This is a genomic window from Roseateles sp. (assembly GCF_039595295.1).
Lineage (GTDB): Bacteria > Pseudomonadota > Gammaproteobacteria > Burkholderiales > Burkholderiaceae_C > Roseateles.
In genome coordinates this window covers 1-49,472 of record NZ_JBCNLU010000033.1, presented here as the reverse complement: position 1 = coordinate 49,472, position 49,472 = coordinate 1, and the positions used below count along the sequence as shown (strand labels likewise).

Below are 49,472 nucleotides of genomic sequence, written 5' to 3'. Positions count from 1 at the left end.
GCGAGAAATACACTGGGACGCGGCCATGGCTGCCCCCTGCGAAAGTGAGTCTCGACAACTTCAACTTAGCAGGTGCAGCACCTGGCCGCGTCTCGTTCTTCCCCGCACATCGGCGAAGAACCTTTTTTTTTGCCATCCCCTCGATGGGTTCATGAGCCATGAGCCCGAGTCATACCCGCCCCGCGCATTGACAATGGCGGGCGTGCTGCGCCCCCCTTAAGCTGCGCGCGCCGCATGACCCCCATGACCGCCACGCCCACCCGCCCCGACTCGCCCTCGAGCGCCCCTGCCGCCCCCGCGCGGCCGGCCTCGACACGCATCGCCGCTGGCAGCCTGGGCCTGGGACTGGACGCCGGCGGCACGCAAACCCGCTGGGCCCTGGCCGGCCCCGACGGCGCGACGCTCGCCCGCGGCGAGGTCGGCGGCTTCAGCGCGCTGCTGCTGGACAGCAGCGCCGGTCGCGTCGGGTTGGCCCAGACGCTGCAAGCCCTCGCCGCCGCGGTGCACGAACACGCGCCCCCTGGCGCCCTGCGCGGCCTGCAGGCCGGCATCACCGGACTGGGCGAACCCGACGGCCCCGCCGGCCGCCAGCTGCGCGCGCTGCTCGCGCAACACCTGGGACTGGACCCCGTCCACATCCTTTGCGACAGCGACATCGCCCAGGCCTGGCATGCGCTCTTCCGTCCGGGCGAGGGCTACCTGGTCTACGCCGGCACCGGCGCGATCGCCGCCTTCATCGACGAGCACGGCGCGATGCACCGCGCCGGCGGCCGTGGTCCGCTGTTGGGCGACGAGGGCGGCGGCCAGTGGATCGCGCGCGAGGCGCTCGCCCTGGTCTGGCGCCGTGAGGACGAACAACCCGGCGCCTGGACGCATTCCCGCCTGGCCACCGCGCTCTTCGAGGAGCTCGGCGGCGCGGACTGGGCGACCTCCCGCGCCTTCATGTACGGGGGCGACAACGCCAGCCGTCGCGGCGCCATCGGCCGCCTGGCGCTGGCCGTCGCCCGCGCCGCCGCTGATTCCGATGCCGATGCGCTCGCCCTGTTGCGCCGCGCGGGCGCCGAGCTCGCCCGTCTGCCGCTGGCGCTGGTGCGACGTCTGGGCCCGCGCCCCGTCGCCGCCGCGGGCCGCGTGCTGCAGCTGCATCCGGCGATCGAGGCCGGCCTGCGCGCGGCGCTGCCGCAAGACCTGACCCTGACCCTTCAACAACCCGACACCGCCCTCGCCGCCGCGCAACGGGCCGCCCGACCGACATGATGAAGACCAAGCTCCTCACCCTCGCCGCGGCCGCGCTGCTGGCCGCCTGCGCCTCGCCCACGCTGCAGATCGACCGCACGCATGTGTCGCAGAACCAGGACAGCCGCGTGCAGTTCCTGATCCTGCACTACACCGCGATCGACTTCGAAAAGTCCATGAAGGTGCTGACCAGCGGCGGCAAGGTCTCGGCGCATTACCTCGTCGAGGAACGTCCGGCCAAGGTCTACCAACTCGTGGACGAGAACAACCGTGCCTGGCACGCCGGCGTCAGCTTCTGGGCCGGCGCGACGAATCTGAACTCATCCTCCATCGGCATCGAGATCGTGAACACCGGCTTCACCGAGACGCCGATGGGCCGCGTCTACACGCCCTATCCGCAGGACCAGATCGACCAGGTGCTGGCGCTGTCCAAGCAGATCGTGGCGCGTCATCACATCCGCTCCGACCGCATCCTCGGCCACAACGACATCGCGCCGGGCCGCAAGCAGGATCCGGGTCCGATGTTCCCGTGGAAGCAGTTCGCCGACGCCGGCCTGATCCCCTGGCCGGACGCCGCGCAAGTGCAGATCAAGCAGGCCATCTATCAGCTGGCCCCCGTGCCCGACGTCAGCTGGTTCCAGCAACGCCTGGCGCAGATCGGCTACCAGACGCCCCGCACCGGCCTGTTCGACGTCGCCACCCGCGAGGTCATCAGCACCTTCCAGATGAAGTACCGCCCGAGCAACTACAGCGGCGAGATGGATGCGGAAACCGCCGCGCTGCTGGAGGTCGCCACCACGCAGGGCGGCATGCTGATGAAACAACCCGCGCCGGCCGACAGCCAGGCCCGCTCGCCGAATTGAGCCGGCCTTGCTGAACTTCCTGCTGCGACGACTCGCCACGCTGCTGCCGACGCTGATCGGCGTGACGCTGGTGGCCTTCGGCCTGATCCGGCTGGTGCCGGGCGACCCCATCGCGATCATGATGGGCGAGCGCGCGCTCGACGAGGCTACCCATGCCCGGCTGATGCATGAGCTCGGCCTGGACCAGCCGCTGTGGCGCCAGTACGCGGACTACGTCGGCGGCCTGCTGCACGGCGACCTGGGCCAGTCGCTGGTCTCGCACGAGCCGGTCGCGCAGGAGTTCCTCGCGCTCTTCCCGGCCACGGCGGAGCTGGCGCTGTTCGCACTGCTGCTGGCGGTCGTGCTGGGCATGGCGCTGGGCACGGGCGCGGCGCTGCGGCGCGGCTCGCTGCTCGATCAGGGCGTGATGGGCGCGGCCACGGTGGGCTACTCGATGCCGGTCTTCTGGTGGGGGCTGATCCTCATCATGTGCTTCTCGGTCGGGCTGGGCTGGACGCCGGTCTCGGGCCGCGTGGCGGTGGAGTACGACATCCAGCGCCTCACCGGTTTCATGCTGATCGACGCGGCCTTCCACGACGAGCCCGGCGCCTGGTGGTCCGCGCTGCGTCACCTGCTGCTGCCGGCGCTGGTGCTGGGTACCAGCACAACCGCGGTGATCGCGCGCATGACGCGCTCCAGCCTGCTCGAGGTCCTGCGCGAGGACTACATGCGCAGCGCCCGTGCGCGCGGCCTCTCGCCGCTGCGGATCGTGCTGGTGCACGGGCTGCGCAATGCGCTGATTCCGGTGATCACGGTGATCGGGCTGAAGGTCGGCGGCCTGCTGGCCGGCGCGGTGCTGACCGAGACCATCTTCAGCTGGCCCGGCATCGGCAAGTGGCTGATCGACGCGATCGCGCGGCGCGACTATCCGGTCGTGCAGGCGGGCATCCTGATCTCCGCCTGCACCTTCATCGCGGTCAACCTGCTGGTGGACCTGCTCTATGGCGTGGTCAATCCGCGCATCCGCAAGCAAGGATGACGCGATGAGCGCCCCTCCCTCTCCTCCGAGCGCCGACACCTCGATGCCCCCGTCGATCGCGGCGATCTCGCCGCCCGGCCCCTTCGCCGAGTTCTGGCAGGGCTTCAGCGCCAACCGCGGCGCGCTGGTCGCGCTGATCGTGTTCACGCTGCTGGCGCTGTCCGCCTTGCTCGCGCCGCTGATCGCGCCGCACGATCCGGTGCATCAATACCGCGACGCGATGCTCACCCCGCCGATCTGGATGGACGGCGGCCAGGCGCGCTTCCTGCTCGGCACCGACGAGCTTGGCCGCGACCTGCTGTCTCGCCTGCTCTACGGCGCACGCGTGTCGCTGGGCATCGGCCTGGCGTCGGTGGTGCTGTCGCTGATTCCCGGCGTGCTGCTCGGGCTGCTGGCCGCTTTCCATCAGAAGCTGCTGGCGCCCGTCGTCATGCGGGTGATGGACGTGATGCTCGCGCTGCCCGGCCTGCTGCTCGCGATCTGCGTGATCACCGTGCTGGGTCCGGGCCTGATGAACACGGTGATCGCGATCGCCGTGGGCTCGCTGCCGGAGTACGTGCGCCTGACCCGCGCCGCGGCACTGGCCGAGCTGGGCAAGGACTACGTGACGGCGAGCCGCGTGGCCGGCGCGTCGACCTGGCGACTGATGTTCTCGGCGGTGCTGCCGAACTGCCTCGCGCCGCTGATCGTGAACGCGTCGCTGAGCTTCTCGGCGGCCATCCTCGAGGCCGCGGGCCTGGGCTTCCTGGGCCTGGGCGTGCAGGCGCCGATGGCCGAGTGGGGCACGATGCTCTCGTCGGCGCGCGACTACATCGTGCGCGCGCCCTGGGTGGTGACGCTGCCGGGTCTGGCGATCCTGCTGTCGGTGCTGAGCGTCAACCTGATGGGCGACGGTCTGCGCGACGCGCTCGACCCGCGTCTGAAGAAGGTGTCCTGATGCTGGAGATCCGCGATCTGCGCGTGCGCTTCGGCGCGTTCCCGGCGGTGGACGGCGTCGACCTGGACATCGCGCCGGGTGAGGTGCTGGGCATCGTCGGCGAGTCCGGCTCCGGCAAGTCGGTCAGCATGATGGCGCTGATGGGGCTCATCGACCCGCCGGGCCAGGTCAGCGCCGCCGCGCTGCGCGTGAACGGCCAGGATCTGTTGACGATGAACGCCGCGCAGCGCCGCCAGCTCGTCGGCCGCGACGTGGCGATGGTGTTCCAGGACGCGTTGGCCAGCCTCAATCCGAGCTACACCGTGGGCTATCAGATCGAGGAGGTGCTGCGCGCCCACCTCGGCCTGCGCGGCGCCGCGGCGCGGCAGCGCGCGCTGGAGCTGCTCGCGCAGGTCGAGATCCCGGACGCGCCCAATCGCCTGAAGGCCTACCCGCACGAGTTGTCCGGCGGCATGAACCAGCGAGTCATGATCGCGCTGGCGATCGCCTGCTCGCCCAAGCTGCTGATCGCCGACGAGCCGACCACCGCGCTGGACGTGACCTTCCAGGCACAGATCATGGACCTGCTGCTGCGCCTGCAGCGCGAGCAGGGCATGGCGCTGGTGATGATCACGCACGACCTGGCGGTGGTGGCGGAGATGGCGCAGCGCGTCGCCGTCATGTACGCGGGCCAGGTGGTGGAGACCGGCGCCTTGCCCGATGTCTTCGAGCATCCGCAGCATCCGTACACCGCCGCGCTGCTCGCGGCCATCCCGGAGCACAACCGCGGCGCGCGACGTCTGCAAGCCTTGCCGGGCATCGTGCCGGGCGCGCTGGACCGGCCGACGGGCTGCCTGCTCTCGCCGCGCTGCCCGCGCGTGCAGGCGCGTTGCCGCGCCGAGCGCCCGCCTGTCGTCGGCGGCGCGCGCTGCTTCTATCCGCTGATCGAGGAGACCGTCGCATGAGCGCCGCGCCGAACAAGCCGGCCGCGGCCGACGACACGCCGCTGCTGCGGGCGCGCGATCTGGCGCGGCATTACTCCGTGAGCCGCGGCTGGTTCTCGCCGAAGGCCACGGTGAAAGCCTTGGACGGCGTGAGCTTCGAGCTGCGCGCCGGCCAGACGCTGGCGGTGGTGGGCGAGTCCGGCTGCGGCAAGTCCACGCTCGCGCGCGCGCTGACGCTGATCGAGACGCCCACCTCGGGCGAGCTGCTGATCCAGGGCCGCAACGTCGCGGATGCGGACGCGAGCACGCGCAAGGCGCTGCGGCGGGACGTGCAGATGGTGTTCCAGAACCCGTATGCGGCGCTGAATCCGCGCAAGACGATCGCGGCGACGCTGGCGGAGCCGCTGGTCATCAACACCACGCTGAGCCGTGCGGAGCGGCAGGAGCGGGTCGAGACGCTGGCCGCGAAGGTGGGCCTGCGGATGGAGCATCTGCGGCGTTACCCGCACATGTTCTCGGGCGGGCAGCGCCAGCGCATCGCGATCGCGCGGGCGATGGTGCTGCAGCCGGGCATCGTGGTCGCGGACGAGCCGACTTCTGCGCTGGACCTGTCGATCCAGGCGCAGATCCTGAATCTCTTCATGGATCTGCAGGAGGAGTTCCACACCGGCTACGTGTTCATCTCGCACAACCTGGCGGTGGTGGAGCATGTGGCGGACGAGGTACTGGTGATGTACCTGGGCCGCGTGGTCGAGCGCGGCGAGAAGCGACAGCTCTTCGCGCGGCCGCTGCATCCGTACACGCAGGCGCTGATCAGCGCGACACCGGCGCTGCGGCCGGCGGACCGCCGCGCGCGCATCCGCATCCACGGGGAGCTGCCGAGCCCGCTCAAGCCCCCGACGGGATGCGCCTTCCATCAGCGCTGTCCAATGGCCGTCCCGCGCTGCGCCGAGGTCCGGCCCGAGCTGCGCGAGGTCGATGGGCGGATGGTGGCGTGCGACGTGGTGTGAGCGGTTGACCCTGCAGATTGCGGTGGGTGCCGCCCTCGTTCCAGGTCAGTATTTCGACTGGTCCGAGTCATTGCGACCGTGAACGCGACGACGTGAAATGACGCCTCCCTCAACGCTGGAGGCGCCTCCATGCCGTACCGCTCCCCTGAGTTCCCGATGCCCACCCTGAGCCGTCCGTTCCGGCCGGCCTCTCTCTCGCCACCCATAATCGATCCGCCCTCAGGAGCCGATATGGAAGCGAACAACGACGAGCTGACCGTCAGCATCTCCGCCTTCAAAAAGGAGACCGAGACGATTCTGAAAGAGGCCAACCATCGGCCGATCGCCGTCCTCCGCAATGGCACGCCGGCCTTCTTCGTGATGGACCCGCTGCTCTACGCGGCGATCATGGAAGACCTTGCGGATCAGCCCGTCTATCAGAAGACCATCGAGCGACTGGCCAACGCTTCCAACCTCGTCGAGGTCGACATCGATGACCTCTGACGATGCCCCATCTGGACGAAGGCGCTACCGCCTTCGCTTCTTCCCCGCCGCCTGGGACGAGTGGCTCGCACTCGACGGCTCGGTACGGAAGACGTTGAAGCAGCATTTGGAGAAGCGGCTGATCAACCCCCATCGACCAGGGTCAGTCCTCAACGCCGAGCTGGTCGGCCTTTACAAGATCAAGCTGCTGCGCCAAGGCATCCGGCTGATCTACAGCGTCAATGATGGACTGCTCCTCCTGATCGTCTTCAGCATCGGCAAGCGCGAGGACGCCGCGGCCTACAGGAGCGCGCTGGTCCGGCTCAAGCAAGCGAAGGACGAAGGTCAAGGCTTGGCGGTGGAGGCCTCGCCCGCATAACCCGGTGTTATGGTCCAACCCGCCCATTTCAGTTGTGACCGTGGAGCCCGCGTTTCGACAATGCGCTGGCTTGCTCTCCCCCGATGCGCCCTGCACTTCACCACTCCCTGGCCGCGCTGCTGGCCATCGCGTTCTCGACCGCCTTTGCCGCCGGCCCCGCCGCGCCGAAGCCGCTGGTCTATTGCACCGATGCCAGCCCCGAGGGCTTCGATCCAGGGTTATGGGATTCGGCCAGCACCAACAACGTCAACAACCAGATGTTCCAGGGGCTGGTGCGTTTCGAGCGCGGCGGCACCGCGCTGCAACCCGCGCTCGCCACCAGTTGGACCATCAGCCCCGATGCGCGCGAGTTCCGCTTCACGCTGCGCCAGGGCGTGCGCTTCCACACCCGGCCCTGGTTCACGCCGACGCGCGACTTCAACGCCGATGACGTGCTCTTCACCTTCGGCCGCTTCCTGGATCGCGACGCCCCGTTCAACAAGGCATTCCCGGCCAACTTCATTTATCCGCAGAACCTCGGCCTGGCCAAGGCCATCGCGAAGATGGAAAAGCTGGACGACCACACCGTCCGCTTCACGCTGAACCAGCCCAACGTGACGTTCGTGACCTGGTTCGCGATGGCCTTCGCCGGCATCCAGTCGGCGGAGTACGGCGCCCAGCTGCTGCGCGAGGGCAAGGCCGCGCAGATCAACCGCCTGCCCATCGGGACCGGCCCCTTCCGCTTCCGCAGCTACGCGAAGGACGACGTGGTCCGCATGGAAGCCAACCCCGATTACTGGGGCGAGCCGCAGAAGACCCGGAAGCTGATCTTCAGCATCAGCCGCGAGGCCCCGGTCCGCGTGCAGAAGCTGCTCGCGGGCGAATGCCAGATCACCTCGCCGCTGCGCGACATCGACGTCGCCGCGATCGACCGCCATCCGGATCGCATCAAGCTGGACAAGATCCAGGCGCTCAACATCTCGTATCTCTCGTACAACCTGCGCAAGCCGCCGACCGACAACCGGCTGGTGCGCGAGGCGCTGGACATCGCGATCGACCGCGACGCGATCTTCCGCGCGCTGTTCCCGCGCGGCGACGCGATGCAGGCGGTGAACCCCTTCCCGCCCGCGATCCCCGGCTACAACAAGGCCATCAAGAACGAGTTCAACCCCGAGCGCGCGAAGACCTTGCTCGCCAAGGCCGGCTATCCGAACGGCCTGGACATCGACCTCTGGGCGCTGCCCGTGACGCGGCCGACCAATCCGAACGGCCAGCTGATGGCGCAGCTGATCCAGCAGGACTGGGCCCGCATCGGCGTGCGCGCGCAGATCCGCACCTATGAATGGGGCGAGTACCTGAAGCGCGCCAACGCCGGCGAGCATTCGGTCTACATGAGCGGCTGGGCGGGCGAGAGCGGCGATGCCGACGACTTCCTGACGCCCAACCTCAGCTGCGCGACCAACAAGTCCGGCGTGAAGTTCTGCAATCAGGAGTTCGAGCGCCTCATCGACGCGGCGCGCGCCACGCCCGATCAGGCCAAGCGCAACGCGCTCTACGAAAAGGCGCAGGAGATCTTCAAGCGCGAACGTCCGTGGATCACGATGGCACACTCGACGGTCTACATCCCCACCAGCAAGGACCTGCGCGGCTTCCGCATGCAGCCCAACGGCGGGGTGGTCTTCGAGAACGTCTACCGTGAGTGACCATGCGTCTTCGTCACATTGAGGTCTTCCACGCGATCATGCAGGCCGGCACGATCAGCGGCGCGGCGCAGTTGCTGCACATCTCGCAGCCGGCCGTGACGAAGGTGCTCCAGCACTGCGAGCTGCAGCTCGGGATGCCGCTGTTCGATCGCGTGCGCGGCAAGCTCTATCCGACCCCGGAGGCGCAGCGGCTCTTCGTCGAGATCGACAAGCTCAACCGCGATCTGGTCGCGATCCGTCGCCTGGCCGCCAATCTGCGCAGCGGCGAGTCCGAATCGCTGCGCCTGATGGCGACGCCGACCTTGGGCGCCTCGGTGATCCCGGCGGCGATGACGCACTGGGCGCAGGCATTCCCGCGCAGCCGCTGCCAGCTCAGCACCAACCACACCCGCGAGATCGTCTCCGCGCTGCTGCTCGGCGAAGCCGATCTGGCGCTGTCGCTGCACGACCCGCGCCATCCCGGCATCAAGGCCGAGGCGCTGGCCACCGGCACCATGATGGCGCTGTGCCCGCTGCACAGCCCGGAGGCGCAGGGCAGCGGTCCGCTCCCGCTGGAGGAGATCCAGTCCGAGCTGATCGCCATGGCCGAGGACGACCCCATCGGCCACATGCTGCACAACGCCAGCGAGGCCGAGGGCCGTCATCTGGACAGCCGCATCACGGTACAGACCTATCAGCTCGCCCGCGCGCTGGTGGAAGCCGGCGTCGGCATGACCGTGGTCGATCCCTTCACCGCCGCGTCGGCGGACCGCAGCCGCGTCAAGGTGCGGCCGCTGGCGCCGGCGATGAGCATCCAGCTCTACCTGCTGACGTCGGCCAGCGCCCCGCTCGCGCAAGCGGCGCGGCGACTGGTGAACTACCTGCGCGACGCCGCGCGGGCCAACCTCGAGAGCCTGGTCTGACGCCCACGGCGTCGCGGCGTTCTCGCTTGTTTCTCGCTTCATCGCTTGCCTGCCATGACCTCGCCGGACGCCGCCGCCCCTCGCCCCCTGGACTCCTCGGCCAATGGATCACCCGCGCCCATCCCCTGCGAGGAGATCGCCGCGCATCCCGAGTTCCGCGCGCTGCTGAGCATCCCTGGCATCGCGGTGGATCTGCGCTATGCGACGCCGGACAACTTCGTCGGCCGCGCGGTCTATGGCGGCCTCGACTGCGCCTATCTGCGGCGCGAGTCGGCCGATGCGGTCGAGCAGGCCGCCGCCTGGCTGGCGCGCCACTGCCCCGGCGTGACGCTGGTGGTGCTGGACGCGCTGCGGCCGCAGCGGGTGCAGGAGGCGCTGTGGGCGGAGCTCGAGGGCACGCCGCTGACCAAGTACCTGGCCCATCCGGCCCGGCGCTCCATCCATTCCTTCGGCATGGCGGTCGACGCGACCCTGCTCGATGCCGACGGGCGCGAGCTCGACATGGGCACCGGCTTCGACGAGATGACGCCGGCCTCGCATCCCGAGTTCGAGGCTGAACAATTGGCTGCCGGCGGCCTGACCGCCGAGCAGCTCAAGCACCGCGGCTGGCTGCGCGCGGCGATGCGCCAGGCCGGCTTCCAGACCATCAGCACCGAGTGGTGGCATTTCGATTTCGGCGACCGCGAGCAGGTCCGCCGCACGCTGCCGCTGGTGCTGTGATTCCTCCCGGAGACTCCATGACCGCTTCCCGTCGCTTGATCCTCACCGGTGCCGCCACGGCAGCCGCCGGCGCGCTCACCGCCGCGCTGCCCGTGCAGGCGCAGACCGCCGCGCCGACGCGCAACACCCGTCCGGGCGCAGCCCCGGAGCCGCTGCGCGCGCGTCGCCTGAAGGCCGGCGACACCCTCGGCCTGGTCAGCCCGGCCAACGCCACCTATGAGCGCGAGCCGCTGGAGATCGCCATCGAGTCGCTGCAGTCGCTGGGCTTCAAGGTCAAGCTGGGCCAACATGTGCGAGGTCGCTACGGCCAGTTCGGCGGCACCGACGTGCAACGCGCGGCCGACATCAACGACTTCTTCGCCGACGACGAGGTGGCCGGGATCATCGCGCTGACGGGCGGATCGGGCTGCAACCGCATCGTCGACAAGCTGAACTACGCGCTGATCCGTCGCAAGCCCAAGTTCTTCGGCGGCTTCTCGGACCTGACCAGCCTGGTCAACGCGATCCAGAAGCAGACGGGGCTGATCACCTTCCATTGCCCGGTGGCGGGCTCGGACTGGAACGACTTCTCGCTGCAGCACTTCAAGGCGGTGGTGATGGACGCGCAGCCGGACCTGTTGCAGAACCCCGCGTTCACCGGCGCGCCCGGCGTCGTGCAGCGGGAGGACCGCATCAGCACGCTGCGGCCGGGGCTGGCCCGCGGGCCGCTGGTGGGCGGGAACCTGGCGGTGCTGAGCTCGCTGGCGGGCTCGGCCTACTTCCCGGACACGCGGGGGGCGATCCTGTTCCTCGAAGAGATCAACGAGTACATCTATCGCGTCGACCGCATGCTGTCGACGCTGCGGCTGTGCGGCGCGCTCGATCAGCTGGCGGGCGTGGTGCTGGGCAAGTTCACCAAGTGCGAGCCGGGTGAGGGGAACTTCGGGACGCTGACGCTGGATGAAGTGTTCGACGACTACTTCCTGCCGCTGAACGTGCCGGTGTATCGCGGCGCGATGATCGGCCACATCCGGCGCAAGTTCACCGTGCCGGTGGGACAGGCGGCGGAGATGGATGCGGGCGCGGGGACGATCAGGTTGTTGTCGGCGGCGGTGGGTTGAAGACCCTCTCCCCTGCCCTCTCCCGCAAGCGGGAGAGGGAGTAAGACAGGCTCTGGGGTGCGACGGCCCTCACCCCAACCCCTCTCCCGCAAGCGGGCGAGGGGCCAACGCAGCCACTATCACTGATAGCGGGCGAGGGGCCAACGTAGCCACTCTCACTGAAGCGGGCGAGGGGAAAGAGAGCCCCTCTCCCATGAAGTGGGAGAGGGGTTGGGGTGAGGGCCGTGTGAGTCAGCGAGCCCCAAGCCCCCTCACTGCCGCGCGATCCAATCGATCAACGCATCCACGGCCGGCCTCGCCTTCATCGCGTTGTCGTCATTGACCAGCGCGACCACGATCCAGGTCTTGCCCTGGGAGTCCGGCACGAACCCCGCCAGCGCCACCGCATCGCGCAGCGTCCCGGTCTTCATCCGCGCCCGCCCTTCCGCGGCCGTGCCCTTCATCCGCCGGCTCAGCGTGCCATCCACACCTGCCACCGGCAGCGTGGCCAGCAGTTCCGGCCCATGCGCGCCGCGATGCGATGCCAGCAGCACCGCCGCCAGCTGCGACGCGGTCACGCGCTCGATCCGCGTCAGCCCCGACCCGTTGTCCAGCACCAGCCCGGTCGCATCGATCTGATGCTCCGCGAACCAGGCCCGCACCACGCGTCCCGCCGCCGCCTGCGAGTCCTCGCCCGGCTGCGCCGCCGAGGCCCCGATGCGTTTGAAGATCAGCCGCGCCAGCGCGTTGTCCGAGGACTTCATCACCGGCCGCAGCAGCTCCGCCAGCGGCCGATCCCGATGCTGCGCCAGGACGCGCGCGCCGTCCGGCGAGGTGCCTTCACGGATCTCCCCCGACAGCGTTCCCCCCAGCGAGGCCCACAGCTGCCGCAGCGCCTGCCCCGCCAGCCACTGCCGGTCCAGCACGTTCAGCGATTGCGTGATCTGGCAGCCGCGCGGGAACTCGCCCTGCAGCGCCAGGCGACCGGAGCCATCCGCCAGCGTGTCGAATCGCGGCGGCTTCCAGCCGTCCTCCCAATCCTTGCAAGCCCGGTCGACCAGCGTCATCGCCGAGCCGTCGACGGTCAACCCGCCGAACTGCGGGAAAGGCCGCGCCGAGACCGCGCTCGCATCCGCCGCGATATCGAACTGCAGCAAATCGCCGTTGAGCTGCAGCGCATCGGGGATGACGTTGTAGGGGAACTCGGGCTGCGAATCGAAGGCGGGCACGCCCAGCTCCGGACGCGAGGGCTGGAACAGCGTGCGATCGATGACGACGCCCCCCGCCAGCTCGCGCAGGCCGTGACGCTCGCGCAGCTCGCGCAGCATCAGCCAGAGCGCGGGCCAATCGAGGTCCGCGTCGCCGTTGCCCTTGAGCACCAGCGGCGTGTCCAGACGTCCGTCGCGGATCTCGCCGGACGCGAGCAGCTGCGTGCTGCCGCGGCTGTTGGGCCCGAGCTTGTCCAGCGCCACCACCGCGGTGATCGCCTTCATCGTCGACGCGGGCTGCATCAGCTGATCGGCGTTCAAGCGCAGACCGGTGGACGGTGCATCGATCGGGAAGGCCACAAGGCCGATCGAGGACAGCGGCACGCCCGAGGGCTTGAGCGCCTCGGCCATCGGTCCCGGCGGCTCGCGCCCGATGCTGGCGCAGCCGCTCAGCGCGGCCATCGCGGTCAGCGTCAGTGCGACCAGCAGGCGGCGGCTCATGCCTGCGCTCCGCTCGCGCTCGCGTCCGCTTGCTCGCCGCGCCAGACCAGCGCCGCCAGCGCCACATCCTCCAGGCCGATGCCGACGCTCTTGTAGACGACGATGTCGCTCGCGGACGGGCGATGCTCGGCGACCAAGAGCTCGCCCAGTTCCTTGAGCCGCTCCGCCGCGATCACGCCGGGCGCGGCGCGCACCAGCTCGCCGGCCTCGGCTTGCGCGGCGGTCTTCCATTCCACGACCACCGCGGCGGCGCGCGCCAGCAGCGTGTCGTCGAGTTCACGGGCGATCGGCTTGCTCGATCCGACCGCGCACACCAGGGTGCCCGGTCGCACGAGGGCGCCGTCGAAGAGAGGCTCGGTGGAGCGGGTGCAGGTGGCGATCACCTCGGCGTCAGTGGCGACTCGGGCCGCCTCGACGGCCTCGACCGGCACACCGAATTCCGTGGACCAGCGCGCTGCAATCGCGGCGGCATCGGTGCGGGCGCACAGCATCACGCGCTCGAAGCGGCGCACCGAGAGCAGCGCTTCCACATGCGCCCGCGCCTGCACGCCGGAGCCGAACACGCCCAGCACCTTGACGTCCGGCCGCGACAGCGCGTCCACCGCCAGCGCGGTGGTGAGCGAGGTGCGCACGCGCGTGAGCTCGTTGGCCTCGACGGTCGCCAACGGCAGACCGGTCGCGGTGTCGAAGAGATTCACGATGAACTGGAACTTGCCGCTCAGCGTCGCGTAGACCTTGGTGCCGAGCAGATCCGGCAGCACGGCGCCCATGGCACTGACCATCGGCGCGCCCGGCGCCTGCGCGAGCGCGGCCCGGCTGCGCGCCAGCACCGCGGCCTGACCCCGCGCGAAGTGGAGGAAGGACTCGCGCAGCGCCGCGAGCTGGGCCGGCCGCCGGGCCGGGGTCAGGTGGGCTTGCACCTGGGCTTCGGAGATCAATCGCATGGGTGGAAATGTATATTCGCGCCCCCGCTACATTCCCGCAGGTTATACGCGCGAGACAAGCATTCATCGTGGCTCACGCAACAAATGGGTGACGGCCCTATGACGGGGAATTCGAGTCGTGCTTGATCATCGTTAACAGCTCGCAACAGAGTGGCCGCAATGACGGCCACGCCCCCGTCGTTGGCGGCGTGACTGCGGCGCCTCGGATCGTTTAACAAGGAGAAGGTCGTGAAATTGAATCAACTCGCCCGCTGTCTCGTCGTCGTGGGCCTGGGCGCCCATGCGGCGGCCTGGTCGCAGGAGGTCCAGAAGATCGAGCGGGTGGAGATCACCGGCTCGAGCATCAAGCGCCTGAAGGACGAAGGCGCGCTGCCGGTGCAGGTCATCACCGCGCAGGAACTCGCGCGCAAGGGCATCACCAACGCCGAGGACATGCTGCGTCAACTGGGCGCCAACGGCACCGGCGCGGACAACGCGACCTCCAACAACAACGTCTTCGGCGCCGACACCGACCGCCTGACGGGCGGCACGGCCAACGCCAACCTGCGCGGCCTGGGCCCGGGCAGCACGCTGGTGCTGCTGAACGGCCGCCGCGTCTCGACCTCCGGCATGAGCGGCGGCGCGGTCGACCTGAACAGCATTCCGATGGCCGCGATCCAGCGCGTCGAAATCCTGAAGGATGGCGCCTCGGCCATCTACGGCACGGACGCCGTGGGCGGCGTCATCAACTTCATCCTGAAGAAGGATTACCAGGGCGCGGCGGTCGGCGTCGACTACTCGACCCCGTTCGAGAAGGGTGGCGGCACGCAGCGCAAGGCCTCGATCACGGCCGGCCACGGCTCCGTCGAGCGCGACGGCTACAACGTGATGTTCAGCCTGAGCCTGACCGACAACGAGATCCTGCGCGGCCGTGACCGCGACTGGGCCACCGGCTTCCAGCCGGATCGCGGCCTGTCGCCGAACTCCTCGTCCAGCCCGTTCGCCAACATCATCACCGGCACCGGTACGGCGCTGGGTTCCGGCTCGACCGTGGGCACCGGCGACCCGATCAACTACACCCGCATCAACCTGCTGAGCCTGCAGGGCAAGTGCGGCGACGTCGAAGCGGGCACGCAGTTCCAGCCGGGCCTGTGGACGCCGGCCAACGCGTCGGCGGCCAGCAAGGCCTCGACCTACGCCGGCGGCCGCTACCTGTGCAACACCGACTACGGCTCGCAGTACATGCTGGCCGCGCCGAAGAAGGCCGAGAACCTGGTCGCCCGCAGCACCTTCAAGGTCGGCGACAACGCCGAGGCCTTCCTGGAGCTGACGGCCTCGCGCAACCGCGTCAAGGCGGAGCTGACCCCCGGCCAGTTCAGCACCTCGGCGGCGACGAACACGCTTTATCCGGTCAACGGCCCGTACTACCTGAACCTGAAGAATTACGGCGTCAACAACTTCGATCCGACCAAGCCCATCGCCTACCGCTGGCGCATGCAGGACTTCGGCAATCGCGTGATCGAGAACGTCGATGAGAACTCGCGCCTGCTGGCCGGCATCGAAGGCGACTGGGGCGATTACAGCTACAAGCTGGGCGCCTCGATCGCCGGTGCCAAGGGCTACTCCAACCTGATCGACGGCTATGCGTACACCAAGCCGCTGGTCGACGCGCTGAGCAAGGGCCTGATCAATCCGTGGGTGCTCCCGGGCCAGACTCAGACGCCGGAAGCGCAGGCGCTGATCGAATCGATGAAGGCGCGCGGTCGTCTGCAAGGCGGCGAGACCACGCTGCAGCAGGTGGACGGCTCCATCAGCGGCGACCTGTTCAAGCTGCCGGCCGGCACGGTGCAGTTCGCCACCGGCTTCGACCTGCGTCGCGAGAGCTACGAGTTCGCGCCCCAGGCCGACGGCGGCTTCAACTGCGTGTCCGGTCTGTCGACCGGCGCGACGGACGTGCTGCTGTGCCCGGGCAACTCGGCGGTGCCGAAGGTGTCGCGCAACATCGGCGCGATCTACGGCGAGCTGGCGGTGCCGGTGTTCAAGGGTCTGGACCTGCAACTGGCCGTGCGTCATGACCAGTACAGCAAGATCGGCGGCACGACCAATCCGAAGATCGGCTTCCGCTATCAGCCGACGCAGGTCGTGATGTTCCGCGGCTCCTACAACACCGGTTTCAAGGCCCCGAGCTTCCAGCAGCTGAGCCCCAACACCGCGCCGCGCGATTACACGGGCACCTGGAGCGATCCGGTGCGTTGCCCGGTGGATCCGACGCAGTGCTCGATCGTGGGTCTGGACTACACGGACAGCGGCAATCCCAACCTGAAGCCGGAGAAGTCCAAGCAGGGCACCTTCGGTATCGTGGTGTCGCCGATGCCCAGCCTGACGGCCTCGGCCGACTGGTGGCGCGTGGACCTGGATCAGCGCATCCGCAAGCTGACCATCACGGACGTGCTGAACAACTATCAGCTGTTCCCGGACCGCATCGTGCGTGACGCCAACGGCAACGCCACGATCGTGCAAGCCGGCTGGATCAATGCGGCGGACAGCTCGACCAGCGGCATCGACTGGAACCTGAGCTACGTGTTCAAGCATTCGACCGGCCAATGGCTGGCGAACATCAACGGCACGCACATGCTGACGGCCAAGGATCGCGCGCTGTACGGTCTGCCGATCGTGGACCAGGTGGGCAAGTTCAACACCCGGACCTTGTATCTGCGCGACAAGATCAACGCGGACCTGACCTGGTCGCGTGACGACTGGAGCGCGACGCTGAGCACGGTCTACAAGTCGGGTTACGAGGACCAGGACATGACGCTCAAGGGCGTGATGCCGGCCGGTGCGAACACGCGCGTGGCGAGCTACACGACCTTCAACCTGTTCACGACCTACACGGGCTTCAAGAACACGTCGATCACCGTGGGCATCCGCAACCTGCTGGACAAGAACCCGCCGTTCACGCACCACGACGTGGACGACGTGGCCGGTGCCGGCTGGGATCCGCGCGTCGCCGACCCGTTCGGCCGCACGCTGGCCGTCTCGGTCAAGTACGACTTCAAGTGATGGGCTGAGGAGCGCGGGGCCGGGAGGCCTGCGCTCGAATCACAGACGCCAAGAAGAACGCCCGCCGGGAAACCGGCGGGCGTTTTGCATGGCGCCTACAAAAGCCTCAGACCCTGAGCGTCCGCTCCACCGGATCCAGGGTCACCGCGATGCCGATGGGCAGCGGCAGATTCGGCGAGGTGTGCCCGCTGGGCCAGCCGGCGAGCACCGGAATCCCCAGGTCGCCGAAGTAGTTCTCCAGCACCGCGTCCGGCGACTCGCCGTCGGTGAAGCTGCCCAGCAGCACGCCGGCCAGTTCGTCGAAAGCCCCCGCCAGACGCAGCTGGCACAGCAGGCGGTCGACCTGGTACGGATCCTCGGCCACGTCCTCCAGGAACAGCACCGCGCCCGACAGGTCCGGCATGAAGGGCGTGCCCATCAACGCCACCAGCACCGAGAGATTGCCGCCCGACAGCAGGCCCCGTACCGCCGAGCGACCGCGATTCAGCGGATGCGGCGCGAGCGCCGGCCCCAGCTCGTCGCCCACGCGCAGGCCCGAGCGCAAGCGCTTGGCCAAGGTCTCCGCATCGGCCCAGCCGCCCTCGCCCTTGTGCCAGTCGGATGCCGGCATCGGCGCATGCCAGCCGGACAGGCCCAGCTGCTGCCGCAGCGCGAGCAGCGCCGTCAGGTCGCTGTAGCCGATCAGCGGCTTCGGGAAGCGACGCAGCACCGCGCGATCGATGCGATCGAGCAGGCGCGTGCAGCCATAGCCGCCGCGCAATCCGATCACCGCGTCGACCGTCGGATCGGCGAGCGCCTCGTGCAGATCGGCCAGACGCCGCTCGTCCGACGCGGCCAGATAGTCAAGAAAGGTCGGACCCGCGCAACCGGGAAACACCTTCGCGCGAAAGCCCAGCCGCTCGATCATCGGCACGACCAGTTCCAGCGTGCCCTCGCGCGGCGGGCTCGCGGGCGCGATGACACCCAGGCAGGCGTTCTCAGGCAGGGGAGGCAACAGGAATTCAGCGTCAGCCATGGTTCATGAGCGGCGATCGCGCGCCGCCTCCAGGAAGTCGGGAAAGTGAGGGATCAGGTCTCGAGCCACGACGCCAGACGCGCATCGATCGCGGCGCCCAAGGCCGGGATGCGCCAGGTCGTCGCGCATCGGGAGTCCGGTGCGTAGCGCGCGCCGAGGTTGCTCAGCAGCGCGATCGCATAGTGCCGGCGGCGCGGCGCGATGCCGCTGACGATGCCGGCGTTGGAGGCGTAGTTTTCCGTGTTGCCCGTCTTGTGGGCAAACCACACCTCGCCGCCGACAGCGAAGCGGCGCAGGTCGCCGGGATAGTCACGTTCGCCCGCATGAAGTGCGCCGTCGCGACGCAGCCACTTGCCCGGCAAGCGCGCCGGCAGTCCCGGCACCCAGCCCGGTACGCCGCCCAGCGCATCGCTCGACAGGACCTCGTGCAGCGCCTGGTCCTCCAGCGCGCGCAGCATCTGATTGCGGCTTTCAGGCGAGAGCCGCGGCGCATCGGCCGGCAGCCACGGCGCCGACGGCGCCATCGGATCCAGCCACCACAGCAGGCGCACCGTGTCCCAGGCCGTCATCTGCAGCTGACCCACGCCCGAACCCGCGCCGTTGCCCCAGCCACCGTCGGCCGTCGTGTTGGCGAATCGCAGCGTCGTCAGACCCAGCGACGCGAACAGCGTGTGCAACTCGTTATGAACTTCGCGTCCGCCGTCGCGGCCGATCTCCCGGCGGATCGCGCCTGCGGCATGCATCAGCGTGACCAGCGCGGAGGTTGCCTCGTTGCTGCTCCAGGTGACCATGTCGTAGGCCCAGTCGGTGACCAGACGCTCGCGGCCGCGATAGCTCAGCGGCTGCCACCAGCTCGCGCGGCCCTGATCGACCAGTCGGCCCAATCCGGCCAGCAGCATCAGCTTGAGCAGCGAGGCCGGATAGGGCGCGACCATGCGCGGACCGGCGTCCCCGGCCAGCGGCGTCCAGCGCATCGCGGACCAGTCGGAATCCGGCGCCCAGGCGACGGAGTTGCCCGCGGCGTCGCGCGTGTCCGCCAGGAAGCGGACATTGCCGACAGGCCCGGCGTTGTCGGGGATCGCGGCGATCAGGCCTTCGGGATGCTCGCGCGAAAACAGCACGTTGGCCCACACCGGCGCGCCGTGTTCGGGATACGCGGCGACGGCCAGATCCAGGCTCGGGAAGTGCCGCATCGGCTTGCCGCCGTCCTGCGCATCCAGCGTCGCACCGAAATCCTGCGCAAGCACCGCCTCACGCAGCGCGCGGGCCAGCGAGTCATGGGTCAGCGTGGTCTTGGGCGAACGCGCCGGATCGGCGGAGGTCGCCGTCGCCATCGCCGTCGCGGGCTCGGATGCCGATGCGACCGTGCTGATCGGCGTCGGAGCGTCGGGAGCGTTCATCGGACCGTCCCCTGCCGCGCGTCAGGCCGCGCGCAGTTGCAGGCCGTCCAGCGAGATCGGGCTGGGCTTGCCGGACACCAGGTCCGCAACGATGCGGGCCGAGCCGAAGGAGAAGGTGAAGCCGAGCGCGCCATGGCCCACATTCAGCCACAGCCCGCGCAGCGGCGTCTCGCCGAGCATGGGCGCGCCGCTGGGCGTCGCCGGACGCAGACCGGCCCAGGGCACGGCCTTGTCGTAATCGGCCGCCTTGGGGAAGGTCTCGCGCACATTGCGCTGCAGCGCGGCCAGACGCTGAGGATCGATGTGCGTGTCCTCGCCCACCAGATCCACCATGGCCGCCACGCGCAGCTGGTCGCCGATGCGGGCGTAGAGCGTCTTGCGCTCGAAGTCGGTGACGCTGACCGTCGGCGGACGATGCACGCCGTTGATCGGCGCGGACAGGCTGTAGCCCTTGAGCGGATACAGCGGCAAGCGCAGGCCGACCAGCGCCGCCAGCGCGGCGCTTTGCAGCCCGGCGGCGAGCACGATGCCGTCGGCGCTCAGGTCGCCTTGGTCGGTGCGCAGCGCCACGACGCGATCGCCTTCGACGACGAAACCGGTCGCGTTGGCCTGCAGGCGGCCCTGGAAGTTGGGATGCGACTTCAGGCGCTCGCCCAGCTGCACGCTCAGCGCGTGACAGTCGGCGACGGCCTCGCCGGCGGTGAAGATGCCGCCCGCCAGCCATGCGCCGCCGCCGTCGCCCAATGAGGGCTCGATGGCCAGGCACTCGTCGCGGGTCAGGGCCCGCTCGGGACCGCCCTGCGTACGCGCGGCCACGCGGGCGAATTCATCCGGCTTGCGATAGACGACCAGCTTGCCCGGCGAGCGCAGCGCGATCGCGTCCAGCGCGGTCTGTCGCATCAACTCGCCGAAGCATTGTTGGCTGAAGGCGCCGAGCTCGAGCAGACGCTCGGTCGTGCGGCGATTCACCGGACCGCGGCAATGGGCGAGGAAGGACGCGAGCCAGCGCCATTGGGCCAGCGTGCCGTCGGGCTTGAAGCGCAGCGGGCCGCCCGGATCGAGCAGCCATCCCAGGGCCTTCAGAGGGACGCCCGCGTCGGCCAGCGGCGACACGTAGCGATAGCTCAACTGGCCGCCATTGGCGCGGCTGGCGCCGCTGGCGAGTTCCGGCGCCCGCTCCACGAGCGTCACCCGGTGGCCCGCCTCCACGAGGGCCCAGGCGGTGGTGACGCCCACCACACCGCCGCCGATCACGACAAGCTGCTTCATCCGGACAAGATCATTCTTTGAATGGTCCGGCAGAGTAAGGATTCGGCGCCCCGTCAGCCAATGAAAGCGGTGTCGGAGGTCATAACCTTGTCGAATGCGCGCAAGGGGAGTGCCTGCGCGGGAAAGCGCGGGGGAGAGGCTCTTCCGGCTCCCCCGCCGCCCCAAATCAAGCCAGCACAGCCGCCATCGCGTTCGCGGTAGCTTCGACGTTACGCGTGTTCAGGCCCGCGATGCACATACGTCCAGAGCGCAGGATGTACACGCCGAACTCCTCACGCAGACGATCCACCTGCTCCGGCGTCAGCCCCGTGTAGCTGAACATCCCGCGCTGCGTCAGGAAGTAGTCGAAGTTGCGACCCGGCACCTTGGCCGAGACCACCTCGAACAGCGCATTGCGCATGGCCAGGATGCGCTCGCGCATCTCCTCGACCTCCCCCTCCCACAGCGCGCGCAGCTGCGCGTCGCCCAGCACCTTGGCCACGACCTGCGCGCCGTGCATCGGCGGGTTGGAGTAGTTGCGGCGAATCGTGAACTTGAGCTGGCCCAGCACGTTGGCGGCCTGCGTCGCATCCGGGCACACCACCGACAGCGCGCCGCAGCGCTCGCCGTACAAACTCATGTTCTTGGAGAAGCTGTTCGCGACGAAGAAGCTCAGGCCCGAGGCCGTCAGCGCGCGGATCGCGAAGGTGTCCTGCTCCAGCCCGTCGCCGTAGCCCTGGTAGGCCAGGTCCAGGAACGGAATCAGCTCGCGCTCCTTCAGCACCGGGATCAGCGCGTCCCACTGCGACTGCGACAGGTCCACGCCCGTCGGGTTGTGGCAGCACGCGTGCAGCAGCACCACGCTGCGGGCCGGCGCTTCCGACAGCGCCTGCAGCATCGCGTCGAAGCGCAGGCCGCCGGTCTTGGCGTCGTAATACGGATAGGTGCGGCACTCCAGGCCGGAGCCCTCGAAGACGGCGCGGTGGTTGTCCCAGGTCGGGTCGCTCAGGTACAGCGCGCTGTCGGGGAAGTAGCGCTTGATGAAGTCCGCGCCCACCTTCAGGCCGCCGGACGAGCCCACGCCCTGGATCGTGGCGACGCGCTTGCTCTTGAGCGCCTCGCTGTCGGCACCGAACAGCAGCTTCTGCACTTCGGTGCGGAAGGCCGGGGCGCCTTCCATCGGCAGGTAGGGGCGGGCGCCGGCGGCTTCGACCACGGCCAGCTCGGCCCGGCGGACCGAGTCCAGCATCGGGATGCGGCCGTCGTCATCGAAATAGATGCCGATGGAGAGATTGATCTTCTGCGCGCGCGGATCCTTCTGGAACGCCTCGTTCAGGCTGAGGATGGGATCGCCCGCGTAGGCGTCGACGTGCTGGAACATGTGGGGACTCCAAGGCTCGGAACCATTCCGAAGCGACGGCGTCCATTATCCCCAGCACGCCGCCGCCGCACCGGAACAGCCGGGCGAAAGCGCCACCGGTACAGGGCCGGCGCGATGCCGGCTCGGCATCGGCCGCCATCCCGCGCGCATGAGCCCGGGGTCGGCGGCGGCTCAGGCCGCGCCGAGGATCACAGCGCCTTGCCGCTGCCGATCGCCATCACCAGGCGGGTCGCCAGCAGCAGCTTGGGCGCGATCCCATCCAGCACGACGTACTCGCTGTCGCTGCTGTGCGCGCCGAAGCCGCGCACGCCCATGCCCTCGATCACCGGCGCCTGGGTGGCCAGCGCCGCATAGGCCGCGTCGGTGCCGCCGCCGGTGGGCCGGTCGCGCACGACCAGCTCCAGCTTCTGTTCCTCGGCCAGCGCCTTGACCTTGGCGCCCAGCGCGCGCGAGGCCTCGCTCGCCTGCAGCGGCGGGCGGCCGCGGCGGAAGGCCAGCGTCACTTCGGACTCGGGCAGCAGCTTGGTCTGGATGCGCTTGCGCAGCTCGGCTTCCATGCCGTCGAAGTCGGCCATGCGATCGGCGCGAGCGTCGCCCTGCGCCACGGCCTCGGCCGGAATCGCGTTGCGGACCGAGCCCGCCTTGGCCAGCGTCCAGTGCAGCTGCTTGCCGTTCTTCGGGTCGGACAGATCGCGCAGCTGCATGATCTGGAAGGACATCTCGTCCAGCGCATTGACGCCGCGCTCCGGCGCCGCGCCCGCATGCGAGGACCGGCCCTTGACCTTCAGATCGACCGAGGCGATCCCGCTGGTGGCCAGCCGCAGCGCGTCCGCGCCGTTGGGACCGCCGCCGCCCTCGAAGGACAGCACCGCGTCATGCTCGCCGCCCAGCTTGGTGATCGTGGCGTGCGCGCCGGGGGAGCCGATCTCCTCGTCGCCGTTGATCAGCACGGTGATCTGGCCGTAATCGCTGAAGCCGGTCGACTTCAGCAGCGCCAGCAGATGAATGATGGTCGCCACGCCCTGCTTGTCGTCGGCGATGCCCAGCCCGTAGACGCGGTTGCCCTCGATGCGGAAGGGCTGCTGCTGCAGCCCGCCGCGCTGGTAGACGGTGTCCATGTGCGCGATCAGCAGGACCTTCTTCCCATTGGCCGCCGATCCCTTGAAGCTCGCCTTGACCATTTGCCCCACCGGCGCCGGTCCGTCGCCCGCATCCGAGGAGGGCGCCGCGATGGTCTTGTGCGGATCGATCAGCTCGACCTGCCCGCCCAGCTCGCGCAAGCGCTGCGCGATCACGCCGGCGATCTTGTCCAGGCCCGCGCGGTCGGAGCTGCCGGACTCGATCTCCACCAGCTGCTGCAGCGTCTTGAGCAGCGCGGGCTGCTCGCGGGCGGCCAGGGCCTGGAGCTCCGGCAGCGTCTGGGACTGCGCGTGAGCGCCGGTGACGCCGATCACGGACAGGGCGGCCAGCGCCGTGGACGCCAAGGCCAGCGCCGCGCGGCGCAGCGGGGGACGGGAAGCACGCATCGGAAAGCTCTCCTGATCGAAGCAAGCGCCGATCCTATCCAGGCCCCGGTTCTCGCGTCCTGTTTGAAAGTGTTTTGCGTGCGAAGGTCTGTCGGGGCGGACCCTGACTCCCTAGGATGGCCCGCTACGCATTCACCAGGATTTCAGATGACGCCGCCCTCCCCCACTTCGCCCCGCCCGCTCACGATGATCGCGGTGATCGTCTCGGCCCCGGGCCAACGCGAGCGCCTGCGCGACGCGCTCTCCGGCCTGCTGAGCCCGACCCGGCTGGAACCCGGCTGCCGCGACTATCGGCTGTTCGAGCTGATCGACGAGCCCGGCACCTTCCAGATGCACGAGACCTTCGACGACGAGGCCGCGTTGGAAGCCCATCGCGCGACCCCGCATTTCCGCGCCTTCGAGGCGCTGGCGCCGGAGCTGCTCGGCGCGCCGCTGCGGCTGGTCAAGCTGTCGGCGGTGGGCTGAGACCCCGCCGCCGTCACGGACACGCTGGTGGGCGGCGGCCGGTTGCGGCAGGCTCGCGCTCATGCGATGGCCGCCCGCTCCCGCCGCTCATGTCCCTGCCGCCGTTGGCCGTACCGCGGCGGCCTTGATCGTCTTCGGACTGATGGCGGGGCCGGCCCAGGCCGATGACCTCCGCCGCAATGCCTTCGACGACCCCTTCCTCCAGTTGACCTCGGCGATCCCGCTGTCGGTGTGCCCGGCACCGCCGGGACCGCTGCTCACCGAGGCCGAAGCCAAGGCCCAGGCGCACGGCCGCATCGAGCGCGGCACCAGCTGCTTCCAGAGCGGCCGCTGCCGGCTGCCCAACTCGTATCTCTACGACAAGGAAATCATTCCGCGCGTGCGCCAGGCCGTCGCCGCGGATGGCCGCTTCGACGCGACGACCAGCGTCTGGGCGCTGGGTCAACGGCGCTGGGTCTGGCTGCAAGGCTGCGTGCGCTCCGCCGACGAGGCGGCGGCGCTCGAGGCGCTGGTCCGGCAGATCGACGACGTCGAGGCGGTGATCAATGAGCTCCAGGTCCTGCCCGGCCAGGTCGGCGCGTCCAGGGCCGCCCCCTCTGCGGAACCTCGGCCGCCGGCGGCCTCATCGCCATCCACGCGCTGAAGGCTCAGGCCGCCCGCGCCGGATCCAGCCATTCGACCCATCGCCCATGCGCGTGCGACCAGGCCAGGGGCTCGGTTCGCACCGTCCCTGACCGATCGCGCCATTGCAGCGTCCACAGGGTGGTGCTGGCGGGCGACTCCCCCTTCGGTGCCGGCGGCAAGTCCGGCAGCGGCGCGAGCTTGCCGACCTCGCCGCTGATCCAGGCCAGCCCGCGCTCCCGCACCAGGCGGCCGACGCGCTCGACATGCGCGCGCAACGCCTGCGGCTCGAAGTAGGCCAACACCCAGACGTTGCCGATCACCGGTGTCACGCCCTCGGGCAAGGTGGCGATCCAGCGCTCGAGCTCGCTCAGGCCATCCTCCGTGCGCAGCAGCGACACCGGATGCCGACGCGCGTCGGCGAGCGCCCGATCGAGCCGCTCGCGGCGGGCCGCGTCGCCCGGCCACAGGCAAGCGCGCAGCCATCGCGTGGCGATTTCATCGTCGGGCTGGACCGGCTGCAGGTCGACGCCCATGCGGTGCTCCGCCCGCCAAGCCGGATCGCCGAGCAAGGCGGTCGGTCGCTCCCCGCGCCATTGCGTGCGGATGAGCGGCGCGTCCGGTGTCGCGCCGGGCACGGTCTCGACGCCGTCGTCATAGGCGTAGCGGTCCACGCCCAGGTTCAGGCCCGCGCTGCAGCCGAAATCGAAAAGCGCGAATTCGACCGGAGCCTCCGCGCTGCCCCCGAGCCGGTGGGCCAAGGCCTGCAAGGCCGGGCGCAGCACGGCGCAACGACCGGTCTCGTTGGTCTGTGTGGTGCGCGAGCGGGTCAACGCGCGCAGCGCGGCGTCCTCGCGGCGCATGAAGTCCCTGAGCAAGGCCGGCAAGTCGGCGTCGGGCGCGCGATGACCGCCTGCGTGGGCTCGGCTGGCGTAGTAGGCCGCGAGCGGATGCGGCTCGCCCGCGAGGATGCGATCGTGCAGGGCCGCCAAGAGCAGCACCGGCAGATGCTGCGTCGTCGGCGCCTCCAGCAGCGGCGCCATCAGCTCCGCATCACCGCCGATGATCTCCGCCAAGGCGGCGTAGAGCGGATCGTCCTGGCCGTCGAGCGCCGCGAAGCGGCCGAAGCGGTCAGCGATGCGTCCGAGGGCGTCGGAGGTGGCGTCGTCGCGGGCGCCGTTGTGAGCGTCTTGCATGGGAGCGACTCTAGGACCCCGACGAGCGCCAGAATGTCGGATATCCGACAAAGCCAGATCCCGCGCAGGGGCGCCTCGCCCCGGCAGGATCGACCACGATGCCGCGCCCCACGCCGACGCCGACCTCCACACCGCCCCCGATCACCGCCCTCGACGCGCTGCTCGCCAACTTCCCGGAGCTCACACCCCCGGCGACCCTCACCGGCCGGCTCGACGCGCTGCTGCCTTGCCGCGCGCTGCGCGCGGGCCGGGTGCTCTTCGCCCAGGGCCAGTCCCTGGCCGCCTTCTACATGGTCGCCGGGGGAGAAATCGAATCCCGCTTCGCCGCGCTGGACGGCCGCATGTCGGTGCTGGAGCACGTGCGCGCGCCGCGGCTCTTCGGCCTGGCGGCCTTCGTCACCGGCAAACCGGCGCGCTACGAGGCCGCCGCCGTGGTGGACAGCCGGGTGTGGGTCATCGGCGCGTCGGCCTATCGAGTGCTGATGGACGACTGGCCGGGTTTCGCGCGGGCGCTGATGCGGGAATTCGCCGATCGCTTCGAGAGCAACCTGAGGCTGCTGGAAGCCGCCCGGCATCTGAGCGCGCCGGATCGCTTCGCCGTCGCCCTGCGGCAACTGGCCAGCGAGCGTGCTGGTCCGGTCGATGCCGACGGCTGGCGCGAGCTGAAGGCGACGCAGGCGGAACTGGCGCAGCTCGCCCACCTGTCGCGGCAGACGGTGAATCAGCTGCTGCGCGCCGCCCAGGACGAGGGCCGACTGCGCTTGCGCTACGGCCGGATCGCGCTCCAAGGCTGAGGCGGCGGCCGGCCATGCGGGCTCACTCGGCCAGCGCGGCTTCGATGTCGTCGCGCAGCGAGGCGGGCGCGTCGTTGGGGGCATAGCGCTTGAGCACCTGACCGTCGCGGCCCACCAGGAACTTGGTGAAGTTCCACTTGATCGCCTGCGTGCCCAGGATCCCGGGCTTCTCGCCCTTGAGCCATTGCCACAGCGGGTGCGCTTCCCCGCCGTTGACCTTGATCTTGCCCATCATCGGGAAGCTCACGCCGTAGTTGAGCTGGCAGAACGAGGCGATCTCGTCATTGCTGCCCGGATCCTGGCCGCCGAACTCATTGCTGGGGAAGCCCACGATCACCAGGCCGCGGGCCTGAAAGTCGCGCCACAAGTCCTCCAGTCCCTTGAACTGCGGCGTGAAGCCGCATTCGCTGGCGGTGTTGACGATGAGCAGCACGCGGCCGCGGTATTGCGACAGCGACACCGGCTCGCCGGCGATCGTGACGGCCTCGAAGTCGAATGCCGTCTTGCCGTTGTTGTTGGCGCTCATAAGAACCTCCTCTGAACGGACCGTGATGGGCCGTGGCGCATCCTAGCGCGGCACGGCGTCGATCGCCTGTCCCCTCCGGAGCGTCCGAGGCGTCCGTGGGACGCCCGGCGCTCCTCAGGCGCGGCGGTGTTCCAGGGCGGCCAGCAGCGCGGCGGCCAGGATCGCCCCGCCGCCCAGCGCGGTCTTTCCGTCCAGCGTGCCGCCGCCCAGCAGCAGCGCCGAGCCCGCCGCCACCGGCACCTCGGTCAGCATGACCACGGCGGTGAGGTTGGCCGGCAGCCGCGCCGCCCCGTATTGCAACGACAGGTTGGAGATGAAGAACAGCAGCGCCATGCCCGCCAGCGGCAGCAGCCAGACCGCGCCCGGTAGCCAGGGCCAGGGCGCCAGGCCCACGCCGGCCATGCTCGCCGCGGACACGCCCGCCACCAGCACCCCGCCGGTGAACATCGCCAGCGCCCGGGCGCCGGGGCTGCGGGCGGACTCGCGCCGCAGCATCACGTTGTTGAGCGCGAAGGTCATGCCGCCGATCAGGCCCAGCGCGTCGGGCAGCGAGGACGGGACCGGCCAGCCGCCGCCGGCCGGCGCCAGCACCGCCATCGCGCCGCCCAGCGCCAGCGCGATGCGCAGCCCGGCCATGGCGGTCAGCGGCTCCTTGAGGATCAGCCGGGCCAGCAGCACCGCCCACAGCGGCATCAGATAGAAGAGCAGCACCACCCGCACCACATCGCCGGTGGCCACGCCCCAGTTGAACGCGGTGTTGGTCACGCCCGCGGCCAGGGTCACCAGCCAGAGCCCGGGCGAGCGCCACCACTCGGCCATCGCCCCGCGCTGCGTCGCCATCACCACGACCCAGGACAGCAGGTACATGATCACCGTGGTCCACAGCGGGTGCATCCCGGCGGACTCGAACTGGCGGAACGGCCACCACGACAGGCCCCAGATCGTGGCGTTGAGCATCAGGGCGAGGATGGGCATGCGGGTCGGGGCGGCGTCGGAACGGCGTCGGGGAAAGGGAATCTGGAAACAGAAGGAAAAGCAGGGGACAGGCGCGGGGGACAGGCCTCGCGCGGGGTCGCCAAGAGTGCCGAGGGTTTGTAGCATGGCGCAAGGCCTGACCCTGCCCTCCAATCGGGGCGCCGTGCGCCTGTCATGCATGCGGCTTACCCTGCCGCGTGTGTCCAGTCCTTGTTTATAGGGAGAGCTTCTCTTGGATCACCTGGCCTGTTTCGCCCCCGAGGATTTGCAGTCCGCCGCAAGGCCCGATCTGCAGAGCTATCACTGGCGCCTGCTGGCGCAGGGGGATTCCTGGTTCTCCACCGCCCAGGCCAAGCTCAGCGCGCATGCCAACCTGCTGCAGGAGCTGGTACTGTCCAAGCCCACGGTGGCCATCAACTGCGCCGGTCAGCGCGAAAGCCTGTCCAAGGTCGTGGAGCTGGAATCCGCGCCCGACTTCGTCCAGCTGCTGACCGCCGCAGACGCCCCGGTCTGGGACGGCGTGCTGCTTTCGGTGGGCGGCAACGACCTGATCAAGGCGGCCCAGACCCCGACGGTGCTGGACGGCCAGGACGTGCCGCTGCACCTGCGGCTGCTGCGCCGCCAGACCGAATGGGGCGCGCCGTCGGACGGCGTGGGCCGCTATTTCTCCGAGCCCGGCTGGAACACCTACGCCGAGTACCTGAAAGCGAATCTGCGCCACCTGCTGACGCTGCGCGATCAGGGCCCGTCGGCGGGCAAGCCGGTCTTCATGCACTGCTACGCGGTGCCGATGCCGCGCCCGGCGGGTGCCGAGGACGCCGGTCACGGCCCCTGGCTGTATCCGGCGCTCAAGGCCTATGCGATCCCGGCGGCCGACTGGGCGGCCGTCAGCCGGCTGATGGTGATGCACCTGGCCAAGCTGTTGAAGGCGCTGATGGCGGACAAGGAGCAGTTCCCGGGACTGTTCGTGTTCGACTCGACCGCGGTCCCGCTGGCCTCGGCCACGCCCGGCGCCAGCGGCATCAGCGGCGACTGGCACAACGAGATCCACCTCAACCACAGCGGCTGCCTGAAGATCGGCCGCGCCTGGTCGGAGCACATCGATCAGGTGCTCAGCACGGGCGGATTGATCGTGGATACGCCGCCCACCGGGAAGGGTCGGGCGCGGCGCTGAGGATCCTGCGCCCATGAAGAACGGCCCCTGAAATCAGGGGCCGTCGTCGTCGGGGAGCGCGAGATCAGTGCTTGTCGCTGCGCGCGATGGCCAGCAGGCGTTCCAGCTCTTCCGAGTGCTCGCGCAGGTTGTGCTTGTGCCAGCGTCCGATGACCCACATGATCGACGCCACCAGCAGGCCCATGATCGTGATCGAGCCGAACGCCGAGGTGCCGAATCGCGTCAGCATCGTGTACAGCGCGCCCAGGCCCAGGATGCAGGCCTGCTCGTTGAAGTTCTGTACGGCGATGGAGCGGCCGGCGCCCATCAGGTTGTGCCCGCGGTGCTGCAGCAGCGCGTTCATCGGCACCACCAGGTAACCGCCGATGCCGCCCAGGATCACCAGGAACGGGATCGCGACCCAGAGCTGGTTGATGAAGTTCAGCACCAGCATCAGCAGGCCCATGCCGATGCCCAGCGGGATGACGTTGGCGGCCTTGTCCAGCTTCACCGCCACCGAGGCGACCACCGCGCCCACCGCCGTCCCGATCGCCACCACGCCCGCCAGCGCCGAGGCCTGGGTCGTTCCGTAGCCCAGCGCGGCCGCCGCCCAGGCGAAGACGATGTAGCGCATGTTGCCCGACACGCCCCAGAACAGCGTCGTCATGCCCAGCGAGATCTGGCCCAGCTTGTCCTGCCACAGACGCGAGTTGCAGGAGGCGAATTCGCGCACCAGGTCGGTCGGGCTGTGGGAGATGGGCTGCAGCGGCGAGTCCGTGCGGGGAATGCGCAGGTTGAAGAGCGCCGCGATGAAGTACAGCACCACCATGAAGGCGATGGCCGCCTGCGGGGCGGTGTCGATGCCGGTGTCGATCAGCGGGACGTCGAAGCTCAGCAGGAAGGACGAGGCGCGGTCGCCCAGCAGCTGCCCGCCGAAGACGGCGCCCAGGATGATGGAGGCGATGGTCAGGCCCTCGATCCAGCCGTTGGCCTTGACCAGCTGCGACGGGGGCAGGAGCTCGGTGAGGATGCCGTACTTGGCGGGCGAGTAGGCCGCCGCGCCCAGGCCCACGATCGCGTAGGCGATCAGCGGATGCACCCCCAGCAGCATGCTCAGACAGCCCAACACCTTGATGGTGTTGGAGATGAACATGACCTTCCCTTTGGGGACCGCGTCGGCGAAGGCGCCGACGAAGGGCGCGAGCACGACGTAGAAGAGCGCGAACATCGGCACCAGGGCGGCACGCTGCCATTCCGGCGCGCCGCTGGTGCGGAGCAACTCCACGGCGGCGACGAACAGCGCGTTATCAGCCAGCGAGCTGAAGAACTGCGCTGACATGATGGTGTAGAAGCCTTTTTTCATCGACCCGGGATACCTGGAACTGCGGTGAACACGCTGGGTCCACAGGGTGGGAGAAGGCAGCGCTGCGGCGGGTTTATAGCATGCGCCTGTTTTCGTAACAGACCTTCACGGAACTACGTCCTTGTGCTACTTCCCACCGATTTCCGGGGGGTGTCGCAAGCCGACCGGCGCCCACCCGGCGTGCTGCGGCGCAGCATCCGCAGCCCGATGGCGGAGGCACAATGCGCGCCATGCCGCGTCCCATCGAAGCCCTGATCCACCAGCCCGCGCTGGCCCACAACATCGCTCGCGCCCGTGAGCTGGCGCCCGATGCGCAAGTGTTCGCCGTTGTCAAGGCCAACGCCTACGGGCACGGCATCGAGCGCGTGTTCGACGCGCTGCGCAGCGCCGACGGTTTCGCGCTGCTGGATCTGGACGAGGCGCAGCGCCTCCGCGATCTGGGCTGGCGCGGCCCGATCCTGCTGCTCGAGGGCTGCTTCGAGACGCGCGATCTGGAGCTGTGCTCGCGGCTCAAGCTCTGGCACGCGGTGCATCAGGAACAGCAGATCGACTGGCTGGCGATGCACAAGACGCACGAGCCGCATCGGGTCTTCCTCAAGCTCAACAGCGGGATGAACCGGCTGGGCTTCACCCCCAGCGCCTTCCGCGGCGCCTGGACCCGACTGAACGCGCTGCCGCAGGTGGACGAGATTTCGTTGATGACGCATTTCTCGGACGCCGACGGTCCGCGCGGCATCGCGCATCAGACGGCGGTGTTCAAGGAGGCCACGGCCGACCTGCCGGGCGCGCGCTCGCTGAGCAACAGCGCGGCCATCCTGCGCCATGCCAAGGACCCCGCGGTGCGGGCAGACTGGGTGCGCTCCGGGATCATGACCTACGGCAGCGCGCCGGACTATCCGGAGCACGGCATCGCGCACTGGAATCTGTTGCCGACGATGACGCTGCGGTCCAAGGTGCTGGCGGTCCAGCATCTGAAGGAAGGCGACAGTGTGGGCTACGGCAGTACCTTCGTGGCGCAGCGCGCGATGCGCATCGGCACGGTGGCCTGCGGCTACGCGGACGGCTATCCGCGCCATGCGGGCCACGGCACGCCGGTGCTGGTGGGCGGAGCGCGCTCGACGACGATCGGCCGCGTGTCCATGGACATGCTGGCGGTCGACCTGACGGACCTGCCGGGCGAAGGCATCGGCAGCGAGGTCACGCTGTGGGGCAAGGGCCCCAAGGGCGCGGTGCTGTCCATCGACGAGGTGGCGCAGGCCGCCGGCACGATCGGCTACGAGCTGATGTGCGCGGTGACCAAGCGCGTGCCGGTGCACGTCGAAGCCCTGGCCTGAGGCCGGCGGGTCCAGGCCCTCCATACCGCCTCGCCGCCACGTCGCCGGCCATGCATCTGGACTGGACGCCGGCCGACTGGGAGCTGGACATCTCCGCCATCCGCGCCAGCGGACCGGGCGGGCAGAACGTCAACAAGGTCAGCAACGCCGTTCACCTGCGCTTCGACATTCGGCGCTCGACGCTGCCGGCGGCGATCAAGGAGCGGCTGCTCGCGCTGAGCGATCAGCGCGTCACCTCCGAGGGCGTCGTCGTCATCAAGGCGCAGGAGTCGCGCAGCCTGGAGCAGAACCGCGCCGACGCGGTCGCGCGGCTGATCGCGCTGGTGCAGAGCGTCGCCCACGTGCCCAAGAAGCGGCGGCCGACCAAGCCGACGCACGGCTCGCAGCGGCGGCGGCTGGAGGCCAAGACCCAGCGCGGAGAAATCAAGGAGGGGCGCGGCAAGGTCCGCGTCTGAGCCCGTCTCATGTTCAAGAACCTGCGCATCCTGATCCTGCTGATGATTCTGCTGACGGTGGCGGGCACGACCTGGCTGTCGCGCTGGCAGGCGCAGTCCTGGACGCGGCCGCAGGTGGTGACGCTCTATCCGATCAATGCGGGCGGCGACGCGGCGACCGACGCCTATCTGGACCGGCTCGACGAATCGGCCTTCGCCGGATTGGAGCCCTACTTCCGGGAGCAGGCGGCGAGCTTCGGGCTGCCGCTGTCGCAGCCGATGCGATTCGTGCTGGCGCGCCGGGTGCGGGCGCTGCCGCCGTCGGTGCCGCGGGACGGGGGCGCGCTGTCGGCGATCTCATGGAGCCTGCGCATGCGCTGGTGGGCCTGGCGGGAGACGCCGCCGAGCTCGCCCAAGCCGGACGTGCGCCTGTATCTGCTCTATCACCCGGTGGTGCCGGGGACGGTGTTGCCGCACTCGACAGGACTCGAGAAGGGCCGGCTGGGGCTGGTGAACGTCTTCGCCGGGCGCGCGCAGGAGGGGAGCAACCAGGTCGTCATCGCGCACGAGACCCTTCACACCTTCGGCGCGACGGACAAGTACGACCTGGGCTCGTTGATGCCGCGCTTCCCCGAGGGCTACGCCGACCCGCGCCGCGAGCCGCGCTTGCCGCAGTCGCAGGCCGAGCTGATGGCCGGCCGCATCCCGCTGCGCGAGGATCAGGCGCGGATTCCCGGGGGACTCGGCGAAACCGTCGTCGGGGCGGGGACGGCGGTGGAGATTGGGTGGGTGAAGTAAGCGCCACCGGGCGCGAGCTCACGGCGTAGAGGCGCGGATTTCATCGAGCAGGCTCGGATGCCGATCCAACACTCTCAGCAGTTGAATCAGGGACAGTGGTGGCTGGGTCTTCCCAGTCTCGTACCTGGAGAACCCGTTGACGCCACCCCCGAACAGTGCTGCCGCCTCGCGTTGATCCAAAGCGAGCTTCTTGCGGACTCGCACGATGAATGAGGGGTCGACAGCTTCGGCATTCACCTGCTTCTCGAAGTCATTCATTGCGCGGATCACTCGATCCGATTCCGCTGGCTCCATCAGACATTCATCGCAAGCCGGGCAGTAGTCTCCGACGACATCAGGAATGACGGTGGCATTCCCCTTGTAGAGGTGCTCCATGTCGCGGGTGTCTTGAACGAGCTCCGCGGCACCGCAAACGGGACATTTCATTTCACAACTCCTTGAAGGAAACGACGAGAAGGTCCTCGACCACAGTGAGCTTCAGATAGACCTGCCCCTTCGGCGTTCGAGGCCGGTAAACGTCTTGCCAGACCCGATGGTCGCCATACGTGGTCATGCTCTTGTAGAAATCGGCTGCGCTGAGATCCAACACGACGCGGTGGACGTCCGCGACGCGGAAGCCCATGACCTGGGCGCCTTGCGTGGCCACCTTCGTATGACGGACCCGTCCGCGAATCACCAGGTCCTTGACCTCGGCCAGCCGATGATGCGGCGTGTGCTTTTCCATCAATATTAACCTACTTGGTTAATGACGGAAATGCCGACATGGCGCGCTCCGTCGTCGAGGACGAAGCGTCGGAGGAAGCTCACGCAGAGTCAGCAGCTCGGTTTGCGCGAACGCAAACTGCCTCTCAATTCCGGCTTAAGGGGGAGCGAGGGGGCCTCGTCGCCACATAAATGCTCCCCAGGCACAGCACCATGCCGGCGAGCGCCAGCACCGTCGGCCGCCAGCCTTCGAAGAGCGCCGAGATCCCCAGCGCGATCACCGGAATCACCACGCCCGTGAGCGCCGCCCGCGCCGTCCCCTGCCGCTGCGCCAGCTTGAAGTACAGGACGAAGGCCACCACCGAGCCCAGCACCGCCAGGTACAGCAGGCTCAGCACGTAGCTCGGCGTCCACGCGAAGCTCAGCCCCTGCCCCGTCATCACCGAGGTCGTCAGCAGGAACAGCGCGCCGTAGCCCATGCTCCAGGCCAGCACCGGCACCAGCGCCAGGCCGCGGCGGGTCAGCGTCAGGGTCAGCACGTTGCCGACGCAGGCGGCCAGCACCGCGCACAAGCCCAGCATCAGGCCGTAGGCCGCCGTCGGGCGCGAGCCGGTGGACGCGATCTCCGGCCAGAAGATCATCACCACGCCAAGCACCGCACCCACCGACGCGCCCAGGAAGCGCGCCGTCACCCGCTGGCCGAAGAACACCCGGCCCGACAGCGCGTTGCCGAAGACCATCAGACAGAACAGCACCGCCACCAGGCCGGTCGGGATGTGCCGCTCGGCCTCGTAGACGGAGAAGTAGTTGCCGCTGTACTGGACGATGCCTGTCGCCAGCATCAGCGCGTGCGCCCCCAGCGGCAGCCGCAGCGACAGCTTCTGCCAGCGCGCGAACCCCGCCAGCATCAGCGCCGCCAGCCCGAAGCGCCAGCCCACCGAATTGAGCACGGGCACGCCCGAAGCGAGCTGGTACAGGATCACGTGCCAGGTGCTGGCCCAGATCAGCGTGGGGCCCCAGAACAGCCAGCGGTCGGAAACAGTGGAGGACATAACAAGCAAAACAAAGAAGCCGCCCAGTCGGGCGGCCTCCGGTGGCATCGGACCGCCGCATCGGCAGCCCGCGGAATCAAGCGGGATCTTGAGCGAGCCGCCGGTCAGGCAGCTCGCGGATCAGGCGGCCTTCTTGAAGGTCGCCAGCAGCGCGCCGGCCGCCACGAACAGGGAGCCGAAGACGCGGTTCATCGCCTTGAGGTGCGACTCCGAGCGCAGCGCCCGCAGCACTCGCGCCGCCAGCACCGTGTAGCCGGCCATGACCACCGCGTCGGTGAAGGCCAGCGTCGCGCCGATGACGGCGTACTGCGCGCCCAGGCTCTGATGCAGGTTCAGGAACTGCGGCACCACCGCCAGCAGAAAGACCGTGCCCTTGGGGTTGACCGCGTTGATGCCCCAGCCGCGCATCACCAGCTGGCGACGCGTGACTTGCGTGCCCTCGGCCTGCTCGGCCACCAGCGGCTTGGCCGGCGAGCGCCATTGCTGGATGCCCAGATAGACCAGGTAGGCCACGCCCGCCCACTTGACCACGGCGAAGGCGCGCTCCGACGCCGCGATCAGCGCGCCCAGTCCGGCGCCCACGAAGACGATCTGCGTCAGGATGCCCAGGATCAGGCCGATGGTCATGAAGTAGCCGCGCTTGAAGCCGTGATTCAGCCCGGCGCTCATCGCCGCGATGGCGCCCGCGCCCGGGGACAGGCTGATGGCCCACGAGGCCGCGAAGAACCCCAGCCAGACTGAAAACTCCATGATCGACTCCTGCGAAGAGCCGCCGTTGTAGCACGCCGCCCCGCCGCCGGCGAAGGTCAGGGTTAACGCCATGCCCCTGTCCATCGGACTTGCGGGCGGTTATGCCCCCCGCCGCATTCGGAATGCCGGCCCGGCGGCGACGCTCCAATAATCCCGCGCCATGTCAGCCACCGTCCTGCTCGTCGTCGTCGTCCTCTATTTCGCGCTGCTGCTCGCGGTCGCCTGGTGGACCTCACGCCGCGCCGACAACGACAGCTTCTTCATCGGCAACCGCAACAGCCACTGGGCCCTGGTGGCCTTCGGGATGATCGGAACCTCGCTGTCCGGCGTCACTTTCATCAGCGTGCCCGGCTCGGTCGGCACCGGCGCCTTCAGCTACTTCCAGATCATGCTGGGCCAGGTCGCCGGCTACGCGGTCGTGGCCTTCGTGCTGCTGCCGCTGTATTACCGGATGCAGCTCAGCTCCATCTACCGCTATCTCGGCGATCGGCTCGGTCTGGCGGCCCACCGCACCGGCGCCGGCTTCTTCATCCTGTCCCGCACCCTGGGCGCGACCGCCCGGCTCTATCTCGTGGTCCGCATCCTGCAGGACCTGGTGCTCGCGCAATTCGGCATGCCCTTCTGGCTGAGCGCCTTGCTGGTGCTGGTCATGATCCTGCTCTACACGCTGGAGGGCGGCGTCAAGACCATCGTCTGGACCGACACGCTGCAGACCACCGGCATGCTGGGCGGGCTGGTGATCTGCGTGATCTTCCTGCTGCATGCGATGGGCCTCGACCTGGGATCCGGCTGGCAGGCGATGCGCGCCGCCGGCCTGGCCAAGGTCTTCGTCACCGATCCGATGAGCTCGTCCCACTGGGCCAAGCAGTTCCTGGCCGGCGCCGCCATCGCCGTGGCGATGACCGGGCTGGACCAGGAAATGATGCAGAAGAACATCTCGGTCAAGCGCCTGGGCGACGCCCAGAAAAACATGATGGTGATGGCGACCATCATGACCGTCGTTGTGCTGCTCTTCCTATTCCTCGGCGGACTGCTGTCGCTGTACGCCGCGCAGCAGGGCATCGCGGCGCATGGCGACCGGCTCTTCCCCGCCGTGGTGATGGAGCACCTGCCCGCCTGGGTCCAGCTGATCTTCGTGGTGGCGCTGATCTCGGCGCTCTTCCCCAGCGCCGACGGCGCCATCACCGCGCTGACCTCCAGCACCTGCATCGACCTGATCGGCCTGCAGAAACGCCAGGACTGGGACGAGGCCCGCAAGCGCCGCGTCCGCAAGACCGTGCACCTGGGCTACGCGGCGCTGTTCCTGCTGCTGACCCTGGGCTTCCGCTGGCTGGACGACCCCAGCATGGTCAACCTGATCCTGAAGCTGGCCGGCTACACCTACGGGCCGCTGCTGGGGCTGTTCGCCTTCGGCATCCTGACCCGGCGCACGCTGCGCTCGGGCGTGCTGCCCTGGATCGCGCTGGCCGCGCCGGCGCTGTGCTGGGTCGTCGACGCCCATCAGGCGACCTTCTTCGGCAACTACCGCATGGGCCTGGAGCTGCTGCTGGTGAACGCCGCGCTGACCTTCGGCGGGCTGTGGGCCGGATCGCGCGCGCCGGCCGCTTATCCCCAAGCGAAAGCCGCTTGATCACAGCCTGCCCCCAGGTCATCCACAGGCTGCCCACCGCTTTCTGTCGGGTCTTCCACCGGAGTCGCACAGGGAGCACACAGGTGACGCACAGCTGCCGCACAGGCGGCTCACAGCCGGTCCACAGGCTTCTCAACAGCTTTGTCCACAGCGTCGGCGTCGGTCCCGGCGGCTGTACGGGCCATGCCGTGGACCCCGATGAGGGCGGCGACAATCGCCCCCATGGCCTCCCCGAAAACCCAATACGTCTGTTCCGAATGCGGCGCCACCAGCGCCAAGTGGCTGGGCCGCTGCCCCTCCTGCAGCGCCTGGAACACGCTGGTCGAGACCGCCGCCGAGCCCGCCGGCGGCAAGAACCGCTACCAGGCGCTGGCCCGCAGCCAGCCGGTGACGACGCTCTCCGAGATCGAGGCGCGCGACTTCGACCGCACCCCGACCTCGCTGGAGGAGCTGGACCGGGTGCTGGGCGGAGGCATCGTCAGCGGCGGCGTGGTGCTGATCGGCGGCGACCCGGGCATCGGCAAGTCCACGCTGCTGCTGCAGGCGATCGAGGCCCTGTCCCGGCGCATGAAGGTGCTCTACGTGACGGGCGAGGAATCCGGCGCGCAGGTCGCGATGCGCTCCCGGCGCCTGGGCCTGGACGGTTCGCAGGTCCGCGTGCTGGCCGAGATCGGCCTGGAGAAGATCCTCGCGACCATCGAGGTCGAGCAGCCGGACTTCTGCGTCATCGACTCCATCCAGACCCTGTACTCGGAGCAGCTGTCCTCGGCGCCGGGCTCGGTCGCGCAGGTCCGTGAATGCGCGGCCCAGCTGACCCGCACCGCCAAGTCCACCGGTTGCGCGATGGTGCTGGTCGGCCACGTGACCAAGGAAGGCGCTCTGGCCGGTCCGCGCGTGCTGGAGCACATCGTCGACACCGTCCTCTACTTCGAGGGCGACACCCACAGCAGCTACCGCCTGGTGCGGGCGATCAAGAACCGCTTCGGCGCGGTCAACGAGATCGGTGTCTTCGCGATGACGGAGAAGGGCCTGAAGGGCGTCACCAACCCGAGCGCCATTTTCCTGTCCACCCACGGCGAGCCGGTGCCCGGCTCCTGCGTGCTGGTGACGCTGGAGGGCACGCGGCCCATGCTGGTGGAGCTGCAAGCCCTGGTGGACAGCGGCGGGCCGAGTCCGCGGCGGCTCTCGGTCGGCCTGGAGCGGGACCGGCTGGCGATGCTGCTGGCGGTGCTGCATCGGCATGCCGGCGTCGCGACCATGGACCAGGACGTCTTCGTCAACGCCGTCGGCGGCGTGCGCATCAGCGAGCCGGCGGCCGACCTGGCGGTGCTGCTGTCCATCCAGAGCTCGCTGCGCGGCAAGCCGCTGCCCAAGGGCTTCATCGCCTTCGGCGAGGTCGGACTGGCGGGCGAGGTCCGCCCCGCGCCTCGTGGCCAGGAACGTCTGAAGGAGGCGGCCAAGCTGGGCTTCTCCATCGCCGTGGTGCCGCAGGCCAACGCGCCCAAGAAGCCGATCGAGGGCTTGACCGTGCACGCGGTCGCCCGCATCGAGGACGCCATCGAGATCCTGCGCGGCATGTGAGCGCGGGCCGATCTCCGCATCCGCAATCGCCGCAGCCGGCGGCCGGGCCGCGCGACGACAATGCCGGCTCCGCCCGCCGCCCCAGATGGCCAGCCGCCACGGAATCACGCCATGAGCTCCGCAGACGCCCTCGATCCCGCCCTCGATCCCGTCATCGCCCAGACCCTCGCCACGACGATCGCCTCGCCCCAGGGGCGGGTCGACTTCCCGCATGAGCCGCCGTATTACGCGGTGATCTTCTGCAGCCAGCGCACCGACGCCGCGCCCGACGACGGCTACGGCGCCATGGCCGACCGCATGGTCGCGCTGGCCGCCGCGCAGCCCGGCTATCTGGGCGTGGAGAGCGCCCGCGGCGAGGACGGGCTGGGCATCACCGTGTCCTACTGGCGCGGGCTGGAGGACATCCGCGCCTGGCGCGCCGTCACCGAGCACGTCGCGGCGCGCGACCAGGGCCGGCGCGACTGGTACCGCCATTACGAGCTGCGCATCGCCAAGGTCGAGCGCCATTACGGCTGGGAACGCACCGACGGTCCGGCCGATCCTTCCCCTCCCCTCCCATCCCCGTCCGCATGAACCGCAGCCTCAGCATCCTCCTCGCCTTCGCCGCCATCGCCGTGGGCGCCCTGCTCTTCGGCTGGAAGGGCGCGATCCTGGGCCTGACGGGCGTGGTCTTCGCGCTGCTGCTGCAGTTTTCGCAGCTGATGCGCGTCATGCGCACGGCCCAGAACGCGCCGCTGGGCCATGTCTCCAGCGCCCTGATGTTGCAGTCCCGTCTGCACGAGGGGATGAAGCTGCTGGACCTGGTCAAGATGTGCGGCTCGCTGGGCGTGAAGACGGGCGAAGGCACCTACCGCTGGACCGACGCCGGCGGCGACGCGGTGGACGTGGTCATGGAGAACAGCAAGGTCGTGCGCTGGACGCTGATCCGCGCGCAGGACGCAGGTCCGGCCGCATAAAATCCACAACTTTGCAGCACCGGGCCGTCTGCGCGGCCGAGAAAAGGACACGCCATGTCTCTCGACGATCGCGACGGCAAGATCTGGATGGATGGGGAGCTGGTGGACTGGCGCGACGCCAAGATCCACGTGCTGACCCACACGCTGCATTACGGCTGCGGCGCCTTCGAAGGCGTGCGCGCTTATCAGACGCCCAAGGGCACCGCGATCTTCCGCCTGCGCGAGCACACCGAGCGGCTCTTCAACAGCGCCAAGATCCTGCGCATGAAGCTCCCTTTCTCGATCGAGCAGGTCGAGGAGGCGCAGCGCGCCGTCGTCCGCGAGAACAAGCTCGAGAGCTGCTACCTGCGCCCGCTGACCTGGATCGGCTCGCAGAAGCTGGGCGTCAGCCCCAAGGGCAACAAGGTGCACCTGATGGTCGCCGCCTGGGCCTGGGGCGCTTATCTCGGTGAAGAAGGCCTGAAGCGCGGCATCCGCGTCAAGACCAGCAGCTACACCCGCCACCACGTCAACATCACGATGACGCAGGCCAAGACGGTGTCCAACTACACCAACTCCATCCTGGCCAACATGGAAGCGACCGAGGACGGCTACGACGAGGCCATGCTCCTGGACGCCTCGGGCTTCGTCTCCGAAGGCGCGGGCGAGAACCTCTTCATCATCAAGAACGGCGTGGTCTACACGCCTGACCTGTCGGCCGGCGCGCTGAACGGGATCACCCGCAACACCATCTTCGCGATCTGCCAGGACCTGGGCCTGAAGCTGGTCGAGAAGCGCATCACCCGCGACGAGGTCTACATCTGCGACGAGGCCTTCTTCACCGGCACCGCCGCCGAAGTCACGCCCATCCGCGAGCTGGACCGCATCGAGATCGGCGCCGGCAGCCGCGGCCCGATCACCGAGAAGATCCAGTCGGCCTTCTTCGACATCGTCAACGGCCGCAACCCCAAGTACGAACACTGGCTGACGCTGGTCTGAACGACCGCAGCAAGCCCATCGCAAGCCCCCGAGAACAAGATCATGAGCGCCAACACCACCACGCCCAAGGCCGTCGTCGAAGTCACCGCCCGGGACCTGCAAGGTCCCGGCGTGGTCTTCTGCCCCAATCCCAAGATGCCGCTGTGGAGCAACCACCCGCGCGTCTACATCGACCTGAGCCACGCCGGCGAAGGCGCCTGCCCCTACTGCGGCACGGTGTACAAGCTCAAGGCCGGCGAGGTCCTCCCTTCCGGCCATTGAGGACGACGCCATGGTCCGCAAGCCTCAGACCGCCCTGCTGCTGGCCTCGCCCGAGGACACCGAAGCGCAGTTCTACGAGGCCTTGCAGGCCGGCGACCTGGAACGGCTGATGGCCGTCTGGGGCGACGAGGACGAGGTCTGCTGCGTCCATCCGGGCGGACCGCGCGTCGTCGGCGCCGCGGCGATCCGGGCCAGCTTCGAGCAGATCTTCGCCCGCGGCGCGGTCCCGGTGCACCCCGAATGCCAGCGCCGGCTCGTGTCCGGCGACACGGCCATCCATCAGGTGCTCGAGCGCGTCGAGATCACCGACGAGGACGGCACGCAGAGCGCCTGGGTGGTCGCGACCAACGTGTATCTGAAGACGGCGCTGGGTTGGCGCATGGTCGCGCACCATGCCAGCCCGGGCACCTCGCAGGATGTGAAGCAGGAGTTGTCGGTCGTGTCCGTGGGGGCGCCGACGACGCTGCACTGAAAGGTCTCCGCATGCAGTACCAGGCTCCCCGCTGGTTGCCGGGAGGCCATGCCCAGACGATCTGGCCCGCGCTCTTCGCACGGCGCTTCGAAGGCGACGCCCCGGCCTTCCGCCGCGAGCGCTGGCCTACGCCGGATGGCGATTTCGTCGACGTGGAGTTCCTCGACGACCCCAAACTCCCACCGTCCGCCGCGACGGATGGCCAAGCGATCGAACGGCCGATGCTGGTGCTCTTCCACGGGCTGGAGGGCTCGGTCGACAGCCAGTACGTTCAGGCCTTCGCCGCCGTCGCGCGCGCGCGTGGCTGGGCTTTCGCGATGCCCTACTTCCGCGGCTGCTCGGGCGAGATCAATCTCGCGCCGCGCGCCTATCACTCGGGCGATTACATCGAGATCGGCTGGATGCTGGACCAGCTACGCGTCGCGCATCGGGGGCCGCTCATCGCGGCGGGTGTCTCGCTGGGCGGCAACGCGCTGATGCGCTGGGCCGAGGAAGCCGGGGACAGCGCAACCGAGACGGTGCGGGCCGTGTGCTCGATCTGCTCGCCGCTGGACCTGACGGCGGCCGGCCATGCGATCGGCAAGGGATTCAACTACCTGGTCTACACGCGCATGTTCCTGCGCACGATGATGCCCAAGGCGCTGCACAAGCTGAAGCAGCATCCCGGGCTCTTCGATCGGGAGCGGCTGATGCGGGTGCGCAATCTCTATGAGTTCGACGACATCTTCACCGCGCCGCTGCACGGCTTCCGGGATGCCGACGATTACTGGCTGCGGGCCTCGGCCAAGCCGCATCTGGCGCGGATCCGCGTGCCGGCGCTGCTGCTGAACGCGCGCAACGACCCGTTCGTGCCGGCGCACAGCTTGCCGGAGCAGAGCCATGTCGGCGCTCATGTGACGCTGTGGCAACCACGCCATGGCGGGCATGTGGGCTTCCCGTCCGGGCGCCCCCCGGGCCATGTGCGGACCATGCCGGAGCGCGTCGCCGATTGGCTCGCGCAGCACTTGTGAGCGGCGGCAGAGACAGCAGAGACAGCACAGGAGCAGGCGAATGGATGCGATCGTCGAAGCGGCGCTGAAGAAGTGGCCCAACGTGCCGCACTGCTACGGCTGGCTGGCGCTGGACGCGCGCGGCGACTGGTACATGCGCGACGAGCGCATCCAGGCGGCCGGCCCGTTTCCACGCGTGAAGGGCAGCCGCATCGTCCACGACAAGCTGATCGGCTTCATCCACCGCAACTACGCGGCGGACGAGCACGGCGCCTGGTTCTTCCAGAACGGCCCGCAGCGGGTCTATCTGCAGCTGGAGCTCGCGCCCTGGATCTGGCGTCTGCAGCCGGACGGCCGCGTGCTCAGCCACACCGGGCGAGAGGCGCAGGTCTCGGGCGCGGTGCTGGACGAGCAGGATCGGCTCTTCCTGGAAACCGACCTGGGGTTGGGCTTGGTCCACACGCAGGACATGGGGCCGGCAGCGGATGCGATCGAGGCGGGTCGCTGGCCGCTGTCGAACGCCACGCATGCCGAGCTGATCGAGCGGCATGGCGTGCAGCTCGATCCTCAGGACCCGAAGGCGTCGCCGGGCAAGCACTGACCCCGCCCGCACCCGGAAACGAAAAAGCCGACCCGCAGGTCGGCTTTCTTCATGCGGACGACCGCGCGGCTTACTGCGAGGCGCCGGAGGCGGGCGCTTCCGCGCCGGAAGCGGCACCGGAGGCCGGGGCGGCGGGCGCCTTGGGCTCGTCGAACTTCGCGCCGCCATGGTTGGCCATGTAGACGACGGCGCGGGTGATCTCGAAATCGCTGTTCTCGCCGCCGCTTTGCGGGGGCATGGCGCCCTTGCCCTTGAGGGCGGAGTGCACCAGCGTGTCGAAGCCCGTCTTCACGCGCGGGCCCCAGGCGCCTTCGTCGCCGAACTTGGGCGCGCCCATCAGGCCGCCGGCATGGCAAGCGGCGCACTGGGCCTGGAAGACCTGCTCGCCGGTCTTGAGGACGACGGGGGCGTTGGCGTCCTTGAGGTCGACGCTGCCCACGCGCTGGATGCGGGCGGCGACGGCTTGTTCCTCGAGGCCGGAGCCGCCGGCTCCTTCCTTCATCTGGCTGGACACGTAATTGGCCAGCATGATGATGATCAGGATCGGGACGATGAAGGCGAAGAGAACGGCGACGACGAGTTGCTTGGGGGTCTTGATGGGCCCCTCATGGGCGTCGTGGTGCGTGTCCTGGGCGTGGGCGTGATCCTGGGTTCCGCTCATGAATTCCTCTTGGATGTCGACAGCAGACTCAAGTCGGCGGGAGGCCCTTCCTGGAAGATCCGGCCCTCGTGCGCAGACAGGGGGAACAGCAAATCGGCGCAGTATAGCCAGCGGTCCTCCGCCCCACCCTGGGGCTTTCGTCAAGGTGGAAGCAAGACGACAACGTGTTCGGGCGAGGCCCGGAAGCCTTGATCCGGGACCGCTTTTCGAAGGAAGCGGGGGTGGTGCGGGCGCCAATCTGGCGGGGGGCCGCGGAACAAGGCTAGAATGTGCGGCTCATCGCGACCGTGGTGAAGTGGATATCATTGGGCCCTCCGAAGGCTTAGTCGCAAGTTCGATTCTTGCCGGTCGCACCAAACGCCAGAAGCCGGCTGTCCTGTGAAGGGCAGCCGGCTTCGTCTTTGGGGTCAGGCCAAGCACTCCGTCCACGGGTCCGCCCCATGAGGTCCGGCACGCTCGCCGGGTCGACATCCGCGATCAGAATCGATCCTCATGCACCTCCTCATCCTCGGCGGCACCGTCTTCCTCGGTCGCCACGTCATTGCCGCCGCGCTGTCGCGCGGACACACCGTCACGATGCTGAATCGCGGCCGTCATGGCCGCGATCTCTTCCCCGAGGTTGAACGGCTCATCGGGGATCGCGACGCCGACATGAGCGCCCTTCGAGGTCGCGAATTCGACGCCGTCATCGACTGCAGCGGGTTCACGCCCGCGCAGATCGAGCGCTCGCTCGCCGCGCTCGACACCGGCGCGCCGCATGTGGTGTTCGTGTCGTCGATCTCGGCCTACGGGCGCTTCATCCCGGGCAAGGTCTACGACGAGTCGACCGCGCTCGCCACCGGCGATGAAGGCTATGGCGCGCTCAAGGCCCGCTCGGAAGAGGCGCTGGCCCGGGCCCTGCCCGATCGCCACACGCTGGTGCGGCCCGGGCTGATCGTCGGCCCGCATGATCCGACCGGCCGGTTCACCTATTGGCCGGACCGAGTCGCGCGCGGTGGCGAGGTGCTCGCGCCGGGCCGGCCCGAACGCCCCATCCAGTTCATCGACGTGCGCGATCTCGCGGACTTCTGCGTGGCCTTGGCGGAGTCACGCGCCGTCGGCGCCTTCAACGCCATCGGCCATCGTCTGCCGATGCGCGAGCTGCTCGACGCCTGCGCGGCGGCATCTCCGGACAGCGATGCGCGCTTCAGCTGGATCCCAGACGAGACGCTGCTCGCGCTCGACGTCGCGCCGTGGACCGGCCTGCCGCTGTGGCTGCCGGAAAGCGACCCCGAGTACGGCGGCATGCTGCTCGCCGACTGCTCACGCGCGTTCGCCGCCGGCCTGACGACGCGGCCGATGACGGCCACGATCACCGACACCCTGGCCTGGTCCCGCGCGCCGCGCGAAGCGGACTGGGACGGCGCGAAGCTCGTGGCGACGATCACGCCGCAGCGCGAGGCCGAATGCCTCGCGGCTTTCCGCGGAGGTGTTGGCGCGGGTATCGGCACAGGCGCTGGCGTCAAGCCAGCTTGAACACCGCGATCGCCGAGGACAGCCGTTTGGACTGATCCTTCAGGCTCTCCGCCGCGGAGGCCGCCTCCTCCACCAGCGCCGCGTTCTGCTGCGTCATCTGGTCGAGGTGGCCCACCGCCGCATTCACCTGGCTGATGCCGTCGCTCTGCTCCTGCGACGCGGCGCGGATCTCGGCAATGATGTCGGTCACGCGCTGCACGCTGTTGACGATGTCGCCCATCGTGCTGCCGGCATCGGTCACCAGACGAGAGCCTGATTCCACGCGCTCCACGCTGGTGGCGATCAGGTGCTTGATCTCCTTGGCGGCCTGCGCGCTGCGCTGCGCCAGCGAGCGCACCTCGCCCGCCTCCACGGCGAAGCCGCGGCCCTGCTCGCCGGCTCGGGCCGCTTCCACGGCGGCATTCAGCGCCAGGATGTTGGTCTGGAAGGCGATGCCGTCGATGGTGCCGATGATGTCGGCGATGCGGCGCGAGCTGTCGCTGATCTCGCCCATCGTGCTCACCACCTGGCCCATCACCGCGCCGCCGCGCTGCGCGGTCTCGGCGGCGGAGCTGACGAGCTGATTCGCCGTCGTCGCCGCGTCCGCGGTCTGGCGCACGGTGCCGGTGAGCTGCGTCAGCGACGCGGCCGCCTCCTGCAAGTTGGACGCCGTCTGCTCGGTGCGCGCCGACAGATCCATGTTGCCGGTCGCGATCTCCGCGCTCGCCGTGCCGATGCTGTCGGTGGAGCCGCGCACATCGCCGATCAGCCGCAGCAAGGCGCTCTGCATGCCGTCGAGCGAGCGCAGCAGCTGGCCGGTCTCATCCGCGGCGCCGGTGTCGATGCGATGCGTCAGGTCGAAGCGCGCGATGGCGTCGGCGACTTCGGCGGCCTGATGCAGCGGCCGCGTGATCGAGCGCGTCAGCCACACGGCCATCGCGACGCCGACGACCAGCGCCACCACGCCGAAGACCACCAGCGCGATGCGAGCGTTCTGGCTGGTGCCGGCGAGCGCCTTCATCGACGCATCGAGCTGATCGCGCTGCTGTTGCAGCACCACGCGGATCGCGTCCAGGTAGTGGGTCGACGCGGTCTTGAACTCGGCGTCGAAGATCTGTTTGGCGCGGTCGCCGTCGCCGGACTTCTTGGCGGCGGTGATGGCGTCGCGCACGCGCAGGTACTCCTTGCGCAGGGCGCTGACCTTCTCGAAGTTGGCGCGCTCGTCGGGCGTGGTGAGCAGCTTGTCCAGCTTCTCCTGCAGGCCGCTGGAGGTCTTGGTCGACTCGGCGATCTGATCGGCGAAGAAGGTCGCCAGATTGGGATCCGCGCTGGCCGCGATGGCCGTCGTGCGGGTGGCGCCATTGAAGACGTTGCGATACCAGTCGGAGGCGACGCGCTCGGTGACGATCGAATCCTCGTACATCGCCTGGGTCTGGGCCGCGACGCGGCTCAGGCCCCAGTAACCCAGCGCCGAGCCGATCAGCGCGATGACCAGGACCAGGGCTTGGACGAGCCCGAGGCGCTGGCCGATGGACCGGTTGGAGGTCATGGCGGACAACATAGGGACAACTCCTCGACCGCCGGCCCGGGGAGGGAGTTTCGGGCGCCGACAGCCGGGCGATGTTGCACCCGTACGGGGCACGTCACCAGTGCGGAAATGACGTACGGCGCCGGTCGTGGCAGAGGCGCCACGCGATTGCGTGCATTGCTCACGGGGGAGCGGGTCGGATGCCGACGCCGCTCAGGCGAGTCCTAGGCCGACTCGACGCCGCCCTCGCTCAATCGGATCCGCTTGTCCCCGAATCGCTCCACGTCTTCCGGGTCGTGCGTGATCATCAGCATCGGAATCCCGATGCGATCCAGCAGCGCATCCAGTTCGGCCCGCATGCGCCCGCGCAGTTCGGGGTCCAGCGCCGAGAAGGGTTCGTCGAGCAGGAGGGCGCGCGGCTCGTTGACCAGGGCCCTCGCCAGCGCCGTGCGCTGCCGCTGCCCGCCCGAGAGCTCATGCGGCCGCTGGCTCGCCACGTGCTCCAGCTCGAAGGCGCGCAGCCAGCGTTCCACCGGCTCGCCGCCCTCGCGACGCGAGGGATTCAGCCAGCCGCGCTTCAGGCCGAAGGCGATGTTCTGCCGCACCGTCAGATGCGGGAACAGCGCGTAGTCCTGGAACAGATAGCCCAGCCGCCGATCACGCGCCGGGACGTCCACGCCCGCGGCCTTGTCGAAGACCGGCTGGCCATCGACCAGGATGCTGCCCTCGTCCGGCCTGAGCAGACCGGCGACGGCTTGCAGCGTCAGCGTCTTGCCGGCGCCCGAGGGCCCGTGGATGACCGTGCGGCGCGCGTCGGTGGAGAACGCGATCGCCAGCTCGAAGCTGCGATCGCCGCCGTGGACGCGCTTGCGGATACGGACGTCGAAGCTCATGCGCGGCTCCTGGGTCCCGCCAGCCGGCCGGCGACCAGCAGCACCACCACGCAGGTCACCGACACGATCAGCACCAGCAGGTTCGCGGTGTCGTCCTGGCCGGCCTGCACGGCTTCGTAGACGGCGACGGAGAGCGTCTGGGTCTTGCCTGGGATGCTGCCCGCCACCATCAGCGTCGCGCCGAACTCACCGAGCGCGCGAGCGAAAGCCAGCAGCACGCCGGCCAGCACGCCGCGCCAGGCCATGGGCAGCGTCACGCGGAAGAACAGCGCCCACTCGCCCAGACCCAGCACGCGACCGGCGCGCTCGAGCTGCGGATCGACGCCCTCGAAGGCCGCGCGGGCCGACTTCATCACCAGCGGAAAGGCGACGATGGTCGCGGCGATGACCGCGCCCTGCCAAGTGAAGATCAGATTGATCCGGAAGTACTCCCACAGCCAGGCGCCCAGCCAGCCGCGCTTGCCGATCACCACCAGCAGGTAGTAACCCAGCACCGTCGGCGGCAGAACCATGGGCAGCGTGAGCACCGCATCCAGCAACTCGCGCCCCGGGAAGCGCCAGCGCGCGAGCACATACCCGCAGCCGACGCCGAGCACCAGGTTGAGCGCGGTTGCCCAACCCGCGACCTTCAGCGACAGCGCCAGCGCGATCCAGGCTTGGTCCACGTGGGGGGCCGTTCCGTCGTTCAGTCTGCCGTTCGGACCGTCGGCCGCTCAGGGCTTCTGGAAGCCGTACTTGGCCAGCACGGCCTGACCCGCCGGCGACGCGACGAAGGCCAGGAACTGCTTGCCGCCGGCGGCGTTCTGACCGCCGTTGACGACCGCGATCGGGTAGGAGATCGGGGACTCGGTGGGGACGCTGAAGAGGATCTTGACCTTGTCCTTCAGGACGAAGGCATCGGTGGCGTAGACGAAGCCCGCATCGGCCTCGCCGCGCGAGACGTAGTCCAGCGCTTGGCGCACGTTCTGCGCGAAGACGGCCTTGGGCTCGATCGCGGTCCAGAGCTTGGCCTTCTCCAGCACGCTCTTGGCGTAGCGGCCAGCGGGCACGCCCTCGGGTTTGCCAATGGCGACGCGCTTGACCTGCGGCTGCTGCAGGTCCGCCAAGGCCTTCAGCGATTGGCCGCCCTCGGCCGGGGTGATCACCACCAGCGCATTGCTGACGAAGTTGCGGCGGGTGCCGTCGACCAGCAAATTCTGCTGCTGGGCCTTGTCCATCGTCTCTTGGTCGGCGGAGGCGAACACGTCCACCGGCGCGCCCTTGGCAATCTGCGCGAGCAAGGCATCGGAAGCGGCGAAGTTGAACTGCAGCCTGGTGCCGGGATGGGCGGATTCGAAGGCGGGGGTCAGTTCCTTGAACGCGTTCGTCAGGCTCGCGGCGGCGGAGACCGTCACGTCGGCGGCATGCGCGAAGCCAGCCGCCATCAGGGCCAGGGTCAGCACGGCGCCACGACGGGCAACAGTCATCGGTCCAGTCCAGCGCATGGCAGAGCCCTCGGTAGGGTGGCGGTTAAGGAGGCTCGCAATATATATCAGGATATTGCGTGGGGTCGGCGGGGGAGAGCCCGAAGACCCTCTCCCCTGCCCTCTCCCGCAAGCGGGAGAGGGAGTCACCAGCGCTTGTCTTGCCCCTCGCCCGCTTGCCAGAGCGCCTGTCTTGCCCCCTTGCCCGCTTCCCGGAGCGCCTGTCTTGTCCCCTTGCCCGCTTCCCGGAGCGCTTGTCTTGCCCCCTCTCCCGCTTGCGGGAGAGGGCGGGGGAGAGGGTCTTCCGGGGCCGTCCCCAGCCCCTCCCC

Annotated in this window: 50 protein-coding genes and 1 tRNA gene; 31 read left to right on the top strand and 20 right to left on the bottom strand. The window is 69.2% G+C overall.

The window, feature by feature from the left end; all coding sequences use genetic code 11:
• Positions 1-243: 243 nt before the first annotated feature.
• From ABDW59_RS19585 to ABDW59_RS19530, 12 genes are all read left to right on the top strand, one after another.
• Positions 244-1,257: a BadF/BadG/BcrA/BcrD ATPase family protein gene (locus ABDW59_RS19585; protein WP_343632214.1), complete on the top strand. Its 1,014-nt coding sequence runs from the start codon at positions 244-246 to the stop codon at positions 1,255-1,257.
• Positions 1,257-2,099, top strand: a complete 843-nt coding sequence (locus tag ABDW59_RS19580) for an N-acetylmuramoyl-L-alanine amidase (RefSeq protein WP_343632212.1) — start codon at positions 1,257-1,259, stop codon at positions 2,097-2,099. Before ABDW59_RS19585 ends, ABDW59_RS19580 begins: the two co-directional genes overlap by 1 nt.
• A 7-nt stretch (positions 2,100-2,106) precedes the next feature.
• Complete coding sequence (locus tag ABDW59_RS19575; protein WP_343632210.1) at positions 2,107-3,117, top strand: ABC transporter permease subunit; 1,011 nt, start codon at positions 2,107-2,109, stop codon at positions 3,115-3,117.
• A 43-nt stretch (positions 3,118-3,160) separates the two neighbouring features.
• On the top strand, positions 3,161-4,054 hold the full coding sequence (locus ABDW59_RS19570; protein WP_343632218.1) for an ABC transporter permease subunit: 894 nt from the start codon (positions 3,161-3,163) through the stop codon (positions 4,052-4,054).
• Complete coding sequence (locus tag ABDW59_RS19565; RefSeq protein WP_343632208.1) at positions 4,054-4,998, top strand: ABC transporter ATP-binding protein; 945 nt, start codon at positions 4,054-4,056, stop codon at positions 4,996-4,998. The genes ABDW59_RS19570 and ABDW59_RS19565 overlap by 1 nt, the downstream gene beginning before the upstream one ends.
• Complete coding sequence (locus tag ABDW59_RS19560) at positions 4,995-5,987, top strand: peptide ABC transporter ATP-binding protein (protein WP_343632207.1); 993 nt, start codon at positions 4,995-4,997, stop codon at positions 5,985-5,987. Before ABDW59_RS19565 ends, ABDW59_RS19560 begins: the two co-directional genes overlap by 4 nt.
• Positions 5,988-6,116: 129 nt before the next feature.
• Positions 6,117-6,470 carry an antitoxin gene (locus ABDW59_RS19555; RefSeq protein WP_343632206.1) on the top strand — a complete coding sequence of 118 codons (354 nt, stop codon included), beginning with the start codon at positions 6,117-6,119 and terminating at the stop codon, positions 6,468-6,470.
• Positions 6,460-6,828 (top strand): type II toxin-antitoxin system RelE/ParE family toxin, encoded by a 369-nt coding sequence (locus tag ABDW59_RS19550; RefSeq protein WP_343632205.1) that lies wholly within the window; start codon positions 6,460-6,462, stop codon positions 6,826-6,828. The genes ABDW59_RS19555 and ABDW59_RS19550 overlap by 11 nt, the downstream gene beginning before the upstream one ends.
• An 83-nt stretch (positions 6,829-6,911) precedes the next feature.
• Positions 6,912-8,510 (top strand): ABC transporter substrate-binding protein, encoded by a 1,599-nt coding sequence (locus ABDW59_RS19545; protein ID WP_343632204.1) that lies wholly within the window; start codon positions 6,912-6,914, stop codon positions 8,508-8,510.
• Positions 8,511-8,512: 2 nt separating this feature from the next.
• A complete protein-coding gene (locus ABDW59_RS19540) occupies positions 8,513-9,412 on the top strand; it encodes a LysR substrate-binding domain-containing protein (protein ID WP_343632203.1) in 900 nt (299 codons plus the stop codon).
• Between the two features lie 54 nt (positions 9,413-9,466).
• The gene (locus ABDW59_RS19535; RefSeq protein WP_343632202.1) at positions 9,467-10,132 is read left to right on the top strand and encodes a M15 family metallopeptidase; all 666 of its coding nucleotides are present in this window, start codon (positions 9,467-9,469) and stop codon (positions 10,130-10,132) included.
• Between the two features lie 17 nt (positions 10,133-10,149).
• A complete protein-coding gene (locus ABDW59_RS19530; RefSeq protein ID WP_343632199.1) occupies positions 10,150-11,232 on the top strand; it encodes an LD-carboxypeptidase in 1,083 nt (360 codons plus the stop codon).
• A gap of 251 nt (positions 11,233-11,483) precedes the next feature.
• Here ABDW59_RS19530 and dacB read toward each other — a convergent pair whose 3' ends face one another.
• Together dacB and ABDW59_RS19520 are read right to left on the bottom strand one after the other, a co-directional pair.
• Complete coding sequence (dacB, locus tag ABDW59_RS19525) at positions 11,484-12,920, bottom strand: D-alanyl-D-alanine carboxypeptidase/D-alanyl-D-alanine-endopeptidase (protein WP_343632197.1); 1,437 nt, start codon at positions 12,918-12,920, stop codon at positions 11,484-11,486.
• Positions 12,917-13,864 (bottom strand): ornithine cyclodeaminase family protein, encoded by a 948-nt coding sequence (locus ABDW59_RS19520; RefSeq protein WP_343632194.1) that lies wholly within the window; start codon positions 13,862-13,864, stop codon positions 12,917-12,919. The genes dacB and ABDW59_RS19520 overlap by 4 nt, the downstream gene beginning before the upstream one ends.
• A 228-nt stretch (positions 13,865-14,092) precedes the next feature.
• On the opposite strand from ABDW59_RS19520, the gene ABDW59_RS19515 reads away from it, so the two are divergent.
• A complete protein-coding gene (locus ABDW59_RS19515) occupies positions 14,093-16,903 on the top strand; it encodes a TonB-dependent receptor (protein WP_343632192.1) in 2,811 nt (936 codons plus the stop codon).
• 106 nt (positions 16,904-17,009) lie between these two features.
• Here ABDW59_RS19515 and ABDW59_RS19510 read toward each other — a convergent pair whose 3' ends face one another.
• The 5 genes from ABDW59_RS19510 to ABDW59_RS19490 form a co-directional block, all read right to left on the bottom strand.
• On the bottom strand, positions 17,010-17,918 hold the full coding sequence (locus ABDW59_RS19510; protein ID WP_343632190.1) for an LD-carboxypeptidase: 909 nt from the start codon (positions 17,916-17,918) through the stop codon (positions 17,010-17,012).
• Positions 17,919-17,971: 53 nt separating this feature from the next.
• The gene (locus ABDW59_RS19505) at positions 17,972-19,318 is read right to left on the bottom strand and encodes a hypothetical protein (protein WP_343632188.1); all 1,347 of its coding nucleotides are present in this window, start codon (positions 19,316-19,318) and stop codon (positions 17,972-17,974) included.
• A 21-nt stretch (positions 19,319-19,339) separates the two neighbouring features.
• Complete coding sequence (locus ABDW59_RS19500; RefSeq protein WP_343632186.1) at positions 19,340-20,752, bottom strand: D-amino acid dehydrogenase; 1,413 nt, start codon at positions 20,750-20,752, stop codon at positions 19,340-19,342.
• 1 nt (position 20,753) lies between these two features.
• Positions 20,754-21,947 carry an amino acid aminotransferase gene (locus ABDW59_RS19495; RefSeq protein WP_343632183.1) on the bottom strand — a complete coding sequence of 398 codons (1,194 nt, stop codon included), beginning with the start codon at positions 21,945-21,947 and terminating at the stop codon, positions 20,754-20,756.
• A gap of 188 nt (positions 21,948-22,135) precedes the next feature.
• Positions 22,136-23,473, bottom strand: a complete 1,338-nt coding sequence (locus ABDW59_RS19490) for a glutamate carboxypeptidase (protein WP_343632181.1) — start codon at positions 23,471-23,473, stop codon at positions 22,136-22,138.
• 147 nt (positions 23,474-23,620) lie between these two features.
• Here ABDW59_RS19490 and ABDW59_RS19485 point away from each other — a divergent pair, with 147 nt between their 5' ends.
• The gene (locus ABDW59_RS19485) at positions 23,621-23,938 is read left to right on the top strand and encodes a putative quinol monooxygenase (RefSeq protein ID WP_343632179.1); all 318 of its coding nucleotides are present in this window, start codon (positions 23,621-23,623) and stop codon (positions 23,936-23,938) included.
• A gap of 61 nt (positions 23,939-23,999) precedes the next feature.
• Positions 24,000-24,581, top strand: coding sequence for a BON domain-containing protein (locus ABDW59_RS19480; protein ID WP_343632177.1), 582 nt, complete (start codon positions 24,000-24,002; stop codon positions 24,579-24,581).
• Positions 24,582-24,585: 4 nt separating this feature from the next.
• Here the strand turns inward: ABDW59_RS19480 and ABDW59_RS19475 are convergent, their stop codons facing one another.
• Complete coding sequence (locus ABDW59_RS19475; protein WP_343632175.1) at positions 24,586-25,755, bottom strand: DUF2332 domain-containing protein; 1,170 nt, start codon at positions 25,753-25,755, stop codon at positions 24,586-24,588.
• A 98-nt stretch (positions 25,756-25,853) separates the two neighbouring features.
• On the opposite strand from ABDW59_RS19475, the gene ABDW59_RS19470 reads away from it, so the two are divergent.
• Positions 25,854-26,549 (top strand): Crp/Fnr family transcriptional regulator, encoded by a 696-nt coding sequence (locus tag ABDW59_RS19470; RefSeq protein WP_343632173.1) that lies wholly within the window; start codon positions 25,854-25,856, stop codon positions 26,547-26,549.
• A gap of 22 nt (positions 26,550-26,571) precedes the next feature.
• Here ABDW59_RS19470 and ABDW59_RS19465 read toward each other — a convergent pair whose 3' ends face one another.
• Positions 26,572-27,075, bottom strand: a complete 504-nt coding sequence (locus tag ABDW59_RS19465) for a glutathione peroxidase (protein ID WP_343632171.1) — start codon at positions 27,073-27,075, stop codon at positions 26,572-26,574.
• 114 nt (positions 27,076-27,189) lie between these two features.
• A complete protein-coding gene (locus ABDW59_RS19460) occupies positions 27,190-28,050 on the bottom strand; it encodes a DMT family transporter (RefSeq protein ID WP_343632169.1) in 861 nt (286 codons plus the stop codon).
• A 232-nt stretch (positions 28,051-28,282) separates the two neighbouring features.
• Between ABDW59_RS19460 and ABDW59_RS19455 the strand changes: the two genes are divergently transcribed.
• Positions 28,283-29,224, top strand: a complete 942-nt coding sequence (locus ABDW59_RS19455) for a hypothetical protein (RefSeq protein ID WP_343632167.1) — start codon at positions 28,283-28,285, stop codon at positions 29,222-29,224.
• A gap of 64 nt (positions 29,225-29,288) precedes the next feature.
• Here the strand turns inward: ABDW59_RS19455 and lplT are convergent, their stop codons facing one another.
• Positions 29,289-30,566, bottom strand: a complete 1,278-nt coding sequence (lplT, locus tag ABDW59_RS19450; protein ID WP_343632165.1) for a lysophospholipid transporter LplT — start codon at positions 30,564-30,566, stop codon at positions 29,289-29,291.
• 230 nt (positions 30,567-30,796) lie between these two features.
• Between lplT and alr the strand changes: the two genes are divergently transcribed.
• Genes alr through ABDW59_RS19435 form a run of 3 tightly spaced genes read left to right on the top strand, consistent with a single transcriptional unit; the run spans position 30,797 to position 33,132 of the window.
• Entirely contained in the window at positions 30,797-31,900 is a 1,104-nt protein-coding gene (alr, locus tag ABDW59_RS19445) for an alanine racemase (RefSeq protein WP_343632163.1), read from the top strand.
• Positions 31,901-31,950: 50 nt separating this feature from the next.
• Entirely contained in the window at positions 31,951-32,355 is a 405-nt protein-coding gene (gene arfB, locus ABDW59_RS19440) for an alternative ribosome rescue aminoacyl-tRNA hydrolase ArfB (RefSeq protein ID WP_343632161.1), read from the top strand.
• Between the two features lie 9 nt (positions 32,356-32,364).
• Positions 32,365-33,132, top strand: a complete 768-nt coding sequence (locus ABDW59_RS19435; protein WP_343632159.1) for a hypothetical protein — start codon at positions 32,365-32,367, stop codon at positions 33,130-33,132.
• Between the two features lie 18 nt (positions 33,133-33,150).
• Here ABDW59_RS19435 and ABDW59_RS19430 read toward each other — a convergent pair whose 3' ends face one another.
• The 4 genes from ABDW59_RS19430 to ABDW59_RS19415 form a co-directional block, all read right to left on the bottom strand.
• Entirely contained in the window at positions 33,151-33,558 is a 408-nt protein-coding gene (locus tag ABDW59_RS19430) for a type II toxin-antitoxin system MqsA family antitoxin (protein WP_343632158.1), read from the bottom strand.
• A 1-nt stretch (position 33,559) separates the two neighbouring features.
• Complete coding sequence (locus ABDW59_RS19425; protein WP_343632156.1) at positions 33,560-33,856, bottom strand: type II toxin-antitoxin system MqsR family toxin; 297 nt, start codon at positions 33,854-33,856, stop codon at positions 33,560-33,562.
• Between the two features lie 124 nt (positions 33,857-33,980).
• The gene (locus ABDW59_RS19420; RefSeq protein WP_343632154.1) at positions 33,981-34,886 is read right to left on the bottom strand and encodes a DMT family transporter; all 906 of its coding nucleotides are present in this window, start codon (positions 34,884-34,886) and stop codon (positions 33,981-33,983) included.
• 120 nt (positions 34,887-35,006) lie between these two features.
• Positions 35,007-35,636, bottom strand: coding sequence for a LysE family transporter (locus tag ABDW59_RS19415; RefSeq protein WP_343632152.1), 630 nt, complete (start codon positions 35,634-35,636; stop codon positions 35,007-35,009).
• Positions 35,637-35,796: 160 nt separating this feature from the next.
• Between ABDW59_RS19415 and ABDW59_RS19410 the strand changes: the two genes are divergently transcribed.
• From ABDW59_RS19410 to ABDW59_RS19370, 9 genes are all read left to right on the top strand, one after another.
• Positions 35,797-37,266 carry a sodium:solute symporter gene (locus tag ABDW59_RS19410; RefSeq protein WP_343632150.1) on the top strand — a complete coding sequence of 490 codons (1,470 nt, stop codon included), beginning with the start codon at positions 35,797-35,799 and terminating at the stop codon, positions 37,264-37,266.
• Positions 37,267-37,488: 222 nt separating this feature from the next.
• Complete coding sequence (gene radA, locus ABDW59_RS19405; RefSeq protein WP_343632148.1) at positions 37,489-38,847, top strand: DNA repair protein RadA; 1,359 nt, start codon at positions 37,489-37,491, stop codon at positions 38,845-38,847.
• A gap of 177 nt (positions 38,848-39,024) precedes the next feature.
• Positions 39,025-39,420, top strand: a complete 396-nt coding sequence (locus ABDW59_RS19400) for an antibiotic biosynthesis monooxygenase (RefSeq protein WP_343632216.1) — start codon at positions 39,025-39,027, stop codon at positions 39,418-39,420.
• Positions 39,417-39,803: a hypothetical protein gene (locus tag ABDW59_RS19395; RefSeq protein ID WP_343632146.1), complete on the top strand. Its 387-nt coding sequence runs from the start codon at positions 39,417-39,419 to the stop codon at positions 39,801-39,803. The genes ABDW59_RS19400 and ABDW59_RS19395 overlap by 4 nt, the downstream gene beginning before the upstream one ends.
• A gap of 54 nt (positions 39,804-39,857) precedes the next feature.
• Positions 39,858-40,781 carry a branched-chain amino acid transaminase gene (locus ABDW59_RS19390; RefSeq protein ID WP_343632144.1) on the top strand — a complete coding sequence of 308 codons (924 nt, stop codon included), beginning with the start codon at positions 39,858-39,860 and terminating at the stop codon, positions 40,779-40,781.
• A 42-nt stretch (positions 40,782-40,823) separates the two neighbouring features.
• On the top strand, positions 40,824-41,042 hold the full coding sequence (locus ABDW59_RS19385) for a zinc-finger domain-containing protein (protein WP_343632142.1): 219 nt from the start codon (positions 40,824-40,826) through the stop codon (positions 41,040-41,042).
• A gap of 10 nt (positions 41,043-41,052) precedes the next feature.
• Complete coding sequence (locus tag ABDW59_RS19380; protein WP_343632140.1) at positions 41,053-41,514, top strand: nuclear transport factor 2 family protein; 462 nt, start codon at positions 41,053-41,055, stop codon at positions 41,512-41,514.
• An 11-nt stretch (positions 41,515-41,525) separates the two neighbouring features.
• Positions 41,526-42,524 carry an alpha/beta fold hydrolase gene (locus ABDW59_RS19375; RefSeq protein WP_343632137.1) on the top strand — a complete coding sequence of 333 codons (999 nt, stop codon included), beginning with the start codon at positions 41,526-41,528 and terminating at the stop codon, positions 42,522-42,524.
• Between the two features lie 40 nt (positions 42,525-42,564).
• Positions 42,565-43,104: a DUF2946 family protein gene (locus ABDW59_RS19370; protein ID WP_343632135.1), complete on the top strand. Its 540-nt coding sequence runs from the start codon at positions 42,565-42,567 to the stop codon at positions 43,102-43,104.
• Between the two features lie 70 nt (positions 43,105-43,174).
• On the opposite strand, the gene ABDW59_RS19365 is transcribed toward ABDW59_RS19370, so the two are convergent.
• Positions 43,175-43,765 (bottom strand): c-type cytochrome, encoded by a 591-nt coding sequence (locus ABDW59_RS19365; protein ID WP_343632133.1) that lies wholly within the window; start codon positions 43,763-43,765, stop codon positions 43,175-43,177.
• A gap of 281 nt (positions 43,766-44,046) precedes the next feature.
• On the opposite strand from ABDW59_RS19365, the gene ABDW59_RS19360 reads away from it, so the two are divergent.
• Both ABDW59_RS19360 and ABDW59_RS19355 read left to right on the top strand, forming a co-directional pair.
• Positions 44,047-44,121, top strand: a tRNA-Arg gene (locus tag ABDW59_RS19360).
• A gap of 136 nt (positions 44,122-44,257) precedes the next feature.
• Positions 44,258-45,280, top strand: coding sequence for an NAD-dependent epimerase/dehydratase family protein (locus ABDW59_RS19355; RefSeq protein WP_343632131.1), 1,023 nt, complete (start codon positions 44,258-44,260; stop codon positions 45,278-45,280).
• Here ABDW59_RS19355 and ABDW59_RS19350 read toward each other — a convergent pair.
• The 4 genes from ABDW59_RS19350 to modA form a co-directional block, all read right to left on the bottom strand.
• A complete protein-coding gene (locus ABDW59_RS19350) occupies positions 45,267-46,808 on the bottom strand; it encodes a methyl-accepting chemotaxis protein (RefSeq protein ID WP_343632129.1) in 1,542 nt (513 codons plus the stop codon). The genes ABDW59_RS19355 and ABDW59_RS19350 overlap by 14 nt on opposite strands.
• 203 nt (positions 46,809-47,011) lie before the next feature.
• Entirely contained in the window at positions 47,012-47,680 is a 669-nt protein-coding gene (locus ABDW59_RS19345) for an ATP-binding cassette domain-containing protein (protein WP_343632127.1), read from the bottom strand.
• The gene (modB, locus tag ABDW59_RS19340; RefSeq protein ID WP_343632125.1) at positions 47,677-48,345 is read right to left on the bottom strand and encodes a molybdate ABC transporter permease subunit; all 669 of its coding nucleotides are present in this window, start codon (positions 48,343-48,345) and stop codon (positions 47,677-47,679) included. The genes ABDW59_RS19345 and modB overlap by 4 nt, the downstream gene beginning before the upstream one ends.
• A 48-nt stretch (positions 48,346-48,393) precedes the next feature.
• Positions 48,394-49,146, bottom strand: coding sequence for a molybdate ABC transporter substrate-binding protein (gene modA / locus ABDW59_RS19335; RefSeq protein WP_343632123.1), 753 nt, complete (start codon positions 49,144-49,146; stop codon positions 48,394-48,396).
• Between the last annotated feature and the right edge of the window lie 326 nt (positions 49,147-49,472).

Coding starts and splice junctions, on each gene's coding strand:
- ABDW59_RS19585 (WP_343632214.1), top strand. CDS start 244: ATGACCGCCACGCCCACCCGCCCCGACTCGCCCTCGAGCGCCCCTGCC.
- ABDW59_RS19580 (WP_343632212.1), top strand. CDS start 1,257: ATGAAGACCAAGCTCCTCACCCTCGCCGCGGCCGCGCTGCTGGCCGCC.
- ABDW59_RS19570 (WP_343632218.1), top strand. CDS start 3,161: ATGCCCCCGTCGATCGCGGCGATCTCGCCGCCCGGCCCCTTCGCCGAG.
- ABDW59_RS19565 (WP_343632208.1), top strand. CDS start 4,054: ATGCTGGAGATCCGCGATCTGCGCGTGCGCTTCGGCGCGTTCCCGGCG.
- ABDW59_RS19560 (WP_343632207.1), top strand. CDS start 4,995: ATGAGCGCCGCGCCGAACAAGCCGGCCGCGGCCGACGACACGCCGCTG.
- ABDW59_RS19555 (WP_343632206.1), top strand. CDS start 6,117: ATGCCGTACCGCTCCCCTGAGTTCCCGATGCCCACCCTGAGCCGTCCG.
- ABDW59_RS19550 (WP_343632205.1), top strand. CDS start 6,460: ATGACCTCTGACGATGCCCCATCTGGACGAAGGCGCTACCGCCTTCGC.
- ABDW59_RS19545 (WP_343632204.1), top strand. CDS start 6,912: ATGCGCCCTGCACTTCACCACTCCCTGGCCGCGCTGCTGGCCATCGCG.
- ABDW59_RS19540 (WP_343632203.1), top strand. CDS start 8,513: ATGCGTCTTCGTCACATTGAGGTCTTCCACGCGATCATGCAGGCCGGC.
- ABDW59_RS19535 (WP_343632202.1), top strand. CDS start 9,467: ATGACCTCGCCGGACGCCGCCGCCCCTCGCCCCCTGGACTCCTCGGCC.
- ABDW59_RS19530 (WP_343632199.1), top strand. CDS start 10,150: ATGACCGCTTCCCGTCGCTTGATCCTCACCGGTGCCGCCACGGCAGCC.
- dacB (WP_343632197.1), bottom strand. CDS start 12,920: ATGAGCCGCCGCCTGCTGGTCGCACTGACGCTGACCGCGATGGCCGCG.
- ABDW59_RS19520 (WP_343632194.1), bottom strand. CDS start 13,864: ATGCGATTGATCTCCGAAGCCCAGGTGCAAGCCCACCTGACCCCGGCC.
- ABDW59_RS19510 (WP_343632190.1), bottom strand. CDS start 17,918: ATGGCTGACGCTGAATTCCTGTTGCCTCCCCTGCCTGAGAACGCCTGC.
- ABDW59_RS19505 (WP_343632188.1), bottom strand. CDS start 19,318: ATGAACGCTCCCGACGCTCCGACGCCGATCAGCACGGTCGCATCGGCA.
- ABDW59_RS19495 (WP_343632183.1), bottom strand. CDS start 21,947: ATGTTCCAGCACGTCGACGCCTACGCGGGCGATCCCATCCTCAGCCTG.
- ABDW59_RS19490 (WP_343632181.1), bottom strand. CDS start 23,473: ATGCGTGCTTCCCGTCCCCCGCTGCGCCGCGCGGCGCTGGCCTTGGCG.
- ABDW59_RS19485 (WP_343632179.1), top strand. CDS start 23,621: ATGACGCCGCCCTCCCCCACTTCGCCCCGCCCGCTCACGATGATCGCG.
- ABDW59_RS19480 (WP_343632177.1), top strand. CDS start 24,000: ATGCGATGGCCGCCCGCTCCCGCCGCTCATGTCCCTGCCGCCGTTGGC.
- ABDW59_RS19475 (WP_343632175.1), bottom strand. CDS start 25,755: ATGCAAGACGCTCACAACGGCGCCCGCGACGACGCCACCTCCGACGCC.
- ABDW59_RS19470 (WP_343632173.1), top strand. CDS start 25,854: ATGCCGCGCCCCACGCCGACGCCGACCTCCACACCGCCCCCGATCACC.
- ABDW59_RS19465 (WP_343632171.1), bottom strand. CDS start 27,075: ATGAGCGCCAACAACAACGGCAAGACGGCATTCGACTTCGAGGCCGTC.
- ABDW59_RS19460 (WP_343632169.1), bottom strand. CDS start 28,050: ATGCCCATCCTCGCCCTGATGCTCAACGCCACGATCTGGGGCCTGTCG.
- lplT (WP_343632165.1), bottom strand. CDS start 30,566: ATGAAAAAAGGCTTCTACACCATCATGTCAGCGCAGTTCTTCAGCTCG.
- alr (WP_343632163.1), top strand. CDS start 30,797: ATGCCGCGTCCCATCGAAGCCCTGATCCACCAGCCCGCGCTGGCCCAC.
- arfB (WP_343632161.1), top strand. CDS start 31,951: ATGCATCTGGACTGGACGCCGGCCGACTGGGAGCTGGACATCTCCGCC.
- ABDW59_RS19435 (WP_343632159.1), top strand. CDS start 32,365: ATGTTCAAGAACCTGCGCATCCTGATCCTGCTGATGATTCTGCTGACG.
- ABDW59_RS19430 (WP_343632158.1), bottom strand. CDS start 33,558: ATGAAATGTCCCGTTTGCGGTGCCGCGGAGCTCGTTCAAGACACCCGC.
- ABDW59_RS19425 (WP_343632156.1), bottom strand. CDS start 33,856: ATGGAAAAGCACACGCCGCATCATCGGCTGGCCGAGGTCAAGGACCTG.
- ABDW59_RS19420 (WP_343632154.1), bottom strand. CDS start 34,886: ATGTCCTCCACTGTTTCCGACCGCTGGCTGTTCTGGGGCCCCACGCTG.
- ABDW59_RS19415 (WP_343632152.1), bottom strand. CDS start 35,636: ATGGAGTTTTCAGTCTGGCTGGGGTTCTTCGCGGCCTCGTGGGCCATC.
- ABDW59_RS19410 (WP_343632150.1), top strand. CDS start 35,797: ATGTCAGCCACCGTCCTGCTCGTCGTCGTCGTCCTCTATTTCGCGCTG.
- radA (WP_343632148.1), top strand. CDS start 37,489: ATGGCCTCCCCGAAAACCCAATACGTCTGTTCCGAATGCGGCGCCACC.
- ABDW59_RS19395 (WP_343632146.1), top strand. CDS start 39,417: ATGAACCGCAGCCTCAGCATCCTCCTCGCCTTCGCCGCCATCGCCGTG.
- ABDW59_RS19390 (WP_343632144.1), top strand. CDS start 39,858: ATGTCTCTCGACGATCGCGACGGCAAGATCTGGATGGATGGGGAGCTG.
- ABDW59_RS19385 (WP_343632142.1), top strand. CDS start 40,824: ATGAGCGCCAACACCACCACGCCCAAGGCCGTCGTCGAAGTCACCGCC.
- ABDW59_RS19380 (WP_343632140.1), top strand. CDS start 41,053: ATGGTCCGCAAGCCTCAGACCGCCCTGCTGCTGGCCTCGCCCGAGGAC.
- ABDW59_RS19375 (WP_343632137.1), top strand. CDS start 41,526: ATGCAGTACCAGGCTCCCCGCTGGTTGCCGGGAGGCCATGCCCAGACG.
- ABDW59_RS19370 (WP_343632135.1), top strand. CDS start 42,565: ATGGATGCGATCGTCGAAGCGGCGCTGAAGAAGTGGCCCAACGTGCCG.
- ABDW59_RS19365 (WP_343632133.1), bottom strand. CDS start 43,765: ATGAGCGGAACCCAGGATCACGCCCACGCCCAGGACACGCACCACGAC.
- ABDW59_RS19355 (WP_343632131.1), top strand. CDS start 44,258: ATGCACCTCCTCATCCTCGGCGGCACCGTCTTCCTCGGTCGCCACGTC.
- ABDW59_RS19350 (WP_343632129.1), bottom strand. CDS start 46,808: ATGACCTCCAACCGGTCCATCGGCCAGCGCCTCGGGCTCGTCCAAGCC.
- ABDW59_RS19345 (WP_343632127.1), bottom strand. CDS start 47,680: ATGAGCTTCGACGTCCGTATCCGCAAGCGCGTCCACGGCGGCGATCGC.
- modA (WP_343632123.1), bottom strand. CDS start 49,146: ATGACTGTTGCCCGTCGTGGCGCCGTGCTGACCCTGGCCCTGATGGCG.